This window comes from Maribacter flavus, assembly GCF_008386635.1.
Classification (GTDB): Bacteria; Bacteroidota; Bacteroidia; order Flavobacteriales; family Flavobacteriaceae; genus Maribacter; species Maribacter flavus.
The window spans coordinates 1,932,989-1,990,659 of record NZ_VUOE01000001.1; the positions used below are offsets into that span (position 1 = coordinate 1,932,989).

Genomic DNA, 57,671 nt, shown 5'->3' on the forward strand with positions numbered 1-57,671 from the left:
TTGGTCATTCTTCAATTTTCGGTAGCTATAGTACTTATAACCGCTTCCCTGATAATTACTCAGCAGCTTCATAAAGTTCAAAATAGACAATTGGCATACGCTAAGAACAACCTGATCTATAGCTCTCTTGAAGGTGATATGGAGAAGAATTATGATTTGATAAAGACCGAATTACTTGAATCCGGGGCCTTTACAGCGGTAACCAAGACCAATTCACCTATTACTGAGAGTTGGAGCAATACTTGGGGTTTTGAGTGGGAGGGTAAAAATGAGCAGGATAAGACCATTGTTCATAGACTGATTTCAGATGATGATGTTGTAAATACGATGGGACTCGAACTTATAGAAGGGAGGGATTTTGATCTTCAAAAATATCCAACAGATTCTACCGCAGCAATTTTAAATCAATCTGCCTTGGAATTAATGGGCTTTGAAGACCCTATTGGTAAGAAAATAAAGGACAATGGAATAGATTGGCATATTATAGGGGTGGTGAAGGACTTTGTTTACAATTCTCCCTTCCAAAAAATAGAACCTATGGTTATAGAAGGTGCCAAAGGATGGTTCAATGTCATTCATATGAGAATGAACCCAGAGGTGAACACGGCCCAAAATTTGGCCGTGGCCGAACGGATTTTTAATAAATACAATCCGGAATATCCCTTTAATTATGAATTTGTGGACGCCGCTTATGCCAAAAAGTTCAATGACCATCGCACCACTGGGAAACTAGCCAATATATTTACGCTTTTGACCATTTTTATCTCCTGCCTGGGCTTGTTCGGTTTGGCAAGTTATGTTGCGGAAAATAGGATCAAGGAAATTGGGGTGCGAAAAGTCCTTGGTGCTTCCGTGAGAACCATTACAGGCCTACTTTCAAAGGATTTTTTGAAGTTGGTTTTTATTTCCATTCTTATTGCCATACCGGTTTCTTGGTATTTTATGAGCAATTGGCTGGAAGAATTTGCCTTCAGAATAGATATATCATGGTGGGTTTACCTCATATCCGGAGGGTTGACCCTGATAGTTGCCTTTGTTACCGTTAGTTTTCAAGCAATCAAAGCCGCAAGAGCAAATCCAATAAAAAGTTTACGAACAGAATAAAATTAAAACAATGATACATACAAGCCTAAAGATAGCCCTTAGGGGATTTATCAGAAATAAATTTTTTACGGCAATTAATCTTTTTAGCTTGGTAGCAGGGTTGTTCGTTGTTTTTATCGCCATAAGCTATTTGGAATATGAGTATAGTTACGATAAGTATCACAAGAATTCCGAAAATATTTATAGGCTTGGGCGCACCACACGTTCCCAAGATTATAGTATTGTAGGGTTTGAAAGATGGAACGAGTCCACAGCTGACGAACAGTTAAATACCATTAAGGGTTTAAAAAATATTCCTGGCGTGAAAACAGCGGCCCAGTTTATTACTTCGGAAAACTTGGAGTATATAGAAATGAATGAAAAGAGGATTCAGGAAAAAGGGTTTTTAACAACCAACACCCCATCAGAATTTGTTAACCTATTTTCGTGGAAAACTTTGGAAGGGAACTTGGATGACTTCGGCCAAAACCTGAACAAAGTTATTTTGACGGCTACTACGGCAAGAAAACTAGTTGGGGATAATTCAGACGATTTTTCTAAAATTATTGACCAAAACCTAAATATTATGGGAGACAATTATAGCGTTTCTGCCATAATTGAAGATGTTCCCAGCAACTCCCATTTTGATTTCTCCATAGCCATCAATAAACCGAGGATTGATTATTGGGGGAGTAGAATCTATTTGGGACTAGCTGAAAATGTAAATTATCTCGATATATCCGAAAAAATCAATGCTGCGGTGGGGACCTTTAATCCTACTTTGGTAAATGATCCCTATTATAAAAAACACTTTTTACAACCTATAGAGGATATTCATTTAAAATCGAATATTCTTTATGAATTAAAAACGCCGGGGAATTACTCGTTTATAACCTTGATTACCGGTTTTGCCCTGTTTATTCTTTTGATCACCTTGTTCAATTATGCAAATTTTACTTTGGCGACGAAGTCAAAACAGGGAAAGTCTATCGGTATTAAAAAAGCCATGGGAGCCAAGAACAGTTCGGTCGCATTTCAATTTATGCTCGAGGGGGTTGTATTGGCATTAATATCCTTACCGCTTTTGGCGATTTTGATGCATTTAGTGGTTCCCTACTTTAACGATTTGATGGGTGTGGAGATCAGTGAAAATTTCTTAAACAACCCCGAAATCTTGGTGATGATGGTCGCCCTGGCCGTAATTTTAGGGCTATTGGCGAGTATTGCCCCTGCCATTTTGTTCTCCAACAAAAAGACGTTGAGCCTGTTCAAGGAAAATTTAAAGGACAATAGGTTCGAACATTTTTCAATTCGGAAGTATTTGGTCATAAGTCAGTTTGCCATTCTCATTATCATTATTTCTGTTTCTTATTTCGTGAACGGACAGATGAATTATATTCAAGACAAGGACCTGGGTTTCAACAGGGAGGGTATATTATATACCTATTCCTCTGGGGAGAAACTAGACGCTTTCCAAGAAAAATTGCGTCAGATACCAGAGATAGAATATGTGGGTAATGGATCTAATCTAGGTATTGAAACCTATAATCAGGGTACTTATCAATTACAAGGGGTAGATGTCATTTTTGATGATGCCAATCAATTGTATTTAGACTATGAGGCCGTTAAGGCCTATGGTATTGAAACCACCCTGAACGTCGAAGCCCCATTAGAAAGAACTACGATTATAAATAGAACTGCGGCAGAAAAATTTGCCAAAGCTAAAAATGTTTCACCAGAGGAATTAATTGGGACCGTGGTCATTACGGAACCCGAATATATTTCGGAAGATGGCCAAGTGGGGTTTCCTTTCACCATTGGAGGTATATTTGAGGATATCAATCTCTTTTCTTTGAAAGAGGAAGTCACCCCTTATTTTATCACACTTTCCCCAGCGGTACGAATGAACGGTAGGAGCATTATATCTTTTGACCCAAAACAAAGAGCCGAAGTTGTAAGCAAGATCAACCAAGTATATGAAAGCCTGAACGAGCCTTTTCCTTTGGAAGTCAATTTCTTAAGTGATAATCTTGCCGGACTCTACAAACAAGAACAACAGGCTCTTGAATTGATTTTCCATTTAAATATTTTGGCGATTCTTCTATCCGCTATAGGTATTGTAGGGATAACGATTTTCTTGGTTCTTGCTAGGAGAAGGGAAATTGGCATTCGTAAGGTTTTGGGTGCTTCAGACGGTCATATTATCAAAACAACGGTAAAGGAATACATTTTTTTTAGCGTGATTGCCTTGTTGATAGGATGGCCAATTGCCTACTACGGAAGTAATAAGTGGTTGGACGGATTTGCCTATAGGATCGAAATACGGCAGTATGTCTTTTTAATTGTTGGCTTGCTGGTTTTTGTTGGAACCTCAGTTCTTGTTGGAATAGTTGCTCTTAATGCTGCGCAAAAAAATCCTGTAAAAAGTTTACGCACGGAGTGACACAATTATAAAAAAAGATAGTCTTTATTAAAACATCAACCTGTGCTGAGCGTAGTCGCAGCATCAAAAAATTCATCAATCATGTTTAAAAACTATCTGAAAATTGCTTGGAGAAACCTTCTAAAAAACAAAGGTTATACTTTAATCAATGTTGGTGGACTGGCATTGGGAATGGCCGTCACCTTGATTATTGGCCTTTGGATACAGGACGAACTTTCCTATAATAGCTATTTTAAGAATAAGGAAAAAATCGCGCAGATTTTTCAGTCCCAAACCTTCAATGGAGAAACTGGAACGGGGCCAGCTATACCTAGACCTCTTGAAAAGGCCCTGAGGGATGGTTATAGTGACAATTTTGAGCATTTGATCATGTGTTCATGGACCAATGACCATTACCTTAAATATGGGGAGAAGAGTATTTCCAGACCGGGCAATTATATGCAGCGTGTAGGTCCGGAACTTTTTAATCTGGAAATCATAAAAGGGGAAAGGGACGGATTAAGGGAAATCAATTCCATTATGTTATCGGAATCCACCGCCAATGCGCTTTTTGGCAGTGAAGACCCTATTGGAAAAACCATCAAAGTGAGCAACGAGCATGATATGAACGTTAGTGCCGTTTACAAGGATATTCCCTTTAACAACTCTTTCAACGATACCGAATTTATCATTCCTTGGGAAAAGTACTTGGCGAATAATGAATGGATACGAAATGCGGAGGACCAATGGGGTAACAATTCTTTTCAAATGTTCGTACAAATTGTGGATAATACCACCATGGCGGGTGTTACAAATAAAATAAAGGATGTAAAAAAGACCTTGAATGAGAATAGCGCGGAGTTCAATCCACAAATTTTTCTATTTCCCATGGAGGATTGGCATCTTAGGGGCAGTTTTGAAAATGGAAAACAAGTAGGAGGCCGCATCAAATATGTTTGGCTTTTTGGCATTATTGGGGCATTTGTATTACTATTGGCCTGCATCAACTTTATGAACCTGAGTACCGCACGTTCTGAGAAAAGGGCCAAGGAGGTAGGTATTCGTAAATCCATCGGCTCTCAGAAGGGTCAGTTGGTCTATCAGTTTTTAAGTGAGTCTTTTTTGGTGGTCCTTTTCGCATTTGTTTTGGCTTTGGTCATGGTACTTCTTTCATTGAACGGTTTTAATGAACTGTCTAGAAAGGAAATCTCCTTTCCTTGGGCCAATGGCAAGTTTTGGCTGGTGTCTCTTGGGTTTATCTTGTTCACTTCCTTATTGGCGGGAAGTTATCCTGCGCTATATCTATCGTCCTTTAGACCTGTAGATGTTCTAAAGGGTTCATTTAAGGCCGGCAAGTACGCAGGTCTTCCTAGAAAGATATTGGTGGTATTACAATTTACGGTTTCCGTGGCTTTTATCATTGGCACCGTTATCGTAATGCAGCAGATCAACTATGCAAAAAACCGACCGGTAGGCTATGATAAGGAAGGGCTTATCCAGATTCCAACGTTCAGTCAAGATTTTGAGGGAAAATATGATTTAATGCGAAGCGAGTTTATAGGTTCTGGAGCAGTGGTAGAAATGTCCACTTCCAGTAGTCCCACAACGCAGATTTGGTCCAATAGAAGTGGATTTACCTGGGAGGGAAAACCGGAAGGTTTTCAGGAAGATTTGGCCTGGACCGAGGTTTCACCGGAATATGCCAAGTCGCTCAACTTAAAAATAGTGGAGGGCAGGGATTTTTCAAGGGAGTATGCCACGGATTCCTTGGGCGTACTCATCAATGAAACCGCCAAAAAGTATTTGGGCATGCCAGACCCCGTAGGGAAACTTCTAAAGGACGATGACGAGGAAGACCCGGGGCCTCCCTTGAAAATTATCGGCGTAGTACAGGACATGATTACCCAATCTCCTTACGAACCCGTGAAACAAGGTATTTATGTATATGATCGGTTCAATAATGGGAGTTATTATAACCTTAGATTGAACCCTGACCAAAGTGCTGGACAGAATTTAGCAGTAGTAGAAAGGGTGTTCAAAGAGCACTTCCCTGATATCCCTTTTGAATATGAGTTTGTGGACAGTCAGTATGGAGAAAAGTTTGCTTCGGAAGAACGCATAGGAACCCTGTCCGGGGTCTTCACGGCTTTGGCCATCTTGATCAGTTGTCTTGGACTTTTTGGACTTACATCCTTCGTTGCGGAGCAGCGTAAGAAGGAAATTGGTGTTCGGAAGGTATTGGGAGCTTCTATATTCAATGTATGGAACATGCTTTCCAAAGACTTTTTAAAATTGGTCATCATTTCTTGTTTTATCGCTGTCCCCATTGCCTATTTCATTATGAACGGATGGCTTCAGGAATATCCGTATCGGGTAGTTTTAAAGTGGTGGATTTTTGCCTTGGCTATGTTGGGAGCACTCGGTGTAACCTTACTTACTGTAAGTTTTCAGGCGATTAAAGCCGCCAAGGCCAACCCTGTAAAAAGTTTACGAACGGAGTAAGCAACTCCAAACAACAAGTTTCACGTAATTTCAAAACACACAGGAACACCCAAAATGTAACCAAAGCATAAATCCATAAATCTTTATCATACTAGTAAAAGGTTGTAAATATATTGTACATATTTTGTCCAAATATTTTACAGTCTCTTGGTATTTATAAAACTTAAGTGTTTTAAAATCAGATGTTTATTGAATTGGCATGAAATTAGTTTTCCTAATCACAACTAGGCTCATCATCTCATCAAGAAACGAATAGTATGCTTAAAAACCACTTAAAAATCGCTTGGCGAAATATAAAAAAGGACAAACTCTTTACTATTATCAAAATAGGCGGTTTTTCCATTGGGATAGCAGCATGCTTGTTAATAGCCCTTTTTATAAATAATGAATTGAGCTATGATGATCACTACCAAAAAAAGGATAGAATATTTAGGGTGGTAATGCAGGGAACCATGGATGGAGAGGTTTTGAAAAGTGTTCATTTTCAAAGACTTTTTGCAGAAACTTTGGAATCGAACTATCCAGAAATTGAGAAAGCCGGTAAAATAAATACAAGCGAATTGTTCGGTGCGGGAAAAAGGGCACTAAGGATTCAAGGGTCTTCACAAAACATGTTGGATGACGGTTTCGTTTTTGCCGATCAGCGGGCAGTAGAGATATTGGAATTGGACTTTTTGGAGGGTAATAGGGATGAGGTTTTTAAAAACCCTAGCAGTATAATACTCACTGAAGAAAAGGCCCAAAGGTATTTCCCTAATGGCGATGCATTAGGAAAGACCTTGTTTTTGGATGATAACACGGACAAGCCCTACACCATAACGGGAATTGTAAAAAATAATCCCGCTATCAAATCCCATTTTGATTTTGATTTTTTACTCGTCATAGAAGACAAAAATACCAGTTGGACCACAACCAATTATTTTACCTATGTGCTAGTGGATGAAAACACCAATATCCCTGCCCTGGAAGAAAAAATGGGCGCCATTTTGGAGGATTATTTTATTCCAGCCCAAATGGAAAGGGGGATGGGCGAGGATTTTATGGAAGTATTGAAAACCCTGGAGTACAAACTACAACCCATTGGAGATATTCATTTGAAGTCGGATATAAAAATGGGGGACGGACTCAAACATGGTGATATACGTTTTGTTTGGTTATTTGCTGCTATTGCTGGTTTTGTTCTCTTGTTGGCAGTCATAAATTTCATTAATCTTTCCACGGCAAAATCGGCCAATAGGGCAAAGGAGGTTGGACTCAGAAAAACGGTTGGGGCATTTAAGGGTAATTTGATAAGCCAGTTTTTGACCGAATCCATAATCTATAGTTTTATCTCATTTTTTATAGGGGTTTTGTTGGCCTGGCTTTTATTGCCCAACTTCAATTCCATAGCTGACAAAAGCATAGTAATGCCTTGGGCTTCGTGGTGGTTTTTACCTATTATCGTTGTTTCGACTTTGGTGATTGGCCTTTTTGCGGGTCTTTATCCAGCATTCTATTTATCCGCCTTTAAGCCTGTGAATGTCCTTAAGGGAAACCTCAGTATAGGAAGTAAAAGTGGTAGTCTACGAAGTGGTCTAGTCGTTTTTCAGTTTACGACCTCAGTAGTACTGATCATAGGAACTCTGATTATCTACAAACAAATGAACTTTATCCTGGATAAAAAACTAGGCTACGATAAAGAACAGGTATTGGTGGTGCAAGGGGCAAACCTATTGAACAATCGGGCTCAGGCATTTAAGGAAAGGTTATTGGGACTTTCAGAGGTGAAGGAAGTATCCATCAGTGATTATCTTCCGGTTGAGGGAACCAAGCGTAATGGAAATAGTTTTAGGAAATCAGCATCGGGAACAGAGGAAAGGTCCGTTCCAGCACAGATCTGGAGGGTAGATTATGACTATATAAACACATTAGGCCTCCAAATGAAAAGTGGACGAGGATTTTCCAAGGAATTTGCCAATGATTCCTCGGCCATTGTTATCAATACCAGCATGGCCAAAAAGTTGGGATTGGATAATCCATTAGGAAGACAGATAAATAATGGCCAGGATTGGACCATCATTGGTGTTTTGGAGGATTTCCATTTTAAAAATTTAAAGGAGGATATAGAGCCTCTAACCTTGGTATTGGGGAATGCACCCAGTATGGTTTCAGTGAAACTTGCCAATGGGGTAAGTGATGGTGCCATTGAGAAAATTAAAGGTATATGGAATGATTTTGTGCCCAATCAAACATTTGAATTTACATTTCTTGACCAGGAATATGCCCAAATGCACGACGATGTAAAACGGATGGGAAAAATATTCAACAGTTTTACAATGTTCGCCATTCTTGTGGCGTGCCTTGGATTGTTCGCTTTATCAGCATTTTTGGTGGAACAGCGAAAAAAAGAAATAAGTATACGGTTAGTACTTGGTGCGCCTTTTAAAAGTATCTATCAATTGCTGACCTTGGATTTTATGAAGTTGATTTTACTCTCCATCTTAATCGCCGTACCGGTAGGATGGTATATGATGAACAGATGGCTGGAAGATTTTGCCTATAAAATAAATATTGGGTGGGATATATTTTTAATGGCCGGCTTTATCGCTTTATTGGTGGCCTTGCTAACCATTAGCTATCAGTCCATAAGTGCCGCCTTGCTAAAACCTTTGAAAAATTTAAGGGCGGAATAAATTTATTTAATCATTTATTGTAAAACAAAATCATGCTGAAAAACTATTTAAAAATCGCTTGGAGAAATCTTTGGAAGGACAAAAGTTTTACTACCATTAATGTGGTAGGTTTAACCACCGCCTTTGGAGTGGCCATTTTATTGGCGACGGCAGGTTTTTATGAACTTTCCTATGAAAATTTTCATGAAAACAGGGAAAAAATTTATGGTGTTTATATAGTTCAGCAAACCGAGGATGGTTCAGAAGCAGGTATTAGCCAACCTACACCTTTTGCGGAAGCATTGAAAACCGAAGTTCCTGGAATAGCTAAGACAACTAGGCTTTTGGAAGATGTGTCTTTGATTATTAATGGTGAAAAGGAACTTATGCTAAATGCAAATTGGGTGGATAAGGATTTTTTTACCATGTTTAGTTTTCCGCTTGAAAAAGGTGTCAACGGTAATATTCTTGAAAATTTGGGTGATGTAGTATTAACAAAAGAAGCCGCCAATAAACTGTTTGGAAGGACTGATGTAATCGGACAGAATATAAATGTTTTGATCAATGGCAAACAAGAACCTTTCACTGTTGGGGCCATTGCCAAGGACTTGCCAAAGAACACGAATATGGGTTTTGAAATCGCTTTAAGATTTGAAAGAAATCCAGAATATTTGGATACCAAAGAAACTTGGAATGAACAATATCATTCTGTTTACGTGGAACTTGAGGACAATGTTACGGCTGCACAATTTGAAGAAAACACAAACTCCTTTGTAAATCTTCATTATAAGGATGTAATCGAGAATGCTAAAAATTCAGGGGCTTCCCCAAATGAGGAAGGACTATATAGGCAAATTAAACTATTACCGTTAAGGGACAAACACTTTACTAGTTTCCGAAAAGGGTATGCGGAGGTAAGCAGAAGTGTGCCGTATCTTATCATGGGCGTCGCATTCCTAATTCTTTTCATTGCTTGTGTCAATTACGTAAATATGAGTCTTGCCAAGAGTTCCCAGCGTCTCAAGGAAATAGGGATGCGTAAGACTCTTGGGGCAAAAAGAAAACACTTATTTTTTCAATTTTGGGGAGAAAGCTTTCTAATTTTTATGGCTTCGGCCATTATGGGCGTTTTACTCAGTTTGTTACTTTTCGATGATTTTAAAACCGCCTTTAGTACGCAAGCTTCTATAGATACCTTAACCACACCGCTCTTTTGGAGTCTGTCTTTTACGATTGTTCTACTGGTGACCCTTAGTGTTGGAGGATATCCGGCATTAGTACTTAGCAAATTGGGAACCATTCAATCCCTAAAGGGGAAATTGGAAAGTAACGGTAAAAATAGGTTACGGGATTTGTTGATGGTCGTGCAATTTGGTATTGCGATTCTTTTGATTACAGGTACACTTGTGCTGAGGGGACAAATAGAGTATATGCGCAACAAAGATTTGGGGTATGATAAAGCTCATGTACTTTCCTTTCCTTTGAACGGAAAAAAGGAGAGTTATGCCCTGCTAAATTTGCTAAAGGATGAGCTAAGAGGCAATCCGGATATATTGGAGGTCTCAGGTGCTGATAACAATTTGGGCCGAGGCAAGGATGGTAGTCGATCATCGAGCGTTATCGGCTTTGATTACAAGGGTAAAATTATAAGGACAAACTTTTTAGTAGTGGATCCTGATTATGTGCCCACCCTAGGACTTGAAATGGCATTAGGCAGAAACTTTAACGGGATAGGTGATAGTATAGGAATTCTTATCAATGAAAAAATGGCCGAACAACTGGGCGAAGAGAATATCCTATCAGCTTCCCTACCAATTGACAGTGATGAAACAAGCCCAATATTAGGTGTTATTAAGGATTATCATTTTGAGGATTTGGACAAAGCTATTGAACCTATCACATTTTATATGAGTAAGGATTTGCCGTTGACCTATGCCTATGTGAAAGTGGCTTCTTCAAATATGGCGAATAGTTTTGAGGCCGTAGAGAATGCTTATAAAAAACTGGAGCCCAATGCAGATTTTTTAGGTTCATTCCTGGATGAAAATGTAGATAGGACCTTTCGTAGTGAGAAGTCCATGGCTCTATTGATAACCAGTGGTGCCCTAATAGCCATAATATTAAGTTGTATTGGCCTTTTTGCCATGTCTATTCTGGTAGTTACCCAACGCACGAAGGAAATAGGTATAAGAAAGGTGATAGGTGCGAGCGTGGCCAATATAACCTTTATTCTGACAAAGGATTTCTTAAAATTAGTTCTTTTTGCCTTTTTGATTGCTTCTCCAATCGCTTGGTGGTTTCTTAAAAAATGGCTGGAAAATTATGAATACAGGATTGATTTAAGCTGGGCGTTTTTTGCAGTTTCAGGTATTCTGGCTGTGGCTATAGCTTTTTTAACTATTGGGACTAGAACGATCGGAGCTGCAATGGCAAACCCGGTAAAAAGTTTACGAACGGAATAGATGGCAACTCCTTATAAAGATAAGGATTTACAAGCTAGGGATTATTTCGACGAGTTTTCTTTACCGTAGAGCCAATAAAAGTACAATAAAACCATAACTCACGTTTTTTAAATAGTTGTAAAAATCAGGGTATAGTACTTTGGTTTCCAAAATAAACTTGCTACCCAAAGGTAAGTTTGTAAAACCTACTTACGTTTATGCTATCAAAAGAACAGTTATTTTCAACTAGGATCACTTTCCTTTTTCTTGTATTTGGTATAACCTTTTTAAACGCGCAAATACAGGTAAGTACAGATTTAAATGTAATAACCTCATTGAAATCCAATGCTACAATGTATGTTGCCGGTGACGAAGTTCATAGCATTGATTACATTCTTAAAAATGAAGGTAATTTAAATTTTAGGCCGCTAAAGGATTTTAAAAACAATTATGGTTTTACAAAAGACCATCTATGGATAAAATTTGAAATAGAAAATGTTTCAAACGAAGATCTTTTTGCATACTTGCAAACGGCAAGGCCAATAACTGATGTTGCTACATTTTATGAAATTGGCCACAATGAAGTTATATCCTTACAAAAAAGTGGGGATGTAATTCCATTTCAAGAAAAAAGTGTCCGGAATCGTAAGTCTGTTTTTAAGGTGTTCATTCCATCAAATAGTACATTATCAGGGATTATTCATCTTAAAAGCGATGGGGAAGTTGTAATGCTTCCTTTAGACTTGATTCCGACGGATTATTTTTTGGAAACCACCTATAAGGAACAAATGTTCTACGGGCTTTTTTATGGTATTTTATTTATGGCATTTATAGTATATCTGTTTTTCTATTTTGGACTCAAAGATGTTGCCTTTGCATATTACAGCCTTTATGTATTTTTCATCGCATTGATGCAGTTTTCCTTGGATGGTTTTTTTCACCAGTACATCACGCCAAATGGAGGTTGGCTTTCTAATTACGCCGTTTTACTGACCGCATTATTATCCTTGCTCTTTTTTGTGAAATATGGAAGCGAATTTTTGGGTGTAAAAAAACAGAACAAATGGCTTTACAATTCTTACCTAGGTATGTGTTTGGTAATTTTGATAGCTCTGGGAGCCTTAGTGGTAATACCAGGATTTTTGTCAATTACCTACCCCATTGCAAATGCCATTGGTCTCGTTGTGTTGGTCCAGGCTCTAACTACATTGGTTTATTATAGAAAAAAAGAAATATCCGTAGACCCAAGTTTTGTGATGGGTATCTCATTTTTGGTATTCGGTTTCATCGTTTTTATTCTTAACAACTTCAATGCCGTTGAGAGTTCCTTTTTTACCGATAACGGGGCCAAATTCGGTATTGGTTTGGAAATCACTTTTTTATCAATATCCATGAGCAAAAGAATACGTACACTGCGTATGGAAAATGAGAAAAACCAATTATTGGCTTTGCAACGTGCTGAGGATATGAACGAAATTAAGTCCTCTTTTATATCCAACATTAGCCATGAACTTAGAACGCCATTAAACCTAATAATGGGTGTAGCCCATTCCCTAAAGGAGAAAAAACAGGAAAAGGAGATTGGTGAAAAATGTGAACTAATCCTGAATTCCTCCGAAAACCTATTGGGTCATATAGATGACATTCTGGATTTTACAGTTATTGAAAAAGGAAATCAAGAATTGAAGCAGTGCCCCTTTAATATATCAACGGCAATTCAAAAAGTACTGGACGAAAACCAGCTAAAAGCAAAACAAAAAGGTCTGGATTTCAATATCGATATCCCTTCCAATTTACCCGGAAGAATCATAGGGGACAGATTAAAATTGATTAGGATAATAGATCATTTATTGGACAATTCCATTAAATTCACGTCTACTGGAAAAGTTACCTTTAATCTTAGATATAGAATAGAGGAAGAATCAAAATTCTATTTGAATCTTGAAGTTTCCGATTCTGGAACAGGAATTACCAAAGAGAAAATGAGCACTATTTTCGAAGCGTTCACCAAAAAGTCTTTTTTGGATAAAAGAGAGTTCAGTGGGTTAGGGTTGGGTTTATTTATTGTGAAGAATTATGTAGACTTACATAATGGCACGATAGATATAAAGAATAATGAAGGCGGAGGTACCAAATTCAACGTCAATCTAGTATTGGGGTATGATGCGGAATTGAATACCACCCTAGTAGATAAGGACGAAGAAGAAGCATATGATTTGGACGGTGCCCGTATTCTATTGGTAGAGGATAATAAAATGAACCAACAGGTGATTAAATTAATGGCTAAAAAGTGGAAAAATACAACACTTAGCATCGCCAACAATGGTAAAGAAGGTCTCGATTTACTTTGCCGAGAGGATTTCGACATCGTTTTGATGGATCTTCAAATGCCCGTCATGGACGGTTTTGAGGCAATTGCCATGATAAGGGGAGGCAAGGTTTCATCTAAAGTTACAAATATTCCCATCGTTGTTTTAACGGCGGACAGTACCGATAAGACTAGAAAAGAAATTTTTAGACTAGGAGTCAATGATTATGCTACAAAACCTATCAATTGCAAACTAGTCTATAGGAAAATTTCAAGGAGCTTAACTTTCAAAAAAGCAAGTTAGTAGGTTGGTGTTCACTTGGGCTTAAGTACATTGGGTAAAATCGATAAATGTAAAATATTTTTACACTACCTGTAAAAAAATTTTACCATTTAAAATTTATTTTCTTTCTTATATAATTAAAAATCAAATAATTAAATTTTGGTACAATAGTGGTTAAGATTTTATTTTAATTAGGAATTTTGTAAAGTAAAATCAACTAAATATATGTTACTGCAACTAAAAAATATATTTAAGTGGGTCAATTCGGGCGGCCAACGAATTTTCCTTTTAAAGGACATTAATTTGGAAGTAGAGGAGGGTGAATTCATTTCCGTAATGGGCCCCTCGGGTTCTGGAAAGTCAACTTTATTGAACGTTATAGGAATGTTGGACACTTTTGACGAGGGCGAATATAATTTCTTGGATGAATCTGTGCACACCCTAAAGGAAAAGCATCGTTCCAACCTGTATAAGGAATACATCGGTTTTGTTTTTCAATCCTATCATCTCTTAGATGATTTAACGGTACAGGAAAACTTGGAAATGCCCCTGTTGTATAAAAAATTCAAAGGTTCCGAAAGGAAGGCCATGGTGGCCGATATGTTGGACCGATTCAATATTGTGGGCAAAAAGGATTTGTTTCCGGCACAATTAAGTGGAGGGCAACAACAATTAGTGGGTGTTGCCAGGGCCTTGATAGCCAATCCAAAACTCATCTTGGCCGACGAACCTACTGGAAACCTCAATTCACAACAGAGCGAGGAAATAATGCAGCTTTTCAAGAAACTGAATAAAGAGGAAGGTGTTACCATTATTCAAGTTACGCACTCAGAAAAAAACGCTGCTTACGGTTCCCGGATTATCAATTTGTTGGACGGCAGGAAGGTTTAATCTATATACCCTTCCGGATGCATCTCATCAAACTCCGTTTGTTCTTGGAACGCTTTTGCCAATAAAAGAATACTCGCCTCGTCATACAGATTCCCAACCAAGGTGATGCTGGTCGGGTGTTTGTCTTTGTCCAAACCCGTTGGAATGGCAATAACGGGATGTCCCGTCAGATTCGTGATAACCAATTGTCTGTTTCCGAAGGAGGGGGAGATAATAACATCATAGTCCTTGATCAGTTTGTGCATTTTCTCGATCAGGACTTCTCGATGCCGATTGGCCTGAAGATACTCTACAGCGGGAATGAACCGGGCCTGGCGCAGGGAATTCGCTCGGGAGCGCTGGTCCTGTTCCACCATCTTGTCTACGTCGGATGAACGTACCAGGTTATCAAAAAAGGCCCCCGCTTCGGCCCGTAATATGATATCGAAACCACTATAGGGAACATCTTCCGGCAATTCCAGAGAATCCATTTGTACCCCCATCTTTTTAATAACCTCCAATGCCTTTACCATGTTGTCCTTGGATTTGGAGGTGTCCTTGTCGATGTCTTTTTTCAGATAGCCTACCTTAAGGGTAGTAACATCCTTGTTTTTGTCAAACCCAAAAGGATAGTCCGTGGTAGTGGGGTCCATGGCATCTTTTCCCGAAATAATACTATAGACAATGGCACAATCCTCCGCATTTCTGGCCATAGGGCCAATTTTGTCCATGGACCAACTCAGGCTCATAACGCCATACCTGCTCACCCGGCCGTAGGTAGGGCGTAGCCCTGTAATGCCATTACGGGTACTGGGAGAAGTAATGCTTCCCAAAGTTTCGGTACCCAAGGCGAAAGGAACCAACCCCGCGGAAGTGGCGGACCCTGAACCTGCGGATGAACCGCTTGCGCCCTCTTTAATATCCCATGGATTTTTAGTTTTCCCACCAAACCATACATCACCACGCGCCAAGGAACCGGATACCAGTTTCGCAATCAATACGCCCCCGGCATCCTGAAGTTTTTCGACTACGGTGGCCGTCATATCGAACTCCTGCTCCTTATACGGTTCTGCTCCCCAAGTCGTTTTATATCCTTTTACAGAAATCAAGTCTTTTACGCCATAAGGAATACCGTGTAAAATTCCACGGTATTTTCCCGCTTGCAATTCGGCATCCATTTTTTCGGCCTGTTCCATGGCCATTTTTTCGGTAATGGTGATGGTGGATTGGAGTACTCCGTCGTATTTTTTGATTCGGTCCATAAAAAACTGGGTCAATGCTACTGAGCTTATTTTTCCATACTTGATGAGCGATGCCAGTTGTGGTATGGTATAAAAGGCGAGTTGGGATTTATTGGCAGGTAGTTCAACATCCGTAGGTATCTCCCAAATAGGGAAGGAGTCCTGCGGCCTTGGGACGAAATTCAAGGGCAGCGGATCAAATTTGATAGCAGGGAATACCGTATAATCCAATTCGTAGGCTCGTAGCGAGTCGAATCCTTCCCTATTGCGTTCCAAATACGGATAAAGTGTATCAAGCTGTTTTTTGGTAAAGGCAACGCCCACCAAGTTCTGAGCTCGCTTTACGTCCCTTTTGTTGAATTCGCGCTTCGTCCCTCCACAGGCATACATCAGGAAGACAAAAATGAAAAATACTAAAAGGAAGGGTTTTCTTTTGAGGGTGTGCCGCATGGATAGTCAGTATTGGTTTTGGCCTAAAATACTACATTACACTGATTCGGTATTTATTATCGGTAGTTAAAATGTATTGTAGCCAAATTTGAATGGTTTAACCCATAAACTGTTCCTATCGTTTTATCTTCAATTTCAATGTAATAGCTTCCTTATCTCAAGCCTAAGGATTATCTTTGTTGTTTAGAATGAATTTACATAATGATGATAGATAAGAAGGAGGTTTTAAAGGCTTTGGAATCCATTACCGTTCCGGGTGAGGGCCAGAATATGGTCGAGAGCGGGGCCGTGCGAAACATACAGATTTTTGGGGATGAGGTCGAGGTGGATATTACCATAAAAAACCCGAGTCTTCAGGCCAGGAAAAAAACGGAGGTGGAAATTCTCAAGGCAATCCATAGGGAGGTATACGAGAAAGCCAAGATAAAGGTGAACATCAAGGTAGATGCCCCTGCCACGCCTTCAAAAAAGAACGAAATAAAAGGGAAGCCCATTCCGGGAATTCAAAATATCATAGCGGTGGCCTCCGGTAAAGGAGGCGTTGGCAAATCAACCGTAACCGCAAATTTGGCCGTGACCTTGGCCAAAATGGGGTTCAAGGTAGGGCTGTTGGATGCGGATATTTACGGTCCGTCAATGCCCATCATGTTCGATGTGGCCCAGGAAAAACCTTTGGCGGTGAATGTGGACGGAAAATCCAAAATGAAGCCTGTTGAGAATTACGGGGTAAAATTATTGTCTATTGGATTCTTTACCCAGCCCAATCAGGCCGTAATTTGGCGTGGACCCATGGCTTCCAAGGCGCTGAACCAAATGATTTTCGATGCCTTTTGGGGTGAAATCGACTTTATGTTATTGGATTTGCCTCCTGGAACTGGAGACATCCATTTGAGCATCATGCAGGCCATGCCGGTAACAGGAGCTGTCGTGGTAAGTACGCCGCAAGAGGTGGCCCTTGCCGATGCACGAAAAGGGGTAGCTATGTTCCAACAGGATTCCATTAACGTACCGGTTTTAGGAATTGTTGAAAATATGGCCTATTTTACTCCTGCCGAACTTCCGGAGAACAAGTACTACATCTTTGGAAAAGAAGGTGCCAAATATCTATCGGAAGATTTGAACGTTCCTTTTTTAGGAGAAATTCCGTTGGTCCAAAGCATAAGGGAGGCAGGCGATGTAGGGAGACCGGCAGCCTTACAGACCGCTACGCCTATTGAGGCCGCTTTTGAGGAACTCACAAAAAATGTAGTTCAACAAGTAGTGGAAAGGAATGAAAATATACCGCCCACGGAGGCGATTAAAATAACGACAATGGCAGGTTGTTCTGCCGTTAAAAAGAAGTAGTTATGACAACAATGACTTCGGACGACTTAAAGGAAAAAGTGGAAAAGGCACTGGAGGAAATCCGACCTTTTTTACAGAGTGATGGTGGGGATATTTCCTTGATTTCCATTGATAATGGAAATTCCGTCAAGGTAAAACTTCACGGCGCCTGTGTAGGCTGTAGTGTCAATCAGATGACCTTAAAAAGTGGTGTGGAAATGACCATAAAAAAGTATGCCCCCCAAATCGAGGAGGTTATCAATGTGGATTGATAACTTGATAAAAGTCATAATTTTTAAGCTTTCCCGAAAGTAGTTTAGCTAGCTAATAGCGCTTTTCATGATTAAAACAGATATACTTATTATAGGGGCCGGTCCAACAGGCCTCTTTGCCGTTTTTGAGGCAGGATTATTACAATTAAAGTGTCACCTAATCGATGCATTGCCACAGGCAGGTGGACAATGTTCCGAAATTTATCCTAAAAAGCCCATCTATGATATTCCAGGTTTTCCGGAAGTTCTTGCTGGGGATTTGGTGGACAATCTTATGGAACAAATCAGGCCTTTCCAACCCGGTTTTACCTTAGGCGAAAGGGCTGAAACCATTGAAAAATTGGAGGACGGTTCTTTTGTTGTTACCACCAATAAGGGAACCCAACATAATGCCCCAATCGTAGCCATTGCAGGCGGACTAGGTAGTTTTGAGCCAAGAAAACCGCTATTGGAGAACCTTGGGGATTACGAGGACAATGGGGTTTCCTATATTATCAAGGATCCAGAAGCTTTTCGAAACAAACGCGTTGTCATAGCAGGTGGCGGGGACTCCGCCCTGGATTGGAGTATTTTCTTGGCCGATGTAGCTTCTGAAGTCACTTTGGTACATAGAAGGAACGAGTTTCGAGGCGCTTTGGATTCTGTGGAGAAAGTGCAGCATCTCAAGAACCAAGGAAACATAAATTTGATAACACCAGGGGAAATCGTTGGTCTTAACGGGAACGGAAAACTGGAATCCGTGGTGATCCGAAAGACTTCAAATGCCGCGGAAGATATTACTTTAGATGTGGATAACTTCATTCCGCTTTTTGGATTGTCCCCTAAATTGGGACCCATTGCGGACTGGGGCTTGGAAATAGAAAAGAACGCCATTAAAGTAGATACGTTTGACTACCAGACCAATGTACCAGGAATTTATGCCATTGGAGACGTAAATACATACCCCGGTAAATTAAAACTGATTCTTTGTGGTTTTCATGAAGCCACTTTAATGTGCCAAAGTGCCTATCAAAGAATTTTCCCAGATAAAAAATACGTGATGAAATATACCACTGTGGGGGGTGTTAGTGGTTTTGATGGTTCCAAAAAAGAAGCTCCCAAGGCAGTAATAAAAGCGATTGATTGATTTTAGGAAGGTAGTACTTAGGAAGCAGAGTTCAGTAATAATGACCGTTCAAAAATATGAGCATTTAGTGGTGTGGCAAAAATCACAAGATTTTGCAATTTCGAAATATAAATCCTTTTCAGGCTTAAAGGACTACTTCTATAAAGACCAGATATTCAAGGCTTCCGTTTCAATTTCCAAGAATAGAGGAGAGGGTTTTGACCGAAAAACCAATATTGATTTCATAAGATTTCTTTACATTGCCACAAGTTCTAAAAGTGAGGTTAGATCTAGGCTTTGGTTATCTCAAAGGTTGAACTTTTTAAATAGTAGCGAAACACAAAAGTTAATAGATAGTTCCAATGAAATTTCAAGGAGGATTTATGGATTAATCAACTCCATGAAAAATTATTAGTTCTTAACCCTTAACCCCTAACCCCTTTATGGATATAAAAATCAAAATAATCGACCGTGATGGTGTCCTCCACGAAATAGACGCACCCACAGATATGAACATGAACCTGATGGAAGTGGTACGCTCTTATGAATTGGCTCCTGAAGGAACTATTGGAATCTGTGGCGGTATGGCCATGTGTGCATCATGCCAATGCTATGTAAAATCTGACCATGGATTACCGGAGAAAAGTGATGATGAGGAAGCGATGTTAGCGGAGGCGTTCAACGTACGCGAAAATAGTCGATTGGGTTGTCAATTGCATATTACGGAGGCTATGGACGGCTTGGAAGTGGAGCTTGCCCCTGAGGAACTCTAATAAATTCAAATTCAAGAGTCAAGTTCAAATCAAGTTCAAGCCCAAGTACAAGAATCAATTACAAAGGCAAACAAGAATTTAATTTTGTACTAGAAACTAGAAACTGAAAGTTACTTTTCAGAATAATTTATACTGAATTTGTATTTGGGTTTGAGTTTGTATTTTTTCAACCATCAACCATCAACCATCAACCATCAACCATCAACCATCAACCATCAACCATCAACCATCAACCATCAACCAACTATATCCTCGCCTGATAGGTAAACAGATTGTAATACCTACCTTCTTTAGCAATCAATTCCTCATGGGTGCCCAGCTCGGCAATACGACCGTTTTCTATGACCAATATCTGGTTCGCTTTTCGAATGGTGCTAAGACGATGGGCGATTACGAAAGTGGTTCGTCCTTTGGTAAGTTCGGCCAAGCTTTTTTGAATCAGGGATTCACTTTCGGTATCCAGATTAGAGGTGGCCTCGTCCAAGATCAATATTCTCGGGTTGGCCAAAATGGCCCGGGCAATGGCAATGCGCTGACGCTGACCACCGGATAGTTTTACGCCACGTTCCCCGATTATCGTATCCAATCCTTTTTCGAATCTATCTGTAAACTCGTTTACATAGGCCGCTTTGACCGCTTCTGTTAGTTCTTCTTCTGTGGCATTGGGCCGTGGGAAAAGTATATTTTCGCGTATGGTACCCTCGAAGAGAAAATCGTCCTGTAAGACCACCCCCAGAAATTGTCTAAAGCTGGTCAAATCGATTTTGGCCAAGTCCTGGCCATCAATGGTAATCATTCCAGAATCAGGATTCAAAAAGCTGGCCGCCAAACCTGCAATGGTCGATTTTCCGGAACCAGAACTTCCCACCAAAGCGATTACGTCCCCGGCCTTGGCCTCAAAACTGATATTGTGCAATACGTCCTTATCCTCCTCATAGGCAAAAGACACATCTTCAAAGCGCATATCCCCTTTAATCTCGGTCAGTTCTAGGGTTCGTTGTTTGTCATCGGCTTCCGTCATTTCGTTCATGAGTTCTTCGGTACGGTCCAATCCTGCCAAGGCTTCGGTCAGCTGACTTCCAATATTGCTCATCTGTACAATAGGGGCTACCATGAGTGCCAGTAAAAAGGTAAACTCAAAATATTCGCCCGTGGTGAGTTCGCCCTGCATCATTTTGTACCCCCCATAACCCATCATAATCCCCGTTGTGGCCAAACCTAAAAGAAAGGTAGAGGAACTGGTCATTACTGCGGTAGCCGTTAGGCTTTTCTTCACGTTTTTATAAAGCCGCTCCACACCATCTTCAAAAACTTTGGCTTCCTGTGCTTCGGCGTTGAACCCCTTAATCACCCTGATTCCGCCAAGCGTTTCTGTCAATCGGCCTTTTACTTCCGCATTTATCTTGCCCCTGTCCCTAAAAACAGGGCGTATGATTTTAAAGGCTTTTAGAGCGATGACCGCAAAAAGAATCAAGGGAATAAAGGTCAACAGGGTCATGGTGGCACTGATTCGTAACAAGAGGATCAATGACCCCACTGCGGTCAAAGTACCTCCTACCAATTGGACCAATCCTGTACCGATGAGGTTGCGAACCCCTTCCACATCGCTCATAATTCTTGAAACCAATGAGCCAGACTTGGTATTGTCAAAGAACCGGATAGGCAAAGCCAATACCTTTTTTTGAACCTGCGCCCGCAATTCAGAAATCATGTATTGGGCCTGTATACTGAGAACTTTGGTGAGAAGAAACGACATTACTGCTTGGACCAAAAATGAAAGGATGACTACGGTTACGAGTAACTTTAAAAAGTCGTATTTTTTATTGGGTACTACGTCATCCAAAAAATAGCGCAAGGATATGGGAGCCACAAAACTGGCCGCTTTACTTATTACGATTAATAGCAACCCGATCAAAACCAATTTTCTCCTAGGCCAAATGATGGTCTTAAATGCCTGTAGAATACTTACTTTTTTATCTGCCATAGTACAAAAATACCTTTTTATGGGGATGTGTAATGAATGGAGTACGATAGAGGTAGTTTTTCTATCAATACACTTTGCTTGGAAAGGTTTCAACCTCTTCTGATATCGTCAACTTATAATCCGGCCATCCTCCATTTCTATGATTCGGTCCGTACGTTGAGCAAAATCATTGTCGTGAGTAACTATCAAGAGAGAAAGACCTTCTTCAATGGAAAGCCGTCTGAAAATATTAAATACATTTTCAGAATTATGGCTATCAAGATTACCTGTAGGTTCATCGCCCATAAGAATCGTTGGGTTGTTTATTAGTGCCCTAGCTATGGCTACGCGCTGTTTTTCTCCACCCGATATTCGTGAAGCCTTTTGCTCTGCTAAATGGCCTATATGAAGCATTTCCAATTTCTCTCGTGCGTTTTGCTCTATTTCTTTTTGGGATTTTTCTGCAAGTTTTTTAGCTGGCAACATCACGTTTTCAATAACACTAAATTCCGATAACAAATAATGAAATTGAAAAACAAAACCAATATTCCTGTTGCGTATCCGTGATAGTTCCTCTTTGGAATTTCCGGTAATAAGCTGCTCATTTAAAAACAGTTCTCCGGTATATTCCGTGTCCATAGTAGAAAGAATATAGAGCAAGGTAGATTTTCCACAACCGGACTTCCCGACTATGGAAGCAAATTCACCTTCCTTAATTTTAAAGGAAATATCTTTAAGCACATGAAAGTCCTTGGGCTTATAAAAATGTTTGTCAATGTTTCTTGTTTCCAGGACCAAACTCATCTTTTTCAAAATATTACTTTGTTTAACCTCATGTGCCCCTAATTATTTTGACCGGATCAATATTTTTCGCTTTGTTGGCGGGAAGATATCCAGCAATAAAAGTGGAGAGTAGGGCAAAAACGATACCTATTATGTAATATAAAGGACTATAATTTATAGGATAAGTTTTGATAGTTGGCAATGCCTCAGTTTCAAACGGTGTATTATCAATCAAAGCAGAAAGGCTAAATCCAACCAAGAGACCCAAAATGCCTCCCATGAATCCTATGATAACTGCTTGACTGATGAAGATAAGTGCTACGTCGTTTCCCGAAAACCCGGTGGCTTTTAAAATGGCAATATCCTTCATTTTTTCATATATGAGCATGTTGAGAATGTTGTATATTCCAAAACCCGCTACAATCAATAAGGTTATGGAAACAGCATAGGTTATCAAGTTTCTTATATTGGAACCCGTTTCAAACTGAGCATTGGCTTCTTTGATATCTATGGCCTGGATGTCAAATTGTCTTTCCCACCTTTTTGCCATTGCGGGTGCCGCTTCTATATCAAACAATTTTATATGAATGTCCGTGATATAGTTTTCAGGTTGACCTAAAATTCGCTGGGCCGTTTTCAGGTTTACATAGCTCTGGGAATTATCTATCTCTGCCAATCCACTTTGATAAATCCCTACGATTTTTAGCGGGAAAATGTCGCCAGACACCGTACTAACCTGTATACGGTCTCCTACGGTAAGAGTCATTTTGTCCGCCAACCCAGCTCCCAAAAGAATTCCGTTGGCATTGTTCCTAAGGGCTTCTGGGCTACCTTTTACTATGTAGTCTTTAATATTGGAGAGTCTGGCTTCCTCCATAATATCAGCGCCTATCAACATTCCTCCAAGTTCAATGGAACCTGATAGATAGAATATTTGTGTCTGTAGTTGAGGTGTGGCCCCTTTGACGGCATCATCGGTCTTTAAATACTGTAGAATAGGTAGCGCATTATGGATTTTTTTTTGGCTTTCCTTGGGTTTTATGGAGTTAATTACATTAAAGGTATTTTCAAAATCTGCGTATAAGGAAACTGGTTGCTTTTTGGAAGGTTCTATTTCGTTATACAATCTGATGTGGGGTGTCCGGTTTAGCGTGAGTCCATCCAATAAGTTGTTCAAGCCGGTCATGAAGCCTGCCATGGTAATGTAGGCCCCTATCCCAAAAGTAACACCTAAGGCCGCTGTCACCGTACTTTTCATCTTGGTAAGTAGATGTGTTTTGGCTATTCCTATTATTACGCTCCAATTTATCATTCTACGGGTTTTAGGATAGCTGTATTTTCGTCTATACCCTCGAGGATTTCGATTAGTTCAAGACTCTGAAGACCAATTTTTAAGGTTACTGGGCCATCCTCTGTTTGTACTTGATTTCCTTTGTTGAGGTAGGATTTGGGTATAGTCAATACTTCATTTTTTTGTGCAATGATGATATTGCCTTCCCCTGCCAATCCAGGATATAGGACTGCTGGAGGGTCAATAAAAGAAGCCTCAACCTTAAAGGTTTGGGAGCGTTGATCCTTCTTTGGATAAATTTTGTAAACATTAGCTTCAAAAACTTCGTTTTTGTATGAGTCCAAGATGACCAGTACTTTTTGTCCTCTGGAAAGTTTTACTATGTCTACCTCGTCTACCAACATTTCTATTATAAAAGTATCACTGCTACCTACCGTAGCAATGGGTTCCATCGTATTTACAATTTCCCCGGGTTCTTTAAACAAGGCGTACACTTTTCCGTTTATGTTGCTCTCTATTGTAAAATCTTGGGTATTGCTCTGCGCTGTAATGTAATTGTTACGTGCTTGTTGCCATTGTGTAGTAAGCTCATTTTTGGTTCGTTGGTAACGATTGATGGTTAAACGAAAGTTGTTCTGGGAGAGCTCATAGGCTAATTTTCTATTCTCATACTGTGCTTTGGAACCAATTTGCTGCTCCCAAAGCCTTTTTTGCCTAAAATAGTTGACGGAGTCGTTTTCCAAGGATAATTTTGCTGACTTTATTTCGTCTTCCAAGGCCTTTAAAACGCCAGAACTACCCTGATAATTTTCTTCCGCCAATTGAAAGTTCAATCTTGCATTTTCCGCATTGAGTTCCGGTGCCGTGTTAACAATCTGAACTAAGGGAAATCCTTTAGGAACCAAGTCTCCTTCCTCTACCAAGTTTCTATGCAGAATTCCAGAAACGGATGCATACGCTTGGTATAAACTGTCCGGTTGTACAGTTACGGAGGCATAGACTGATTCTGTCATGGCCATTTTTTTCGGGTAGATTTTTTCGATTTTTTCTCCACATGAAAACAACAATAACATGGCGAACAATAGAATGCTTTTTTTTAAAAAGGGATATCTAAAATAGTTTGTAAACATAATAACCTATGATAATGGACATGTTAGTTCAAAATCTGTATCCAAACCTACATTAATTCCTATTTCATAAATATGACCATGGTCATATACTTTTTGAATAAGGGCATACAATTATGTATCTTCCAATTCGTAAATATTAAAAATATGAATAAAGTATTTTTTCTCGTTTTTGCATTTATACTATTTGCCTGTAAATCAAGTAAAGAAAAGAATTCAGAAGTTGAAAAATGGAAGGACCAGGCTTCCCAAATCGAAATCATTCGTGATGATTTTGGTGTGCCCCATATTTATGGCAAGACCGATGCAGATGCCGTTTTTGGATTGCTTTATGCCCAATGTGAGGACGATTTCAACCGTGTGGAACAGAATTATATTTGGGCAACCGGTAGGTTGGCCGAAGTTGATGGTGAGGATGCCATTTACAGCGATTTAAGGGCGAAACTTTTTATGACCGAAGAAGAGGCCAAGGCCAATTACGAAAAAAGTCCGGAGTGGTTGAAAAAATTGTGCGACGCCTTTGCCGATGGTATCAATTATTACCTGTATACCCACCCCGAAGTGAAACCTAAATTATTGACCCGGTTCGAACCTTGGATGCCCATGTATTTTAGCGAGGGCAGTATCGGTGGGGATATCGAACGCATTTCTACCAAAAAAATTGAATCCTTTTACGAGAGTTGGATGGAACTTCCCGTAATGGAGTTGTTGGAAATACAGAAGAAGGAAGAAATGGCGGAACCACAAGGATCCAATGGAATAGCGATATCGGGATCATTAACGGAATCGGGCAACCCCATGTTATTGATCAATCCGCACACTTCCTTTTATTTTAGGGGAGAGGTTCACGTGGTCAGCGAAGAGGGACTGAATGCTTATGGTGCTGTTACCTGGGGACAGTTTTTTGTATATCAGGGCTTCAATGAAAAAACAGGTTGGATGCACACATCTACCTATACCGATGTTATGGACGAATTCAAGGAGACCATTGTAAAGAACGACGGAAAATTGTACTACCAATATGGGGAGGAGCTGCGGCCGGTAGATTCCACATCGGTAACCTTAAAATATACATCGGATAGGGGGATCAAGGAACGTACCTTCCCCATGTACCGTACCCACCACGGACCTATCACGCATGCCGTTGATGGTCAATGGACGGCATCGGCGATGATGTGGGAACCGGTCAAGGCTTTGGAGCAGTCGTATATTCGCACTAAACAGGATGGGTATGATGGTTTTCGAAAGATGATGGACATTCGCACCAATTCCTCCAACAATACGGTCTATGCCGACGCCGAGGGAAATATCGCCTACTTCCACGGTAATTTTATTCCGAAGCGGGATGTCAGCTTTGATTATTCTGAACCTGTAGATGGGAGCAACCCCCAAACCGATTGGCAGGGACTTCATACCGTGGATGAAAATATTTTGGTATTGAACCCGGAAAACGGATGGATACAGAATTGTAATTCAACCCCATATACCTCTGCTGCTGAATTTAGCCCAAAAAGAGAGGCGTATCCTTACTACATGTCCAAAGACCAGGAAAATTTTAGAGGGATTCATGCGATTGAATTATTGACTGATCGGAAAGGGTATACCATTGATAGCCTTATTCAATTGGCCCACGACCCTTATTTACCTGCTTTCAAGGCTTTGATTCCGGGACTGGTAAAAGCCTATAATTCCCAAGATGATAAAAATCCAAAATTGCAGGAACCCATAGAAATTCTTGAAGAATGGGATTATAAGACCTCGAAAGAATCCGTTGCCATGACCTTGGCGCATTATTATGGCACCGCCATGGGGCAGCGGGCCAACTACCCTCAAGGTCTCAGCGATATGGAACGAATGATTTATTTTGGCGAACACACGGATGAGGGCTTACGCATTTTTGAGGAAGTTGTCGATCAATTGATTTCGGATTTCGGTACTTGGAAAATGCCTTGGGGCGAGGTCAATCGCTATCAACGTCTGAACGGGGACATTGTTCAGGTATTTAACGATAGCCTGCCAAGCGTGGGAGTTGGATTTGCCTCCGGTCGTTGGGGTGCTTTGGCGGCGTATGGGGCTAGATATACTACCCCAGATGCAAAAAATATATACGGTACAAGGGGCAATAGTTTTGCCGCAGTAGTGGAATTTGGTGACCAAGTGAAAGCCAAGACCATTTTGGCGGGGGGACAAAGTGGCGACCCGGCTTCACCGCATTTTGATGACCAAACGGAACGCTACATCAATATTGATTGGAAAGATGTCGCTTATTATAGGGAAGATGTTTTGAATAGGGCTACGAAAACCTATCGGCCTGGAGAAAGAAGGTAATCTCTTTTGATAACAAATTAGTCGGTCCATTTGTTTTTGAGCTTGAACTTGACACTTGAACTTGTATTTATTACCTCGGAATTTGTTGGCTCAAACAGTGCAACGTTCCAAAGCCCCATATCAAATCGATACAATTGATGCCGATAATTTCCCGATCCGGGAAACAATCGGATAGTATATTGAGTGCCAAACGGTCATAGGAATCATTAAATGTTGGGACCAATACGGCACCGTTTATGATTAAAAAGTTCGCATAACTGGCAGGAAGTTCCAAACCTTCAAATAGGATGGTTTTTGGCATGGGCAATTCCACTACCTTCAAAGGGGAACCATCTTCCAAAACTGCTTTTTGGAGCCTTTTCATATTTTCTTGTAGCGGTTTGTAATTTTTGTTTTTAGGGTCGATTTCCACTACTGTCACGACTGTATCGGCATTAACAAATCGGCATAAATCATCTACATGGCCGTGGGTATCGTCCCCTTGGACTCCATCGCCCAACCAAATGGTATTTGTAACGCCAAAGTACTCCTCGAATATGGCTTCGTAATCGGCTTTGGTGAATCCTACATTACGGACCTGAATGGAGGGGTGCAATAGGCATTCTTCGGTCGTAATCAACGTACCTTTTCCATTGACTTCCAGGGCACCACCTTCCAAAATCACTTTTTTACCTTTATAGGTGACTTGGGTCATAGGAACATTCAAATGTTTGGCCACTAAAGAAGGGACGTGTTTGTCCAATTGCCAATTATTGTATTTGGCCCAGCCATTGAAGTTGAAATTCAGTGCTTCCCATTGCGTTCCATTTTTGACCATAATGGGTCCGGAATCGCGCATCCAGCTGCGATTGGTTTTATGTACAATAAAAGATACTTTGGAAAGGTCAACATGGGCCATTTCGAGCATTTCAGTTACGTTTTTGCGATGCGCTTCAGATGCGACCACCAAAAAAACGGTTTCAAAGGCCGCTACTTTTATTATGTACTCTACAAAGGCCCATTTAATGGCCCCAAATTTACCCGGCCAGTCCTTCCCATTATGTGGGAAACAAAGCAAGACACCTTTCTGTTGTTCCCATTCTGCGGGAAATCTTCTTTTGCCCATATAGCTTAATCCAAGGCTCTTTTGGTTAGTTCCCCAAAGGCATCGATTCGCCTATCCCTAAAAAAGGGCCAGTTTTGGCGAACATTCTCTTGAAGGGCCAAATCCACTTCGGCCATCAGTATTTCTTCCTTGTCATGGGAGGCCAAGGCCAATATTTCGCCTTGTGGTCCACAGATAAATGATTTTCCCCAGAATTCGATGCCATCCGTATCCGGGATATATTTTTCAAGACCTATCCGGTTGGCCGCAGCTACAAAGATGCCATTGGCGACCGCGTGTCCCTTCATCACGTTCATCCATGCCCCGTATTGGTTTTCCCCGTATTGGGCTTTTTCAGCAGGATGCCAGCCAATTGCAGTGGGGTAAAACAATACTTCGGCACCTTTTAAGGCGGTCAATCGGGCCGCTTCCGGATACCATTGGTCCCAACAGATCAATGTTCCTATATTTCCCTTTTTTGTACCGATAGATTGAAAGCCCAAATCCCCAGGGGTGAAGTAAAATTTCTCGTAGAAATGGGGGTCGTCCGGAATATGCATTTTGCGGTACAGGCCTGCTTGGCTTCCATCGGTATCAATGATGTAGGCACTGTTGTGATAGATGCCGGACATTCTTTTTTCAAAAAAAGGAACGATGATCACTACACCCAAATCCTTGGCCAAGGCACTGAAAGCTGTAAAGGAAACATCGCCCAAAGGTTCGGCTATGGAAAAATTTACCACATCCTCGCTCTGGCAAAAGTAGTGACTGCTATACAGTTCTGGGAGACAGATAACTTCGGCCCCTTGGTGTGCGGCCTTTTTGATCCACTCCATACATTTTTTCCGATTTTCATCGGCGGTATTATTCAAATTGAGCTGTATAACGGCGACTTTGTAATTCTTTGACATCTAAAAATGATTGTTTTGAAAATTAAAGATATTAAATAGAAGATGAATGCCCCAGATTAAAGGAGCAATTAAACCTAATTTATAAATTTCCAGAGGTACGGGTTATTCTTTGGTAACGATTAGTGTGGCTTTTGAGCCCGTGGATAACAACCACTTGTTGGAATATAGGAGCTGTCCTTTTTCATCGTATACATCCACTTGGGCCGTATTTGGTGCGGAAGAACCGTGGTTCAATGCCTCAAAGTCTATTTTGTTGAACCCTGACTGTAGGTCTACGTTGACCCCTTTAAAGGCTCCTGTCAACAAAAGGTTGTATTCGACCACTACATCATTGACATAGATCTTGACCCGATCACCATCCACATATTCGTGGTCCCTACAAACGATGCCTATGAATTTTCCATTACTCTTGATATCACCAAGATATTGGTCCGGGAAGAATTGGCCCGACCCGTTCATGCGCTCGCCTGGGCCAATGCGCGGATCTATCTTAAGTCCCGTTCCTGCTTGTACGAGTTCTTCGTCCGGAAGCATTTTCACTGGATTTTTAGTGGTCATATCCAGTTTGGGCTGTTCCTTTATGACCGATGGAATGTTCAGAACACTGCCGGAATTAGTGGTACCCGAATTATCGATAGGGTTGACCGATTCAATCTTCAAGGGTTTCTGCGTAGGTAGGTCCGTTTGGGCCTGAATCCACCCAAAAGACAAAAGGCAAAGGAAACTAGTAAATGAATTACGTCCGTTCATTAGGATATCCATAATCGGAATAAAGATAGCAAATACCCTGCCACAGGGACTTAACGGGGTGTTAAATTCGATTATCGTAACCCTTGCCTTCTTAATCCGGTAAATGTTCCTGTAGGAAGCGAACGAAATTTCCGTGCATGATATTTTCGATGTCCGTTTTTGCATAGCCTCTTTTTTCCAACATACCCGGAATTTTTTGTAGATCGGCAATGGTATCGATATCTTTTGGTGACTGTTCCAAACCAAAACCACCGTCCAAATCGGTCCCGATTCCAACGTGTTCCGAGTTTCCGGCCAACTGGCAAACATGGTCAATGTTCTGAATGGTATGTTCCAAAGACACTCCGGTACTTTCTGGAGTTGACTTCCCACGAACCCAGTTGGGTACCATCATCCAAGCGTCCAATGCCATACCTATTACAGCCTTTCGGGTAATGAGTTCCTTGATCTGTTCGTCCGAAAACTGACGGTTATGATCCACAAATTTCCGGCAATTGTTATGACTGGCCCAAACCGGGCCTTCATATACGGCCATGGTCTCCCAAAAGCTTTGGTCGCACAGATGGGTCGCGTCCAGAATCAGGTTGAGCTTTTGGATTTCCTTTAGCAGTTCTTTTCCTTTGATGCCGATTCCCCCAACGGAATCCGTTCCATACGCATAGGTTCCTGGGCCGTAATGCGCAGGCCCAATGGCGCGCAGGCCCTCTTCAAAAGCGGTGTGGAGATACTCCATGGTAACAATGGAATCCGCACCTTCCAAACTCAAAATATAACCAATGGGCGAATTTGATTTATCTTGGTTCCATCGCTTGAAATGGTTCGTGAATTGGGTTTTTGACCGAATCTGAATCAGGTGTCCCTCTTTTTCCATCGCCCTGTACCAAGCCAATTGCCCTTGGGTCTGTGCCCAAGCTTGGTGTGGGGATTTCCATCCCAGTAAATTATTGCCAGGCTTTACATAACGGGCAATCTGTGTCGCCACACAGATACCTATGTTTCCCTTTCGCATTGCCTCAAAGGAAACCGTGTTCTTCCCCCGATCGGGCTTGTCCGTCATGCCTTTTTCACTGGCCCTGATGGCGGCAACGGACCATGTAAGATCTCGGTTCCACTCCATGGCGTTCATGGAAAGGTCTAAATGGGCATCCAGGATAAACATGCTAAATGGTAATTTTTTGGTTACGGGCGGCTACCTTCCATGCATCGGTAATGTGACCCTTGTCCACTACCAGAAGTTCGTCGTATTTGGCCACCGTGGGGCAAATATGTTTGGGTATCGCATAATGCTCCGAGCCTATTTCCATTACTTTCAGGTCATCATATTCCACGACCAAGTGCTCTTCAGATTGGCCAATTTGTCTTTCATGTCCCAAACTTAGAAACTCCACCCTTGGAAAGGGCATTTCCGGGGCAATGGATTTATGGCCCAGATCAAAACATAGGATGCCCGCTTTGGGCTTGCTAATGATCCTAGTGAACAATACGGCCGCGGGAAGAAAATTCATTTCGGGGAAAAGATTGCCGTAACCTGCATCCCATAAGAGCGTTGTACCCGGACTGGCTATGACGTTTTCCCTTTTACAATGAATGGGGAAAGTTGGTGATCCCCCGGCGATGATAATGGGGTTTGGAAGCTTGGCCTCCAAAATTCTTTCTTTCAATTCCAAGACCGAATCGAAGGCTTTTTCGCAATCCTGTTTTCTGGTATCAAAATCGGGATTTCTCAGATGACCATCGTATACGTGTAAGCCGAGAATTTTCAAATGGGGATTTACGGATACATATTCATATAATTGAAAGGCCTTTTCATCTGGGGCAATGCCCGTTCGGTTCATGCCCACGTTCAAATCGATATACAGACCGATTTTTTCATCGTTCTCTTTCCCCGATGTTGCCAATGTATCGGCAATGGCAGACGTATCCGTCAGTGCCGAAAACTTGGTATTGGGGAAGGTTTTCATCAAGGTGATAAATCGGGCTATATTGGCACCCACGGGCTGCATGGCCAAAAGTACTTCGGGAGCACCGCAATTTCCCAGCAGTTCGGCTTCGGCGATGGTAGCGCATTTGAATTTTGTGATGCCACGTTCCAGTTGCATCTGAACGATTTCCGCACATTTATGGGTCTTGATATGGGGGCACAACTTCTTCGCATCCCCCGTCATACGTATCATCTCCTCAATGTTATGGATGATCCTCTCCTTATAGACCAATAAGGAGGGGGAAATGACGTTTGCACTATCCTTCAGCCGATACCATGTTTCTTCTCCCATAATTTTTAGTTTTTAAATCCGATATTTAAATACGGATGTGCATATGTTCATTCGTATTAAAACAACAAATTCCTTAAAAGGGTTTATTTGTGAAGTTCGAACATTGCCTCGATTTCCACGGCGATACCTCCCGGAAGCATCATGCCCACGGCACTTCGTACGCCTACGCCATTTTCGGCACCAAATACATCGGACATTAATTCACTAAAACCGTTAATGACCAAGGGATGGTCCTGGAAATCTGGGGTACAGTTCACCATTCCCAGTGTTTTTACCAAGCGTTTGATCCGGTCTACCTCCCCAAAATGGGTAATGATGGTGGATAACATGGTCAGGCCAACGTGTCTTGCACCCAGCTTTCCTCCGGCCAAATCAAGGTCATGGCCCACCCTTCCTTTGTAGAGCGACCCATCTTTTAAAACCGGTCCTTGACCGGAAACATATAAAAAATTATCGACCACCAATATAGGTCGGTATAGACCGGCCGGTGGGGGAGCAGGAGGAAGTTCCAGACCTAATTCCTGTATTTTTTTGGAGATACTCATTATACTATAATTTATATAAACTGATTCAAGATCAAAACACCTATAAGACCCATGACACCTACGGTCGTTTCCATCAAAGTCCATGATTTAATGGTATCCTTTATGGAAAGATTAAAGTACTCTTTAAATAACCAAAATCCGCTGTCATTTACATGCGAAAGCATAAGACTGCCAGATCCAATGGCCAACACCATAAGTTCCGCGCTGGTGCCCGTACCTTCGATCAGCGGCAGAACAATACCTGCAGCGGTCAACCCTGCGACCGTGGCCGATCCTACACAAACCCTTATGATCGTTGCGATCAACCATGCCAATATTAGCGGTGAAATGGAAGATCCGCTTAGGGCATTTCCAATATATTCGCTTACCCCACTATCTACCAATACCTGTTTTAAGGCACCTGCCCCGGCAATGATCAATAAAACCATGGTAATACCCTTTACGGCCTCACCAACGGTATCCATTACTTCCTTCATTGATTTTCCACGGGCCAAACCTAACGTGTAGATTGCTACCAATACCGAAAGAAGCATGGCCATCACTGGGTCCCCGCAAAAAACTAAAATAGAAGTTAGGAAGGAATCGGCAGGAAGAAAAAGTGCGGCCAGGGCCGCAATCGCCATAAGGATTACCGGAAGTAGGGCCGTAAAAATACTGATTCCGGTTCCTGGCATTTCATCATCCGTAAGTATGGTGGGGTTCATCAATTCTTTTAAAGGGGAGGCCTTGATATTTTTCATTGTTCTGGACAAGAACGGTCCCGCTACCACTATAGCCGGAATGGCCACGATGATACCATACAGGAGCGTTTTGCTGATGTCCGCATTAAAAGTCGCCGCTATGGCCGTAGGGGCGGGATGCGGGGGAAGGTAGCCATGGGTAACGGAAAGGGAAGCAAGCATGGGAAGGCCCACATAAAGTAGTGGTAAACCTGTGGCTGCGGCAATCGTAAATACCAGGGGCACCAAAATCACAAAACCAACGGAATAGAACATGGGAATGCCCACAATAAAACCTGTGAGCACTACGGCCCATTGAATGTTCTTTTTCCCGAATTTATCCACCAACTTTGTGGTTATTCGTTGTGCGGCCCCACTTTCCGCAACCAGCTTGCCCAACATGGCGCCAAGCCCTAATATGAGAACGAGGAAGCCCAGTATGTTTCCAATACCTTTTTGAATGGAACTAACAACAGCAATGGGTTCCATTCCTTCGGTAATTCCCACAAAAAGGGAAACCAAAATAAAGGAGATAAAACCGTTGAGTTTGAATTTTGCGACCAAAAGGAACAAAAGAAGGATTCCAAGGACTACGATGACAAGAGGCATGGGTTGTTATTGGATTGGTTTGTAAACCCGAATATAAGATAATTTTTTAGGAGGAAGGTACGGCTCCCATGCCGATTCCATTTTCTTTGAAAAGTAGAAATGTACTGACCTATCCACAATTTTTAAGGTTTGTAAAATGCAATTGCTCCTTTTTTAATACTTTTAAGAAAAGACCCTATCCTGATGAACAAAAGAGATTTTATAAAGCAACTGGGTGGTGCGGCGCTCCTTTCCCCATTTTTGGCACTTCCCCATTATTCTTTGAAGCAATCCCAAAGCCCCTATCCCCAAAATGAGGATGCTTTTTGGGAACGTATTCGGGAGGATTATAACTTGAAACCGGATTACATCAATCTGGAAAACGGCTACTATAATTTCATTCCAAAACCTACCATGGAAAAGTATATGCGGCACATCCAAATGGTGAACTATGAGGCTTCCTATTATATGCGTACGGTACAGTGGGAAAATAAGGATAAGGTTAGGGACCGCTTGGCACAATTGGTAGGAGCCTCTCCAGAGGAACTGATCATCACTAGAAATACAACCGAGTCCTTGGATATGATCATTGGGGGTTATCCATGGGAAAAGAATGACGAGACCATCTTTGCACAACAGGATTATGGGGCCATGAAAGACCAGTTTGGTTTGGTGGCAAAAAGGTTTGGTGTTGTCAATAAGGTTGTTTCCCTTCCCAATCATCCGGCCTCCGATGAAGAAATTGTCTCACTTTACGAATCCCAGATTACACCTAAGACCAGATTACTAATGGTATGCCATATGGTAAACATTACGGGGCAAATCCTTCCTGTTAAGAAAATATGTGACATGGCCCATAGCCATGGGGTTGAGGTCATGGTGGACGGGGCTCATTGTGTTGGTCATATCGATGTGAATATCGCGGAACTTGGGTGTGATTATTATGGCAGTAGTCTCCATAAGTGGTTGAGTGTACCCTTGGGTAGTGGCATGCTGTTCGTCGCAAAACCACATATCGCCAAGATTTGGCCCCTTTTCGCGGACCATACGGATGACGTGCCCGAAATCAGAAGACTTAACCATACGGGCACTTTGCCCGTTCATACCGATTTGGCCATAGACGATGCTATCGATTATTTGGAAAATATCGGACTACAAAGAAAGGAAGACCGACTCCGTTATTTACAACGGTATTGGAGCGATGCAGTCCGAAACGTGGAACACATTGTGGTAAATACCCCTGTAGATCTCCATCGAAGCTGTGGTATTGCCAATGTTGGTATAGTACACATGAAACCGGCTGACTTGGCCAAAAGCTTGTTGGAAGAATTCAGCATATTTACCGTGGCGATTGATTATGCCAATGTCCAAGGCTGCAGGATTACCCCAAATATTTATACGACTACCAAGGAACTCGATGCTTTCGTTGTTGCACTGAAGACATTAGCAAACAGAGTTTAGGTTATTTTGGTCGTTTCTTTTTTAAACCAAAGAAAGGCTGTAATAACGGGATTTTTAGAATTAAGAGATGATATATCAACCAGCTAAATCCAAAAGTTCCCAAAACAAGAAGTGATGCCTTAGGAAATAGCCCCCAAGAAAGGTCCATTAAGAAGTAGGCCAAAACAACTGTGACTGTTTGATGTAGTATGTAAAAGGGATACACGGCCCTATTGGCATAGGAAAGAGCATTGCTTTTATGGTTTAAATATTTTGCCGCATACCCAAATAGCACCAAGATCCATGACCATATATTCACTACTTTAAGCAATGCTTCTGTAAAATGTACCACATACCCGTCTTCCAGAAATACCCAAATGAAAACTTGACTCATAAAGGTGAAAACACCTATTAAAAGTGCCTTGGATTTTAATTCCTCCACAACTTTCCAAAATATATCTCCGGTAGAAATTAGAAGAAAGCCGTAAAAAAACAAGACCAAACTAAAGCTAAAGTTGAACCAGTCGTCTATCAATCCATGGGTTATGTCAAAAAAAGGTTCCATAAATGCTTCCAATAGGTAGAGCGGCACAACAAACCAATAAATACCAAAAGGCTTGCCAATGATTTTTTTGATCCAATCGCTAAAACGGTTTTGGTTATTTCTTAGGTAAACGAAAAAAGGCCCCAAAAGGAGGGAGAAAACTAGCAAATAAGGAAGGAACCACAAGTGGTGCCAACTTATATTGCCTTCCGGATAAACACCCTTAAAGGCGATTGAGGTAAAATAGTCTAGATAAGATCCTGAAAATTGGTGTTTGGCCAATCGTTCTATATAAACTTGAGGCGGTACAATGAAGATCATCCCGAATATAAGAGGAATCCCCAATCTTCTAATTCGTTCCCAACAGAACTGGCCAAGATTTCTTTTTGAAAAGGCATAGTAGGTACCCATGCCGGATATAACAAATAATATAGGTAGTCGCCATTGGTTTAAAAATAGCATGGGCCACTTTAACCAATCGTAAATTACGTTGTTTTTGATATGCCATCCCCAAGGAACAAAAAACATTCCTACATGATAAAAAATAAGCAATGCAAATACGATAACCCGTAACCAGTCCAAATCGTATCTCCTAATTGTGGTCTCCATGATTTACTTTTTCGGCAAATATCGACCTGACCTTAAAATGGACAAATTTTTAGGGTACGCTTACTGTCCTGAATTACAATTTTGGAGAAAAAGACCTTATATATGCGGATGGTGAAGTGCCTGTGTGCTTTTTAAATGCAGAATAAAACGCGGATTTCGACTTAAAACCCGCCATTGCTCCTATGGCCTCTATGGTCAAATTAGAAAAGCCGGGGTCTATCAATTTCCCTTGGGAGAAGGCTATTCTTTTCTGATTTATAAAATCGTTGAAATTGGAATGTTTACCTTGATTTATAATTTTTGATATATGGTTTGGATGAACTTTTAGAATAGTGGCCAAATCGTTTAGTGAAGCATCTTGGAGAAGAAAATAATTGTTTTCATCTACATAGGATTCAATACTAACAAGATTTAGGTTTGATTTAGATTGGCCAATGGTTTCATACTTGTCCGCAACCCAGGATTTTTCAAAAAACCGGGATTCCGAGACCAAGACATAGGTTGTTAAAAATGCAAGGCAGCTGTTGAAAATACCCAAGTAATGATCTCCTCCATCGTCATCAAATGAATAGAAGATTGAAAATATGAGTACCAGTAATATGAACAGAACTATAACCGTATTTCGTGTGAAAATATATTTACTGGATTTGTTCTTTACCCCAATTTCTTTTAATCTGGATTTTTCTTCCCATACCATTTTTAAGGACAATATTGTATAAAAAAGAAATGTAGCAAGTATCAGCCAATCAAAAATATCTTTTATGTAATGATAGCTGTAGTCAAAGGATTCTGGTATTTTGGCACTGGGAAACTTCGAATAATAGGCACCAATATAGGCATTGTATTTCACCGATATTGGAGCCAAATAGAATGGAATCTGCGACAAAAAATATCCAATTGGTATCATAAAGTGCAACCAATGTTTTTTGAAAGTAACATTCTCTCGTTTCAAAAAGCAGTAAATGGCCAGATAAAGTGTTGGTCCTATAGTTAAAACCAATGCTTCTGTGGAATCGTTTAGAAACAGCACATATTTAATTTGACCTGTGTAGCAAACATAAACATCCAAAAAAATAAGGGCGGTAGCCAATATGGAAAACCCCAACCATTTAAGGCCAACATTGTTGCTGGAATTAAGAAGGAGTACAATTGACAGGAAGGAGCTTTGGACTACCCCCAAAAACATTATGGTTGAAATAAGATTATGACGTATTGGAATGTATTCGATAAGCCTGTCAAGTTCCACAATTACTTTTTTTTCATATAGTCCACTAACTTTTGAGGTCCTTCAAGCAATAATCTTACAACTTTTAGTGTTCCATCCAAAGTAGTATCGATTTGCCATTTTATAAGCGAAATTTGACCATTTTCGATTTCAATGCCCGTTATGCTCCTTGGATGTACACAACTACCATCATTGAAAAAGGGAATATCTCCGGGTTCCGGAAACCTAGGTCTATGAGTATGGCCTACAATGGTAATGAGTAGGTTGTTCTGTAATATCCATCGTTTGATCCGGCGCTCCAGCTTTATCAGTTCCTTAAAGTTCTTTGCCGGGCTGGTGGGATCCGCTATACCCCAAACCTGCAAGGGTTTCCAAAGAATGCGCACCAAAAACCTACCCCATCGCCAAAAGGTATAGTTCCACCAATCTGCCTGGTGCCCGTGGGTAAGAAACAATTCCTGTTGGGTCTTGGTATGTTTCAATACGATGGCCTCGTTGTAGGTTATACCTTCAAACAACTCCTTATCGGTATTGTCAATTGGCTCAAAATAACTGGAGAGATACTTGTCTACATAAGCCTTATCCTTATAGACCATATCATGGTTTCCCCATATCATATGTAGCCTCTTTTCCAAATGAAATTTTTTCAAGAGTTTATAGACATTCTTGTGGGCCTCAAAGATTGATTCAAAATGAAGGTTTTCCCAAAGTTCGTCACCATCACCCAACTCGCAATAATCGAAACCTTCATTGTAATAGTGGTTTAGGGCGTGGAAATAAATGTTCCTGTTATTGGCAAAATCATCGGCGAAACTATTGTCTCCCCGGTGACAATCACTAAAAAGGATAAACTTAGAGGTATCATCAAACGAAATATATTTTGCGTTTGAATACGCTCTTGAAAGTCTATTTGAGGAGGACATCTACAAAGTTTTTATAAATATCCGAAAAACCGTAAAATCGCAATGTAAAACTTTAACAAAAAACAGGTGTATGTTTTGTAATTTTGAGAGAGTATGGGAGACCAACGCAATATGGGATGTGATGACAAATTAAGACCCTTGGTTTATCAAATAAGTTTTGATAAACTTTTAAGGGAGTATGAAAGTATGCTTGATGGCGATGACCCTGTATTGGCGGCAAGGGCCAAGCAAGTTCTTGATGCCCAAAAGCCCTATCCAATGTTGCGGGACGGTTTTTCCGATCTTGAATTGATAAAAGAGCACCGGGAGGTCATTTCCTTAATCCTACAGGATAGTTTTTCGCCTATCTTGGGCGAGAACGAAATTAAGGTAGCATCCATTCCTTATTTCGATTTCTTTTTCAATCCCTCCAAACGTTTTCAAAAAATCGTCAAACAGGCTGGTCCAACGTATAAACCAAAAATAAGGAACCAGGAAATTGGGGTGGATTACATCATGGGTTGTATCGTTATTCTCAAGTTCCATTATGGGGTTGAACTTGATTTTAGCAGGCCCTATTTTTATGATATACCGGATTCGAATGGGGTAATGCACCATTACCGCATCATGTACAATGCGGACTTCATGGAAATTCTTCCTACGGATAAATCCAAAGAACTGTCTGAAGAAGATATCAATGAGCTTATGGAAAGCCCGGATAACCTTAGCCTTTGGCAGGATAAGATTCCGCCCGATAGTTTTGTTGCCAAGGGCTTTATTATTGCCAATATGTTCGATGTAACTTCGGAGCATTCCATTTCTGAAATAAAATCCAGCTTAATCGCGAGCGACAAGCGGTCCAGCGACAATTTTATGGAAAACCTACAGGAAACCTTTCGGTCATTCTTTAGGTTGCCCGATATAAAGGTTGGTTTTGTGGTCTATAATGCAAAAAAGGACCAATTTGAACCAGTATACGGGAAAAATATGACAAGCTTTATCCTCAACGGAAAGGATTCGAAGCCTTGCCATGATGCCCTCTGTAATTATTCCTATAAGAAGCTAATTCAAGAAAATAGTTATTTTGCCATTTCCGATGTAGAAAAATATAACAAGACATCGAATGAAAGTGATCCATACCACGTGCTGGAAGGACAAGAGATTAAAAGTGCCATATTGGAGCCAATAGCCTTTGAAGGCGAGCTTTTGGGTGTTTTGGAAGTAGTTTCCAATCGAAAAAACGAATTGAACGGAGTCAATGCACGAAAGCTGGATGATGTAATGCCCTTCATAGTTTCTGCAGTGGTGCGGTCCAAGGTAGAGGAAGAAAATCTAATTGATGCCATTATCCAAAATGAGTGTACCTCTGTGCATTCTTCCGTCTATTGGAGATTTCAGGAAGAGGCAAAATACTTTATAAAAGATCAGTTGGAGAGTAGATCTCCGTCCTTCAAGGAAATCGTTTTTAAGGATGTTTATCCGCTATATGGTCAAATCGATATTAAGGATTCGTCCAAAGCCCGTAATAAGGCCATTCAAAGGGATTTGATGATTCAATTGTCCCAAATCAATGGCATCTTGGAGGAGGTATTGGCAAAAAATAGACTGCCCATTTACGAGGAACTCGTTTTTAGGGTAAAAAACCATTTGGACAGTATCAAGGAAATGCTCTATACCAATAGCGAGCAGGCCATTTTTGATTTTGTAAAAGATGAAATCGACCCTGTTTTCGATCATCTAAAAAAGACGGACGCTAAAATCGCCCAACAAATAGAGGCCTATGAGGCCAAGATCGATATGGGAACGGGTTCCTATTATGATCATAGAAAGAACTATGATGAAAGTGTGACCATGATTAATAAGAAGTTGGTCTCTGTCCTTGATAAAAAACAAGAAAACGCACAGGGTATGTTCCCGCATTATTTTGAACGCTACAAAACGGACGGAGTGGAACACAACATGTACATTGGGGAGAGTATTAGCGAAAATGGAGGTTTTAATTCACTTTATTTAAGCAATCTTAGGTTGTGGCAGTTACAGGTCATGTGCGAGATGGAAAATGTTCATTATAAACTTAAACCTGAGTTGCCAATTCCCTTGGATGCCACGTCCCTGATTTTGGTTTACAGTTCCTCATTGTCCATTCGGTTTCGAATGGATGAGAAAAAATTTGATGTGGATGGAACGTATAATGCCCGTTATGAAGTCATTAAAAAGCGTATCGATAAGGCATATATCAAAGGAACCAACGAGCGACTTACCCAGACTGGCAAAATTGCAATCGTCTATTCCCAGAAAAAGGACGAGCTTGAATATTTGAGATATATCAAATTTTTAAAATCCAAAAAATACTTTACAGACAAGATAGAAATCGTTGAGTTGGAAGGACTGCAAGGAGTTTCCGGTCTAAAGGCCATTAGGGCAGAAATTTTATACAAGACCGATCAAGAATCGCAGGAATCCTATACCTACGAAGATCTAATGGCTACTTTAAAAGACTAATGCTTGGGATACCAGTTCCTGTAGCTGTCTCTCCGGGCCAAAAAATTTAAAGGACAATGCAAATGCTATAACCGAAATAATCATTCCGATCATAAAGGTTGTATACGTCCAACGTAACAAGTTGTATTTTTTGTTCAAGACAACACCCAAAAAATAGAGATCTTTGGTCAGTGACGAATAGATATAGTCCTTGTCCTTTACCAATTCATTGATGGCCCATTCATAATCGGGTAGGTCCATTTTGTGGAAATTTCCAAAAAACAAAAGGTTCACCTTTCTTTTTGCAACATCTTCTTTAGTGAATTCCCCACTAGTAACATTTGGCCTAGTGGCCAATACGGCCAAAATCATGGATATGACACTGAATAGGACAAAGATTGCGGTTGGGTAAATGAGATAATCGTTAGAAGGATTATCCAATTTGGGGATAAGGTTTGATAAAGCCAATGAGATGATTATGGCGTTGACCGAAAGTAGGATGTTCGCCTTTGTATCCGCTATATCACTCAAAGTAAGGTGGTTCCTGAGCGTTACACGGAATAAAGTTTGTATGCCCCTATCCGGACTTTCACCCTTGAATTTTGCCTTTAACTTCTCTTTTTTTGCGATTTTCTTGATGGATTTTTTCTCTTTTATGAGCTTCTTTAAATTGTCATCCTTTTTCTCTTGCCAGATTTCCTTGGCATAATCCGTATAATAGCGATGTTGATTGCCCAACATTATTATATTGACATCCACCCAATCTTTGTAAGCATAGTCGGCTATGTTCAATAGTTTAAGCTCTTCGCGTAATAGTTCCGATGTTTCCAAATAGCTTGTTTGCGCAAAGTGCGAAGCGTCTGCGTCCCTGATGATCTCTTCTTCAATGGAATTGGGCACTGAATCTTTCTCCGTCGCCATAATTAATCGGTTTACTTTGGAGATCAGGTCAGGGTCATAACCTTGGTCCTCAAGGAATTTTGTCGCAATGATGCAGCTATTTTTTTCGTGATCTTTAGTCCCCACCGTATATCCAGTATCATGGAACCATGCAGCAATTTCCAATACTTCTTTTTCCTTATCCGATATCGCACATGCTTTAGATAATTCTTTAGTACTTTTAACAACACGTTGCGTATGCCTTAGATTGTGGTACAGATAGTTTGAATCCAACTCCTTTGTCAGCAAGGTTACAACGTGATTTTTGGTATTCTGAAGAATATCCGCCATGAGGAAATATTTTTAGGAATTCCAAATTACAAAAAATAGAACATAGGGACGTCTTCATGAATAAATATGGTACCGCTCTTTTATTGCTTTTTTTGATTACGGGTTGTGCTACCTATAGGACAAAATATGCGGACATTCGGGATGCAGAGGATATTCAAATCCACAAGGAAGTTGAACATACCTTTTATCTCATTGGCGATGCGGGCCTTTCTCCTTTGGGGGGTATGAATCCGGCTTTAAATATCTTCAAAAATAAACTGGATCAAGCGGATGAAAATAGTACGGCCATTTTTTTGGGCGATAACATTTATCCGGCAGGATTGCCGGACCCCAAGGATTCTACCGTAGCTTATTTAACCGCTAAGAGCCATTTGGATGCACAATTGAGAACGCTTACCAATTTTAAGGGAAGAAAGCTTTTTATACCGGGCAATCACGATTGGTACACGGAAGGCCTCATTGGATTGGAACGGGAAGAGGATTATATCAAGGAACAACTGAATGATAAAGATGCCTTTTTGCCAAAAAATGGTTGTCCCATTGAAGTAATAGAGGTAAACGATGCACTGGCCATCATTGTTTTGGACACGGAATGGTACCTCACCAACTGGAACAGGAGGCCGGGTATCAACGATAAATGTGAAATAAAAAGCCGGGAAAAATTTCTTTTGGAGCTTGAAGATGCCATAAAGGATTACAGGGATAGAACTACCTTGATTGCCATGCACCATCCAATGACTAGTTATGGTCCTCACGGTGGTCAATACTCCTTCAAAAAACACTTTTATCCAAAGGACCAACCCGTTCCTTTGCCAGGTTTGGGAACCTTTATAAATATTTTGAGGCGGACATCCGGGGCTTCCACAGAGGATATGGGAAACAAACGATATTTAGATCTTGTAAAAAGGGTAACGACCTTGGCGCAATACTCGGATAGGGTCATTTTTGCCTCTGGCCACGAACATACATTACAGTATATCGTTGAAAACAGTACGCCTCAGATTGTAAGTGGTTCCGGAGCTAAAAAGGGAGAAACAAGGTTATTGAATGGATCCAGGTTTTCCACCGGTAGAATGGGTTACGCTACCTTGGAAGTCTATACCGATGGTTCTTCTAGGGTTCGATATTACGGTGTTGATAGTGAAGGGAAAGAGGAATTCCTTTTTACTTCCGCAGTATTGCCACCAAATGTAACTAAATTGGATACTATATTTCCTAGAATTCCCAACAAGGAACTAAAAGCATCCGTTTACACCAAAGAGGAAATCGATAAATCCGGTTTTTTCAAGGCGATTTGGGGAGAACGCTATCGTAGCTATTATGGTAGGGAAGTGACCGCTCCCGTGGTCTACATAGATACTTTGTTCGGGGGACTTACGCCCGTTAAAAAGGGAGGAGGGCATCAGTCTAAATCCTTGCGTTTAAGACATGCTTCCGGAAAGGAATACGTGATGCGGGCACTTAGAAAACTTCCCGAACTGTATTTGCAATCCATGGCTTTTCAAGATCAGTACCTTATGGACGATTTAAAGGAAACCTATACAAAGGAACTGTTGGAGGACTTTTATACAGGTTCACATCCCTACGCCCCGTTCACGGTTGGTAAACTTTCCGATGCCGTTGGAATCCTTCATACCAATCCGGTACTCTATTATATTCCAAAACAGGAAGCACTGGGTGAGTTCAATGATGTTTTTGGAAACGAACTGTATATGATCGAGGAACATGCTGGAGATGGTCACGGGGATTTGGAGAGTTTTGGGTATTCCAATGAGTTAAAGAGTACGGATTCCATGTTGGAGGACCTTCGGGATGACGAGAAGTATGAAGTGGACACTGATGCCTACATCAGGGCCAGATTGTTCGATATGGTCATAGGGGATTGGGACCGTCATGTGGACCAATGGCGATGGGCGGAGTTTAAGGAGGATGAAAAGGTTGTCTATAGACCGGTTCCCAGGGATCGTGATCAGGCCTATTCCCAAATGGGTGATGGCATTTTTATGGGTCTTGCCACCCGTATCATCCCCGGACTCAGGTTAATGGAAGGTTTCCATGAGGAAATTAGAAACGTCAAAGGATTCAATTCCTCTCCAAAAACGTATGTACTGGATCTCGCCTTATTATCCGAAAGTACCTTGGAAGATTGGAGGAATCAGGCCAAATTTTTACGGCAAAGGATTGATGAGAGGGTTATTGACGAAGCGTTTACCATGTTTCCAAAGGAGGTGCAGGATGCAGGTGTTCAAGAAATCAAAAGAATTCTGCTGTCAAGGGTTGAAGGTATTGAAAATACCGCTATCGAATATTTTAAAGTCTTGAACAAATTTGCCACGGTAGTGGGTACTGACAAGGATGATTGGTTCGTGATTACCCGATTGGATGACCAAAGAACCCAGGTGAGTGCCTACAGGATTATTGACGGGGAAAAGAAAAAGCAGTTTTTTGGCAAAGTCTTTTATACTACCAACACAAATGAAATTTGGGTGTATGGCTTGGATGATGATGATGTTTTTGAGGTAAAGAATCCAGACAATTACGGTGGTATTAAAGTCAGGATCATTGGCGGACAGAACAATGATATTTATAGGATTGGGAACGGTAGGGGAGTAGCTGTCTATGACTACAAAAGTAAAAAGAACACCTTTGAAGAGGTGACAAAAACCAAGGTCAAACTAACGGACGATTATCCGGTGAACACCTATAACCCCTTAAATATTAGAAGTAGCAATAACCAAGTGATCCCAACGGTAGGCTTCAATCCAGATGATGGTGTCAAAATAGGGTTTATGGATACCTACACCTACAATGGTTTCAGGCAAAATCCCTTTACCCAACAGCATTCCTTAAGTGCTTCCTATTATTTTGCCACAAGTGGCGTAGAACTACGGTACAAGGGGGAGTTTGCCAATGTATTCGAGAGTTGGAACTTGTCGCTGGATACACGATTTACCACCCCTAATTTTGCCATAAACTTTTTTGGATTTGGGAATGAAAGCGAAAATTTGGACGATGACCTGGGCTTGGATTATAACAGGGTACGTATCCAAAATTTTGAGTTTGCCCCATCATTGGTATGGAGAAGCCCTTTGGGTGCCAAATTCGACCTGGGAGTTTCCTATGAAGCCATTGAAGTAGAGGAAACTTCAGATCGTTTCATCAATACGTTTTACCAACAGAACGGACAGGAGACTGGCAATAGTTTTGTAGGCGTCCAAGGAACCTATTCCTATGAAAACCATGACAACCGGAGCTTTCCTACCATGGGCATGGCGACCTCCATTGCCTTGGGCTTTAAGGAGAACATTGGTGTGGTCAATAGGAATTTTGGATATTTGATTCCGAGTATCTCCTTCGACTATAAATTGGTACCTAGTGGCCGACTCGTTTTGGCGACCAAGTGGAAAGGGCACATAAATATGGGGAATGGTTATGAGTTCTATCAGGCTGCCAGTATAGGGGGAACCGATGGATTGCGGGGCTATCGAAACCAACGTTTTACCGGGAAAGCTTCCTATTACCAAAATACCGACGTGAGGTTTAGTCTCCGTAAAATGCGTACCCGTATTTTGCCAACGGCATTGGGGCTCTTCGGAGGATTTGACTATGGTAGGGTATGGTCGCCCGGAATTTCCTCAAACACTTGGCATACTTCCTATGGTGGTGGGTTTTTTATGAATAGTGCGGATATTTTGACTCTGAACCTTGCCCTGTTCCATAGTGAGGACGGACCTCGTTTTACCTTTGGTCTCGGCTTTGGATTTTGACCTTGCTTAAGTCCAGGGAGTATAGATTATTGCCAGTACCATGAGAGCGTTCATCGGACAATAAAATCAAATCTTCATTTAAGAAACAGATAGATTCTAATTGCGTCCTAATGCCCAAATCTATTTCCTCAATTTTTCCGTTAGAGAAATTATCCCAGGTAAAATCCGTAAAAATGAACAGCTTTCCGTAGCTGAGTGCGATTATCTTCTTGCCGCTTGGTGAAATAGCTATGCCCGTAATTTGGCAGGTCTTCCAATCCTTACACACATTGATTTCCCCAACTAAAGTGGCCTCGTATACCCCCTTTTGATCCGGGACACTATAGATGTAAGCACTACCGGTAAAGGGATTGGCCCTGTTTTTGGTTACGATGAACAGTTTGTTGTTATGATGGAAGATAGCTTCGGCATCAAAATAACGGCCCGATTTCTTAGGGGGGAACTCTTTTTGGTTGGGGTAGCTTAGTTCAATTTTCTCGGCATCGATTTTATCGCCAGGTTCTATTTCCGGATTGGGAACCTTGTAAATTTTTAGGTTTTTCCTGCTGTTGTCGTTATTGCCTATATCGGCGATATATACATTTCCCAACGTATCTTTGGTAAGATCTTCCCAGTCATCGTTGTCCCCGTTTTTCATCTTCAAGGTCTTTAGGATATTTCCCTTAAAATCGACCTTATATAACTCATCCTTATTCCCTCCATCTTCAATAATCCAAACCGTGGAATCCTTTAGGCTAACCATTCCTGAGTTTTCCTTGAGGCTGCTAGGCAAATCTGTAACGACCTTTAATTGACCGTAATTTGTACAGGAAAAGAAGGTGAGGGATAGTAATAAAAGAAACGTTCTAATCATAGGGTAACATCTTGATACGAACGTATGAATTTACGAATCTAAAATTTATTGGCATCGCCAAAGGGGTCTGTACTTCGAGAATTTCCCTTTGTTACTTTTTTATTCGTGATTCGTTGCGACCGCGTTGTCGTTTTTCATTTTTATCTTGTCAATAAGCAAGGAACCTAATTTTCTTCCTTGGCCCACGCCTACTTCTACAGCGGCCCGGTAATGGATACCCCCGTACATTCTGCTGATTGCAGCCTCGTCCGCAGCTTGGTTGAAAGAAGTAAAACTTCTAACGGGAAGACCATAAGGAAGCTCCGTATCGTCATCAAAGCTAAAATCGTCCCCAAAGATATCCGTTAAGGCAGTGGCGGCCGCACCTGAAACAACGCTATGTCCGCTTGTATATTCCGGGAAGGGAGGGGTTTGAAGTATGGGAACCCAGTTTTCGTCAATATGTTGATTTATCAAAGTTTCCGGGCGGATAAGATTACTCCGGTACTTTTCGTCCCAGCAGCTGATAAAACCATCTGCGATGGCCATAGAAGTTTTGGTATATGCATAAAGTGATTTTTGAAAATCGCTATCTGTTTTTCTGCAGGCAATTTTAGTAATTCCGATCCAATGGGCCCCTGGGGTAATTTTCTTGGTCGCAAACATCAAATGTCCGCGGGTTACGGATACATACGGATTACAGTCCCAAAATTTGGCTATGGCCACTTCTTCGGACGTATCGCCAATGGCGGTAATCCGGTTACTGGTTTCGTAGACCTCTAGAAGCTCCTTATAGAATTGGGAGTTCTTGTCCATGGAGAAGGCCGGAGGCGGTACCGGTTTGAACTGCGCTGCGGAATCCAGGAAAAAGGGACGTATTTTGTTCCAATGGGGTTCAATACCGTCCATATAGGCAGGTGGGGTGGGTTGCCACCTTGCAGGGTCGTCCGTATCCACCGTAAATTTGGGCATGGTGCGGGTCTGCGGGTAGTTATCCTTGTTCATCCATGCCTTAATATGCTCCGCAACTTTTTCCCCATAGGCTTTTGAGGCTTCAAATTCCGTCTTGTTGGTGGTTTCCCATTTGTTGAAAAGGCTATCCTGTAAAACGTTGAATTTGTCCTCTGAAAATATCAGTTGTTTGCTGATGTTCATGTGGGCAATAAGTGCCGCCAAATTGGGATTCACATTTTGTAAGGAGTCCAGCTTTGGTATCGGGGTCAATTCATTTACCTGTCCGGCCAAGGAATTATACTCCGGATTTACTTGTGCAATGATTTCGTAGGCCGCAATATTGGGGTAGGCGAATATTCTACTGGCCACAGGTGGGGAAAAAATGTCGTGTATCATTATCTCTACCACCTTATCAATGGACGTATGCAGGTCTTCTGCCGTTACCTTGATCGGTTCAGTGCTAGGCTGCTTTTCCGGGGAACAGGAAAAAAAGACCGCTAAAAGCAATACTGCCAAAACTTTCTTGAACATCTTTAATTTCATTTTATTTTTCATCATCAATTTGCCCTCGATTTAGCAACAAAATTACATTATTTTGACTGCCAATCAATTCTTTAGGGTTAAAAATGAGACTCAAAGGTCTACATTAAACTTTCCTTAAACCTTTTTAGTTTTTTATATGTAAAATGTTCTAATCCAATTTGTGACTAAGAGTAAAACTTTGACATTGGGCTTCATTCTTATTAAAAATGGTCCTATTAGTTCTAACGAGTCTTATCGATGAATTTAGTCCCGATCAGTGGTAAATGGGCTACCTGAATTATAAAAATAAAAGATACGCGCATTACAGAAAGAATATTGTGTTATGGGAGTTGCTGGGCAAATCCTAACAATCCAAGTATCAATTTCCTTTAAGGATATAGGAACGATCGTTATTTGTCAAAATCAGAAGTTTGTTTTGGGAAATTGGGGCTATTTTTCTCGAATCTGAACCTTTCGGAAGTTCCAGGGATCTTTTATGGATTAAGTTCCTATTGGAATCCATTTGAAGAATCCCCCCGGGGTTTTCAATGTTTTGGCCCAATTCGTTTGTATGCCCCTTGAAATTTCCAACGTAGTATATACTCCCATCTTCCGATATAAAGAAGTCCTGAATACTACTCATTTGTGCAGGCATTGGTAATGGAACTGCTTTGATATTTTCTCCTGGGTTTAGATAGACCATGGAACGAAGTTCCTGTATCCGTTTGGTCTCCATAATTTCTTCCTCCTTTTTACCCGTCAAATCCTCGATACCTTCAATTTTTGAAAACTTGGTATAGCTCAAAAACTTCTTCTTTAAATAGGGTAGTTGTTCCGTGAGCTTATCCTTAGAGGCAAAAGGCACATATTTTCCAAAAAAGTCATAAAAAATAATAGGATCTGGCTGCTGGTTTTCATCAAAATCATCAATGTATAATTTCATGGGACGCTCTATACTGGCCTTTATCTTAAAATTTAAACCGGCATTCCCCACCAATAGGTCCGGTTGGCCATTGTTGTCCAAATCCGTTACCGATACGGTATTCCACATTCCGTTTGTGTTTTCCAGGCCCATTTTCTGGGTCTCGTTCAATAACTGGGAACCGCCTTGGTTTATGAGAACCGTAACGGGCATCCAATCACCTACGATTACTAGGTCCAATAGACCATCGGCATTCAAGTCCGCCCATTCACTGTCCGTCACCATACCTATTCTTTCCTGTTGTAAAACCACGAACTTTCCGGTACCATCATTTTTTAAAATATAACTAACGGGAGACAATCCATAACCACCGGGAACGGAACGATTGCCAATGAAAAGATCTTCATAGCCGTCTCCATCAAAATCCGCGGCAGAAACACTACCTCCATTGGTTTTAATCAAAGGGATGTTGAGGCGTTCAAATGTACCCTTTCCATCGTTCACATAGATACGGTCTTCCAAATTGGGATTTCCTTCCACCAGTTCATTGCCCCCACTCATTACATAAAGGTCCAGATCACCATCATTTTCAATATCGAATGCGACGGCATCAACATCTTCATAAATGACATCCTTTCTAAGGCTGGTATTTTTATCTTCGGAAAAAGTACCATCGTTATTTCCAAAGTAAAGGGATGGGGATTGATATTTGGCACCGCCAATAAAAAGGTCCTCCAAACCATCGCCATTAAAGTCTGCTTTGACCAAGGCAGGGCCTTCGGTGGACAATTTTTCTGGAATAAGACGCTCCCTCTCGTAGTCAAGATAATTGTTCTCTAAATGGACAAAATTGAAAAATTCATAATCGGTGGCTTCTTCCAGTTCCTTTTTTGGTGTATCAGGTAAATTCGATTTTCTTCTGATCACATGCTCCATATTGATGCCCAATCCTGTTTCTGATTGTATTTTTCCATCCAACCAATGTATTTGAATGGAATCTATAGCAGTATTGGTTCCCAAACCAAAATGTAGTTTATGTGTAGAAGAAGACTGAAACCCCTTTACGGTCATAAGTTCTTTTACGTAGCGATCCTCACCAGAAAACACCAGTACCTTTGAACCATATGGACTCATATATTCTTGATTTCCCTTTAATTTGACCGAAACGTAATTATTGTCCTCATTACGTTTACTTGTGTTCTCAAGTAGACTTGCCTTTTGATTTATATTATTTACAACAAGGTCAAGATCACCATCATTGTCCAAATCAGAATACGCTGCTCCATTTGAATAGGAGGCATTTAACCCTGAAGTTTCTGAGAGACGTTCGAAAGTCAGATTTCCGGTATTCCTAAAAATAACATTGGGAATATTTACAGTAGGGATTTGGGCAATGAGCTTGGATTCAATTTCATTTTGTTCTTCTTGTTGGTATTTTGAAAAATCGATATTGCTTAGATAATTTATGTAATCCAAGTCATTAGGCCTTTTGTAGATGCCGTTTGTTATAAAAATGTCGTTATGGCCGTCATTGTCAAAATCCTGTATCAATGGGGACCAGCTCCAATCCGTGGCATGTGTATTCGTCAAAAGGGTAACATCGGCAAAATAGCCGCGTCCCGTGTTTAGTTGAAATGTATTTCTGGCATATTGATCTTCAAATCCGAAACCTTTTTTGATTAGGCTGACTTTATCTGAGTCTTCACCGCCAGATCTCATAAAAATTTGAGCTTCAAAGGGCATCATATCCAGCGAAAACACATCGGGGAGTAAATCGTTGTTTACATCAGCAATATCCACACCCATGGTAAAACGTGACGTATGGTTGAAATATTCGCTTACCGATTCCCTAAACGTTTTATCTCCTTGGTTTATATAGAGATAATCATTTTCGTGGAAGTCATTGCCCACATAGACATCCAACAGTCCATCATTGTTGATATCGGAAACACTTATTGCCAATCCATACCCGAGTGCACTGCTGTATATACCACTGTTATCGGTAACATCCAAGAAAAGAGGTTTTCCCTCATCTAGCTTGTTTTCATAAAATCGATCTCCGGACAAGGAGTCTTTCTCTTGTCTTAATGAAATATTTCCATAGCTCCTTGTCGTATGTACGGAATGGTTTAAGAGATACATATCCTGATCCCCATCATTGTCGTAATCAAAGAAAGCAGCTTGGGTAGAAAACCCGGAAAAATTTAATCCATACTCTTTTGCGACTTCTTTAAAAGTAGCATCTCCATTGTTTAGATAAAGTACATTTTGGGATTTAAGACTCTTGTAATTTCCTACCCTGCAGACATAGATATCCAAGAAGCCATCATTGTTTACATCGGTCATCGTAGCCCCGGTTGACCAACTAGTATCCATTAGTAAACCAGCTTCCCCAGAAATATCCTTGAATTTTAAACCTCCTAAATTTAAATAGAGTCGGTCTGGTTTTTGGTTGGCCGTTAGGTAGACGTCTTCCAATCCGTCGTTGTTTATATCCCCTATCGCCACGCCACCACCATTGTAGTAATATAAATATTCGATGATGTTTAGATCTCCCGTATCCTCAAGGTCATTGGAAAAATCGATTCCGCTGCTATCCGAAGGAACATCCCTGAAGTAAATAGGAGCCTTTTCCAAAGTAGCCTTATCTTCTGGTACTTTGTTACACGCTAAGAATAGGAATGTAGCTGTTACTAGTAGGAGATTAGCTTTCATCAATTGAATTTAAATATTGCTAGGGAGTCTCGATTTCTACTTACGAATAACTTTTGGTCGATGATGCCCATGTCCCTAATTTCACCTTTAACTTTGAAGCCCTTTCCGCTTTTTATTGTTTCAAATTTAAGTCCTCCCTTGTTTTCCATGTATACACCATAGGAAGCATCATATCGTCCCACCTCTGGTTTTACATTGTATAGATTGCCTCCCAACACGATGTCCTGGTCGCCATCTCCATCAAAATCGTTCGTGGCAATTGCATAGGTAGTTGAAAATTGGGCAGCGATGGGGAGTGGCAAAACCTCGAAAGTCAAGTTACCGTTATTTACAAGTATAACGGATTCAAGGGTGTTGGCTTCCAATGTTCTTGCTTCTTTCAAGGCCTCCTCCGAAAAAATAGCTGACACAGATGCATCTTTAAAGGACTCATAATCCGGATATTTTTTTGTAATAGCCTTAATTTGTTCGATCAAATCATGTCTAAGTGCATAGGGGTAATCCTGTCCATCCTCTCTTCTAAATGTGAGTATGGGGTCAATGAACCCGTTTCCGTCAAAATCGGCAGCGTATAAGCGTATGGGCCGGTCTTTACTGGCTTTAAACCGACTGTTCAATCCGTGGTTTCCAACAATGAAATCAACATCGCCGTCACCGTCCAAATCACTTGGTAAAATGGTGTTCCACCAGCCTTTTAAATCCAATAACGGATTATCAGCCTTTCTGACAAATTTTCCTGTTTCGTTGATATATATTTCGATTCCCATAAATTCACCAACAATGATCAAATCTTCATCCCCGTCATCATCCAGATCTTGGAAGAGGGCCGAGGTAATCATACCCATGCCCTGAAAATCTGTTCCGGCAGTCATCGTGATATCGGTAAAATTGCCGGTTCCGTCATTCTCCAACAAAAAGCCCGAACCGGCCATGCCATATTTTAAGGGGATCATACGTTCCCCCACAAATATATCCAAGTCACCATCTTGGTCTATATCAGAAACATCGATAGTGGAAGAACTATGAAAGGTGTTGCTAACAGGAAGCTTTTGATCGGATAATTTAAAATTCCCTTTACCATCGTTTATATAGAGACGGTCCAAGAATTCAGCTGAATACTGTGAATATTCGATACCACCACTGCACACGTACAGATCCATGTCGTTATCCCCATCGGCATCGAAAAATATGCTTTCCATGTCCTCTGAATTTTTGCTTTGGTCAAAGTCGGAGGTCTTTTTTTGAACAAAGCCATTATCGGTGTTGATAAAAAGACTTGGCGGGTTGCCTTTTGATCCACCTATGAATAGGTCTATCCTTCCATCACCATTGACATCGCCCAAAGCCATTTTAGGACCTTCGGTACTTACCATGTGATTAAGAAGACGATCCCTGTCAAAGTCAACGAAGCGGTTTTCTTTATGGACAAAGTCCAATAAACCTTCAACTTTTTGGAACAGAGGAGTTTCCAAATTGGATTTGTCCAATGCCTGTACTTCCGCTTCTTTTTCATATAAAATAATGGTCCGGTTTACGTTGATGTCATTCAGCTGGGTAATTTTCCCTGAGGGCCAAGTGATTTTTACCGAAACGTTTTGATTGTTGGGCAATCCGATATTCGGCCGAATGTCCATGCTGGATTGAAATCCCCGTACGGGCTGATTTTCCACCGAGATATTGTACGGTAGCACCTCAATTTTGGAACCAACGGCATAGGTGTTTTTGCCTTCGCCCCGTAAATCAAACTTGAGGTAATTCGATTTTTTGGAATCCATGGTAGTATTCTCATAGACAAAAGATTCCATGTTAAGGTTATTTACTACCAGGTCCAAGTCTCCGTCATTATCCAAATCCCCATAGGCAGCCCCGTTTGAAAAACTCTCCACAAGCAAACCGGATTCCTCGTATTTTTTGAATTCCAAATTACCAAGGTTTTTATAGGCATGGTTTTCAACTTTGTTCGAAGGAATTAGGTCAATGAGTTTGGCATAGTTCACCGAATCTGTCGTAATCATGGATTTGAGAATTTCGGTATTGGAAATGTAAGTTAGATAATCTTGGTCCGTTAAATCCTGATACACTCCGTTGGCGATAAAAAGGTCTTTAAGGCCATCATGGTCCATGTCGAATATCAAGGCGCCCCAACTCCAATCCGATGCTTCCACGCCACTTAACCTGCCTATTTCGCTAAATGTATTGTCCGCATTGTTTAGCTGGAACGTATTCCTTGTAAACTGATGGTAATATCCATTATTAAGGTTTAACTGGTATTTGTTCCAATCTTCAAAAGTGGTTACCGTCTTTAATCGTTCATATTCCGATGGAAGCATTTCCGTAACGAAGATATCGTTATAGCCGTCATTATTGATATCCGCCATATCCGCTCCCATGGAAGCGACGCTTGTGGCGGTAATTTGATTTTCCAGAGATTCCGTAAAAGTGCCATCCTGATTGTTGATATATAGATAATCACGCTCGAAAAAATCATTGGAAACATAAATGTCCTCCCAGCCATCGTTGTCCACATCGCCAACGGTAACCCCCAGTCCAAAACCTATGACACTTCCATAAATCCCAGCCTTTTCGCTAATATCCACAAAGGTACCATCTACATTTTCCATGAGTTTGTCACCACCAAGGATATCGCGTTTGTTACGTTCGTTCTTTTTTAGATCAAAACCACCGATTGCCTTATATGAATTATTAAGTATGTAGACATCCAAATCCCCGTCCTTGTCAAAATCAAAAAAAGAAGCGTGCGTAGAAAAGCCTTTGTCGTCCAGATTATAGTCGGCCGCCATTTCTTTAAAGGTACCGTCCTGTTGATTGATAAAAAGTTCGTTCTGCTTGTTCTCGCCATTTAAGTCGCCGGAATTACAAACGTAGATGTCCAGAAAGCCATCTGCATTGATATCTACCATGCTTACTCCGGTTGACCATGGTCTTGTGCCTCCCACCTGGGCCTTTTCCGTAATATCCTCGAATTGAAAATTGCCTTTGTTGAGATAGAGTCTATTCTCTTTTTGATTGGCAATGAAGTAAATATCGGGTAGACTATCGTTGTTTATATCGCCAATGGCAACGCCTCCACCATTGTAATAGTTACGATATCTGTAGACATTAAACTCTTTGTCATATGTTAAATCGTTTACGAAATCAATGCCAGTAGTTTTGGCCGAACGTAATTTGAAAACTGTTCCTTTTTCATCATTGGCGGGCTCACTGGTTTTGTCTTTGCAGGAGGACAGGAGCAAAGTCAAAAAAGCAAATGCGCCTACTCTTAAAAGCATCTTATCAAACGTCGTTTTATTTTTTTTCTTCAAGCACATACCTTAGGTCGTCTATTTTTGCCTTTACAATGCGCTCGTCATCTAAGGGCCTTATCACTATTCTGCGGTTTCCGTCAATCTTTACGAGTAGATGGGTACTATCCTTCTCTAAAGGAACCTTAATGAAATCATTTCCAGGATACCACTTTTTTAAGGTATCCATAACTACTGGAACCAATTTATTTGCTTGCAACTCTTTGTTCCAAATGGACCATGCGGTATAGAAAAACTGAAGATCCATTCCTGTCATAATCTTTTCATTATTGAAATTTCCTGCAAAGAGAAGGGTAATTTCTGATTCCATGGGTGCCTCCGGCCTCAAAGGTAATTTATATTTTACGGACTCATTCTGGGGGCCATTGGAGACCAAACCTTGCTGGTTCAGTTTCCAACAAGCACTAAAAAATTCCATTCTATGTTGACCGAATTTCAAATTAAAAAGTAGAGAGTCGTGAATGATGCCGGTGGCCATCTCACGCTTTATAAGTTTCGAATAATCTGAACCACTGGAACAGTTTAAGATTAATAATAACAAAAAGGGGATGCCAATTCTATTGATTATTCTTGAATTCATAAAAAAGAACTTCTTCATTATTATTTCCAATCGTTAGTATTTTTTTTCCTTTTAAAGTAACCCATTCCAAAGCCCGTATTTGCCCTTCTATAAATAGAGGATTCACGTTAGCTTCAGAATTTTGAGAAATAATCGGTCCAAAGATAGCCCATCCTTTTGAAGCATCATACCTCCCGAATTGAGGTTTTACCATGTATTGATTTCCACCAAGAAATAAATCTTGGTATCCATCGTCATTAATATCCTCCATGGAGATTGCATATACTGGGGCATACTGTATTTCATCTGGAAGTACCTTTGCTTTGAAGCTTCCGCTTTCGTTAATAAATAGCGTACTTTCAATGATATCAAGTTCAGCGATATAGCATTTTGCAAGTTGCTCCTGGAAAAAGATCATGGTCATATCGGCTTTGGCATAATCCTTATAGTATAAGAATTTCTTTTTCAAGGAAGGTATTTGGGAAACCAATTCATCTTTATCCGCTATTGGGTAATATTTACCGTTCCGTTCTTTACAAATCAATTGTTCTTGAAAACCATTCCCATCAAAATCGGCAATGAATATCTTCATATTCTTCTCGTAAAAAGCATTGCGGCCAATATTCCCAATAATGAGGTCTAAATCCCCATCTTCATCAATATCTTTTAACTCGATGGCCTTCCAGAGACCCGAACTCCCCGAGAATCCAAAAGCAGTACTTTGATCTTCAAAAATTCCCCCTTTGTTGATGAAAACCTTTATAGGCATCCATTCGCCAACGACTAGGAGGTCATCCCATCCATCGCCGTTGACATCTCCCCATTGGGCATCGGTAATCATCCCCAAATTTTTAAAAAGCGGGTTTTCCTTTGTGGCGAAATTCCCTTTTCCATCATTTTCTAGAATATATCCCGATCCCGGAAGACCATACAAATTGGTTTTGTAGCGTTCACCAACAAATAGGTCAATATCTCCATCCTTGTCAAAATCCGACGTCGTTACGACCGAAGAACTAAATGTAGAACTAAAATTGGGCGAGCTTTGGGATTTTATAAAACTATTGCCATCATTGATGTAATAGGCATCATTAAGTTCAATGGAATATGGTGAAAATGCCTTTCCTCCGTGACAGACATATAAATCCAGGTCCCCATCCCCATCCCCATCAAAAAAAACGGCATCGGTATCTTCGGAGCCTGCATCCTTTAGAAATGGTTTAGCATGTTCAGTATACCCATTATCATTGGAAATGAACAACTTACCAGCTTGGTTTTTTGCTCCTCCAACAAAGAAGTCGGGTTTACCATCCGCATTTATGTCCGCTGTGGTCAGGGCCGGACCTTCATTACTACTCATATGGGGCAATAACCTTTCGTTGTCAAAATCAATATAACGGTTCTCCGTATGCTTAAAATGAAATAATGGATTGATTCTACCAAGGGGAGAGGCATACTTTTCCATACTAGGTAGGGACTCCAATCGAGAGGTTTTTTTATTGGGTTGGTCGATTCTATATTTTTGGTTTGTTCTTAAATCGGTTTGTGTACTAACGGTACCGT

38 protein-coding genes (2 of these 38 running past the window's edge) are annotated in these 57,671 nt (G+C 40.9%); 16 read left to right on the top strand and 22 right to left on the bottom strand.

The window, feature by feature from the left end; translation table 11 throughout:
• The 7 genes from F0361_RS08445 to F0361_RS08475 all read left to right on the top strand — a co-directional run.
• On the top strand, nucleotides 1–1,104 hold the 3' end of the coding sequence (locus F0361_RS08445) for an ABC transporter permease (protein WP_154918015.1). Its footprint begins 1,257 nt before the window's first position; 1,104 of the gene's 2,361 nt are visible here — the last part of the coding sequence; the start codon falls outside the window, past its left edge; its stop codon occupies nucleotides 1,102–1,104.
• A gap of 10 nt (nucleotides 1,105–1,114) precedes the next feature.
• Nucleotides 1,115–3,526, top strand: coding sequence for an ABC transporter permease (locus F0361_RS08450; RefSeq protein ID WP_154918016.1), 2,412 nt, complete (start codon nucleotides 1,115–1,117; stop codon nucleotides 3,524–3,526).
• Nucleotides 3,527–3,607: 81 nt separating this feature from the next.
• Nucleotides 3,608–6,007: an ABC transporter permease gene (locus F0361_RS08455; RefSeq protein ID WP_154918017.1), complete on the top strand. Its 2,400-nt coding sequence runs from the start codon at nucleotides 3,608–3,610 to the stop codon at nucleotides 6,005–6,007.
• Nucleotides 6,008–6,264: 257 nt separating this feature from the next.
• Nucleotides 6,265–8,679, top strand: coding sequence for an ABC transporter permease (locus F0361_RS08460; RefSeq protein ID WP_154918018.1), 2,415 nt, complete (start codon nucleotides 6,265–6,267; stop codon nucleotides 8,677–8,679).
• A 32-nt stretch (nucleotides 8,680–8,711) separates the two neighbouring features.
• Nucleotides 8,712–11,120 (top strand): FtsX-like permease family protein, encoded by a 2,409-nt coding sequence (locus F0361_RS08465; protein ID WP_154918019.1) that lies wholly within the window; start codon nucleotides 8,712–8,714, stop codon nucleotides 11,118–11,120.
• Nucleotides 11,121–11,317: 197 nt separating this feature from the next.
• Entirely contained in the window at nucleotides 11,318–13,711 is a 2,394-nt protein-coding gene (locus tag F0361_RS08470) for a hybrid sensor histidine kinase/response regulator (protein ID WP_154918020.1), read from the top strand.
• Nucleotides 13,712–13,915: 204 nt separating this feature from the next.
• On the top strand, nucleotides 13,916–14,581 hold the full coding sequence (locus F0361_RS08475; RefSeq protein ID WP_154918021.1) for an ABC transporter ATP-binding protein: 666 nt from the start codon (nucleotides 13,916–13,918) through the stop codon (nucleotides 14,579–14,581).
• Here the strand turns inward: F0361_RS08475 and F0361_RS08480 are convergent.
• Nucleotides 14,578–16,251, bottom strand: coding sequence for an amidase (locus tag F0361_RS08480; RefSeq protein ID WP_154918022.1), 1,674 nt, complete (start codon nucleotides 16,249–16,251; stop codon nucleotides 14,578–14,580). The two genes, F0361_RS08475 and F0361_RS08480, sit on opposite strands and share 4 nt — an antisense overlap.
• Nucleotides 16,252–16,452: 201 nt before the next feature.
• Here F0361_RS08480 and F0361_RS08485 point away from each other — a divergent pair, with 201 nt between their 5' ends.
• The 5 genes from F0361_RS08485 (at nucleotide 16,453) to F0361_RS08505 (ending at nucleotide 19,724) form a co-directional block, all read left to right on the top strand.
• Nucleotides 16,453–17,595 (top strand): Mrp/NBP35 family ATP-binding protein, encoded by a 1,143-nt coding sequence (locus F0361_RS08485; RefSeq protein ID WP_154918023.1) that lies wholly within the window; start codon nucleotides 16,453–16,455, stop codon nucleotides 17,593–17,595.
• 11 nt (nucleotides 17,596–17,606) lie between these two features.
• The gene (locus tag F0361_RS08490) at nucleotides 17,607–17,846 is read left to right on the top strand and encodes a NifU family protein (RefSeq protein ID WP_138257341.1); all 240 of its coding nucleotides are present in this window, start codon (nucleotides 17,607–17,609) and stop codon (nucleotides 17,844–17,846) included.
• A gap of 67 nt (nucleotides 17,847–17,913) precedes the next feature.
• A complete protein-coding gene (locus tag F0361_RS08495; protein ID WP_154918024.1) occupies nucleotides 17,914–18,972 on the top strand; it encodes an NAD(P)/FAD-dependent oxidoreductase in 1,059 nt (352 codons plus the stop codon).
• Nucleotides 18,973–19,012: 40 nt separating this feature from the next.
• Nucleotides 19,013–19,366 carry a four helix bundle protein gene (locus tag F0361_RS08500; protein WP_154918025.1) on the top strand — a complete coding sequence of 118 codons (354 nt, stop codon included), beginning with the start codon at nucleotides 19,013–19,015 and terminating at the stop codon, nucleotides 19,364–19,366.
• Between the two features lie 28 nt (nucleotides 19,367–19,394).
• On the top strand, nucleotides 19,395–19,724 hold the full coding sequence (locus F0361_RS08505; RefSeq protein WP_154918026.1) for a 2Fe-2S iron-sulfur cluster-binding family protein: 330 nt from the start codon (nucleotides 19,395–19,397) through the stop codon (nucleotides 19,722–19,724).
• A gap of 244 nt (nucleotides 19,725–19,968) precedes the next feature.
• Here F0361_RS08505 and F0361_RS08510 read toward each other — a convergent pair whose 3' ends face one another.
• The 4 genes from F0361_RS08510 to F0361_RS08525 form a co-directional block, all read right to left on the bottom strand.
• Nucleotides 19,969–21,708, bottom strand: a complete 1,740-nt coding sequence (locus F0361_RS08510; RefSeq protein WP_138256994.1) for an ABC transporter ATP-binding protein — start codon at nucleotides 21,706–21,708, stop codon at nucleotides 19,969–19,971.
• 108 nt (nucleotides 21,709–21,816) lie between these two features.
• Nucleotides 21,817–22,491, bottom strand: coding sequence for an ABC transporter ATP-binding protein (locus F0361_RS08515; protein WP_154918537.1), 675 nt, complete (start codon nucleotides 22,489–22,491; stop codon nucleotides 21,817–21,819).
• A gap of 28 nt (nucleotides 22,492–22,519) precedes the next feature.
• Nucleotides 22,520–23,782: an ABC transporter permease gene (locus tag F0361_RS08520; RefSeq protein WP_154918027.1), complete on the bottom strand. Its 1,263-nt coding sequence runs from the start codon at nucleotides 23,780–23,782 to the stop codon at nucleotides 22,520–22,522.
• Nucleotides 23,779–24,774: an efflux RND transporter periplasmic adaptor subunit gene (locus F0361_RS08525; protein ID WP_246160839.1), complete on the bottom strand. Its 996-nt coding sequence runs from the start codon at nucleotides 24,772–24,774 to the stop codon at nucleotides 23,779–23,781. Before F0361_RS08525 ends, F0361_RS08520 begins: the two co-directional genes overlap by 4 nt.
• A gap of 261 nt (nucleotides 24,775–25,035) precedes the next feature.
• Between F0361_RS08525 and F0361_RS08530 the strand changes: the two genes are divergently transcribed.
• On the top strand, nucleotides 25,036–27,216 hold the full coding sequence (locus F0361_RS08530; RefSeq protein ID WP_154918028.1) for an acylase: 2,181 nt from the start codon (nucleotides 25,036–25,038) through the stop codon (nucleotides 27,214–27,216).
• 70 nt (nucleotides 27,217–27,286) lie between these two features.
• Here F0361_RS08530 and F0361_RS08535 read toward each other — a convergent pair whose 3' ends face one another.
• From F0361_RS08535 to F0361_RS08565, 7 genes are all read right to left on the bottom strand, one after another.
• A complete protein-coding gene (locus F0361_RS08535) occupies nucleotides 27,287–28,321 on the bottom strand; it encodes an agmatine deiminase family protein (RefSeq protein ID WP_154918029.1) in 1,035 nt (344 codons plus the stop codon).
• Between the two features lie 5 nt (nucleotides 28,322–28,326).
• Entirely contained in the window at nucleotides 28,327–29,211 is an 885-nt protein-coding gene (locus F0361_RS08540; protein WP_154918030.1) for a carbon-nitrogen hydrolase, read from the bottom strand.
• A gap of 102 nt (nucleotides 29,212–29,313) precedes the next feature.
• Nucleotides 29,314–30,126 (bottom strand): hypothetical protein, encoded by an 813-nt coding sequence (locus F0361_RS08545; protein ID WP_317129162.1) that lies wholly within the window; start codon nucleotides 30,124–30,126, stop codon nucleotides 29,314–29,316.
• Entirely contained in the window at nucleotides 30,053–31,120 is a 1,068-nt protein-coding gene (locus tag F0361_RS08550) for a dipeptidase (RefSeq protein WP_154918031.1), read from the bottom strand. The genes F0361_RS08545 and F0361_RS08550 overlap by 74 nt, the downstream gene beginning before the upstream one ends.
• 1 nt (nucleotide 31,121) lies before the next feature.
• On the bottom strand, nucleotides 31,122–32,234 hold the full coding sequence (locus tag F0361_RS08555) for a D-TA family PLP-dependent enzyme (protein ID WP_154918032.1): 1,113 nt from the start codon (nucleotides 32,232–32,234) through the stop codon (nucleotides 31,122–31,124).
• Nucleotides 32,235–32,317: 83 nt separating this feature from the next.
• On the bottom strand, nucleotides 32,318–32,779 hold the full coding sequence (locus tag F0361_RS08560) for a RidA family protein (RefSeq protein ID WP_154918033.1): 462 nt from the start codon (nucleotides 32,777–32,779) through the stop codon (nucleotides 32,318–32,320).
• An 11-nt stretch (nucleotides 32,780–32,790) separates the two neighbouring features.
• On the bottom strand, nucleotides 32,791–34,107 hold the full coding sequence (locus F0361_RS08565; protein ID WP_138257002.1) for a gluconate:H+ symporter: 1,317 nt from the start codon (nucleotides 34,105–34,107) through the stop codon (nucleotides 32,791–32,793).
• Nucleotides 34,108–34,290: 183 nt separating this feature from the next.
• Between F0361_RS08565 and F0361_RS08570 the strand changes: the two genes are divergently transcribed.
• A complete protein-coding gene (locus F0361_RS08570) occupies nucleotides 34,291–35,547 on the top strand; it encodes an aminotransferase class V-fold PLP-dependent enzyme (protein ID WP_154918034.1) in 1,257 nt (418 codons plus the stop codon).
• Between the two features lies 1 nt (nucleotide 35,548).
• Here the strand turns inward: F0361_RS08570 and F0361_RS08575 are convergent, their stop codons facing one another.
• From F0361_RS08575 to F0361_RS08585, 3 genes are all read right to left on the bottom strand, one after another.
• On the bottom strand, nucleotides 35,549–36,679 hold the full coding sequence (locus F0361_RS08575) for an acyltransferase family protein (protein WP_211361147.1): 1,131 nt from the start codon (nucleotides 36,677–36,679) through the stop codon (nucleotides 35,549–35,551).
• 73 nt (nucleotides 36,680–36,752) lie between these two features.
• Nucleotides 36,753–37,925, bottom strand: coding sequence for a helix-turn-helix domain-containing protein (locus F0361_RS08580; protein ID WP_154918035.1), 1,173 nt, complete (start codon nucleotides 37,923–37,925; stop codon nucleotides 36,753–36,755).
• Nucleotides 37,926–37,927: 2 nt separating this feature from the next.
• The gene (locus F0361_RS08585) at nucleotides 37,928–38,827 is read right to left on the bottom strand and encodes a metallophosphoesterase family protein (RefSeq protein ID WP_138257005.1); all 900 of its coding nucleotides are present in this window, start codon (nucleotides 38,825–38,827) and stop codon (nucleotides 37,928–37,930) included.
• Nucleotides 38,828–38,920: 93 nt separating this feature from the next.
• Here F0361_RS08585 and F0361_RS08590 point away from each other — a divergent pair, with 93 nt between their 5' ends.
• Nucleotides 38,921–41,308: a GAF domain-containing protein gene (locus F0361_RS08590; RefSeq protein WP_246160840.1), complete on the top strand. Its 2,388-nt coding sequence runs from the start codon at nucleotides 38,921–38,923 to the stop codon at nucleotides 41,306–41,308.
• Here the strand turns inward: F0361_RS08590 and F0361_RS08595 are convergent.
• Nucleotides 41,297–42,517 carry a Pycsar system effector family protein gene (locus tag F0361_RS08595; RefSeq protein ID WP_154918036.1) on the bottom strand — a complete coding sequence of 407 codons (1,221 nt, stop codon included), beginning with the start codon at nucleotides 42,515–42,517 and terminating at the stop codon, nucleotides 41,297–41,299. The two genes, F0361_RS08590 and F0361_RS08595, sit on opposite strands and share 12 nt — an antisense overlap.
• 56 nt (nucleotides 42,518–42,573) lie before the next feature.
• Here F0361_RS08595 and F0361_RS08600 point away from each other — a divergent pair, with 56 nt between their 5' ends.
• Nucleotides 42,574–46,284, top strand: a complete 3,711-nt coding sequence (locus F0361_RS08600) for a metallophosphoesterase (protein WP_154918037.1) — start codon at nucleotides 42,574–42,576, stop codon at nucleotides 46,282–46,284.
• Here F0361_RS08600 and F0361_RS08605 read toward each other — a convergent pair.
• From F0361_RS08605 to F0361_RS08630, 6 genes are all read right to left on the bottom strand, one after another.
• Nucleotides 46,256–47,137, bottom strand: coding sequence for a hypothetical protein (locus tag F0361_RS08605; RefSeq protein ID WP_154918038.1), 882 nt, complete (start codon nucleotides 47,135–47,137; stop codon nucleotides 46,256–46,258). The genes F0361_RS08600 and F0361_RS08605 overlap by 29 nt on opposite strands.
• A gap of 99 nt (nucleotides 47,138–47,236) precedes the next feature.
• On the bottom strand, nucleotides 47,237–48,601 hold the full coding sequence (locus F0361_RS08610; RefSeq protein WP_246160841.1) for a vanadium-dependent haloperoxidase: 1,365 nt from the start codon (nucleotides 48,599–48,601) through the stop codon (nucleotides 47,237–47,239).
• Between the two features lie 370 nt (nucleotides 48,602–48,971).
• Nucleotides 48,972–52,229 carry a VCBS repeat-containing protein gene (locus tag F0361_RS08615; protein ID WP_154918039.1) on the bottom strand — a complete coding sequence of 1,086 codons (3,258 nt, stop codon included), beginning with the start codon at nucleotides 52,227–52,229 and terminating at the stop codon, nucleotides 48,972–48,974.
• A complete protein-coding gene (locus F0361_RS08620) occupies nucleotides 52,229–55,519 on the bottom strand; it encodes a VCBS repeat-containing protein (protein ID WP_154918040.1) in 3,291 nt (1,096 codons plus the stop codon). Before F0361_RS08620 ends, F0361_RS08615 begins: the two co-directional genes overlap by 1 nt.
• Before the next feature lie 16 nt (nucleotides 55,520–55,535).
• Nucleotides 55,536–56,132, bottom strand: coding sequence for a hypothetical protein (locus F0361_RS08625; RefSeq protein WP_154918041.1), 597 nt, complete (start codon nucleotides 56,130–56,132; stop codon nucleotides 55,536–55,538).
• On the bottom strand, nucleotides 56,110–57,671 hold the 3' end of the coding sequence (locus F0361_RS08630) for a VCBS repeat-containing protein (RefSeq protein ID WP_154918042.1). It continues 1,732 nt past the right edge of the window; 1,562 of the gene's 3,294 nt are visible here — the last part of the coding sequence; its start codon lies beyond the right edge, outside the window; the stop codon is at nucleotides 56,110–56,112. Before F0361_RS08630 ends, F0361_RS08625 begins: the two co-directional genes overlap by 23 nt.

Bases quoted from the DNA above. Each gene is read 5' to 3' on its own strand.
- F0361_RS08540 (WP_154918030.1), bottom strand. From the start codon at position 29,211: ATGTCAAAGAATTACAAAGTCGCCGTTATACAGCTCAATTTGAATAAT.
- F0361_RS08465 (WP_154918019.1), top strand. From the start codon at position 8,712: ATGCTGAAAAACTATTTAAAAATCGCTTGGAGAAATCTTTGGAAGGAC.
- F0361_RS08575 (WP_211361147.1), bottom strand. From the start codon at position 36,679: ATGGAGACCACAATTAGGAGATACGATTTGGACTGGTTACGGGTTATC.
- F0361_RS08525 (WP_246160839.1), bottom strand. From the start codon at position 24,774: ATGACAGAATCAGTCTATGCCTCCGTAACTGTACAACCGGACAGTTTA.
- F0361_RS08595 (WP_154918036.1), bottom strand. From the start codon at position 42,517: ATGGCGGATATTCTTCAGAATACCAAAAATCACGTTGTAACCTTGCTG.
- F0361_RS08500 (WP_154918025.1), top strand. From the start codon at position 19,013: ATGACCGTTCAAAAATATGAGCATTTAGTGGTGTGGCAAAAATCACAA.
- F0361_RS08550 (WP_154918031.1), bottom strand. From the start codon at position 31,120: ATGTTTATCCTGGATGCCCATTTAGACCTTTCCATGAACGCCATGGAG.
- F0361_RS08590 (WP_246160840.1), top strand. From the start codon at position 38,921: ATGGGAGACCAACGCAATATGGGATGTGATGACAAATTAAGACCCTTG.
- F0361_RS08520 (WP_154918027.1), bottom strand. From the start codon at position 23,782: ATGATAAATTGGAGCGTAATAATAGGAATAGCCAAAACACATCTACTT.
- F0361_RS08455 (WP_154918017.1), top strand. From the start codon at position 3,608: ATGTTTAAAAACTATCTGAAAATTGCTTGGAGAAACCTTCTAAAAAAC.
- F0361_RS08515 (WP_154918537.1), bottom strand. From the start codon at position 22,491: ATGAGTTTGGTCCTGGAAACAAGAAACATTGACAAACATTTTTATAAG.
- F0361_RS08450 (WP_154918016.1), top strand. From the start codon at position 1,115: ATGATACATACAAGCCTAAAGATAGCCCTTAGGGGATTTATCAGAAAT.
- F0361_RS08615 (WP_154918039.1), bottom strand. From the start codon at position 52,229: ATGAAAGCTAATCTCCTACTAGTAACAGCTACATTCCTATTCTTAGCG.
- F0361_RS08530 (WP_154918028.1), top strand. From the start codon at position 25,036: ATGAATAAAGTATTTTTTCTCGTTTTTGCATTTATACTATTTGCCTGT.
- F0361_RS08625 (WP_154918041.1), bottom strand. From the start codon at position 56,132: ATGAATTCAAGAATAATCAATAGAATTGGCATCCCCTTTTTGTTATTA.
- F0361_RS08505 (WP_154918026.1), top strand. From the start codon at position 19,395: ATGGATATAAAAATCAAAATAATCGACCGTGATGGTGTCCTCCACGAA.
- F0361_RS08480 (WP_154918022.1), bottom strand. From the start codon at position 16,251: ATGCGGCACACCCTCAAAAGAAAACCCTTCCTTTTAGTATTTTTCATT.
- F0361_RS08535 (WP_154918029.1), bottom strand. From the start codon at position 28,321: ATGGGCAAAAGAAGATTTCCCGCAGAATGGGAACAACAGAAAGGTGTC.
- F0361_RS08585 (WP_138257005.1), bottom strand. From the start codon at position 38,827: ATGTCCTCCTCAAATAGACTTTCAAGAGCGTATTCAAACGCAAAATAT.
- F0361_RS08605 (WP_154918038.1), bottom strand. From the start codon at position 47,137: ATGATTAGAACGTTTCTTTTATTACTATCCCTCACCTTCTTTTCCTGT.
- F0361_RS08470 (WP_154918020.1), top strand. From the start codon at position 11,318: ATGCTATCAAAAGAACAGTTATTTTCAACTAGGATCACTTTCCTTTTT.
- F0361_RS08485 (WP_154918023.1), top strand. From the start codon at position 16,453: ATGATGATAGATAAGAAGGAGGTTTTAAAGGCTTTGGAATCCATTACC.
- F0361_RS08555 (WP_154918032.1), bottom strand. From the start codon at position 32,234: ATGGGAGAAGAAACATGGTATCGGCTGAAGGATAGTGCAAACGTCATT.
- F0361_RS08460 (WP_154918018.1), top strand. From the start codon at position 6,265: ATGCTTAAAAACCACTTAAAAATCGCTTGGCGAAATATAAAAAAGGAC.
- F0361_RS08560 (WP_154918033.1), bottom strand. From the start codon at position 32,779: ATGAGTATCTCCAAAAAAATACAGGAATTAGGTCTGGAACTTCCTCCT.
- F0361_RS08610 (WP_246160841.1), bottom strand. From the start codon at position 48,601: ATGTTCAAGAAAGTTTTGGCAGTATTGCTTTTAGCGGTCTTTTTTTCC.
- F0361_RS08620 (WP_154918040.1), bottom strand. From the start codon at position 55,519: ATGCTTTTAAGAGTAGGCGCATTTGCTTTTTTGACTTTGCTCCTGTCC.
- F0361_RS08600 (WP_154918037.1), top strand. From the start codon at position 42,574: ATGAATAAATATGGTACCGCTCTTTTATTGCTTTTTTTGATTACGGGT.
- F0361_RS08565 (WP_138257002.1), bottom strand. From the start codon at position 34,107: ATGCCTCTTGTCATCGTAGTCCTTGGAATCCTTCTTTTGTTCCTTTTG.
- F0361_RS08570 (WP_154918034.1), top strand. From the start codon at position 34,291: ATGAACAAAAGAGATTTTATAAAGCAACTGGGTGGTGCGGCGCTCCTT.
- F0361_RS08545 (WP_317129162.1), bottom strand. From the start codon at position 30,126: ATGCAAAAACGGACATCGAAAATATCATGCACGGAAATTTCGTTCGCT.
- F0361_RS08510 (WP_138256994.1), bottom strand. From the start codon at position 21,708: ATGGCAGATAAAAAAGTAAGTATTCTACAGGCATTTAAGACCATCATT.
- F0361_RS08475 (WP_154918021.1), top strand. From the start codon at position 13,916: ATGTTACTGCAACTAAAAAATATATTTAAGTGGGTCAATTCGGGCGGC.
- F0361_RS08490 (WP_138257341.1), top strand. From the start codon at position 17,607: ATGACTTCGGACGACTTAAAGGAAAAAGTGGAAAAGGCACTGGAGGAA.
- F0361_RS08495 (WP_154918024.1), top strand. From the start codon at position 17,914: ATGATTAAAACAGATATACTTATTATAGGGGCCGGTCCAACAGGCCTC.